Source organism: Marinobacter lacisalsi (assembly GCF_042651045.1).
Taxonomy (GTDB): domain Bacteria; phylum Pseudomonadota; class Gammaproteobacteria; order Pseudomonadales; family Oleiphilaceae; genus Marinobacter; species Marinobacter lacisalsi.
In genome coordinates, this window is the sequence record NZ_JBHSDI010000061.1 from 57,672 (window position 1) to 113,761 (window position 56,090).

The window sequence follows — 56,090 nt, forward strand, 5'->3', positions numbered from 1 at the left end:
ACGCCGCCGCAACGACCAGATCCGCAATTGTCCCACCACCCCGGCAGGGAAGAAGTACACACTGAGCACGAACAGCAGGCCGAACCACAGCAACCAGTGGTCGGCCCCCAGCAGATTTTCCACCACTGGAATGCCAGCCGTGAACTGCCCTACCCAACCCAGCAGATCCTGCAGGTAGTTCTGGGCCAGGAGGAATAGCGCGCTCCCGACGATGGCACCGTACAAGGTGCCCATACCGCCGATGACGCACATCAGCAGGATAAACACCATCAGCTCGAAATTGAGGGTGTTCTCCGGGTTCACGTAGCGGTTGATCAGGGCAAAGCCCGCGCCAGCCAGGGTTGCCACCAGCGCCGCCAGAATCACCACCGCCGTGCGGTACACCACGGTTCGGTAACCCAGCGCTTCAGCGCGGAATTCGTTTTCACGGATCGCCTGCAGTACCCGGCCAAAGGGCGAGTTCACCAGGCGCAGCAGGAACAGGAACACCCCGGTGGCCATGGCCACGAGCACGTAGTACATGACGTTGCGACCGCTGAACCTGAATTCGAACGTGGCCTCGTTCCAGACCTGCACCAGGTTCCACGGCTGGGTCAGCAAGCCCTTGAGCAGGGTCGGTAGATCAATACCGGGCAGCGGCGCCTCAAAGGGACGGAAGGCCGGGCCCAACTCCCGGGGAACTCGCACCCGCATACCATCCTCACCACCGGTGACATGGTACAGCTGGGTCACCAGGCTGAGGAACGCAAACGCCACCGCGAGGGTCACCAGGGCAAAGAAAATGGCCTTCACCCGCAGCGAAAGCAAACCCAACAGCAGCGATAGCGCGAAGCTTACCGCCAGTGCGCCCGCCAGGCCCACCAGTATGGCGCCAGAGCTATTGCCCATGCTCTCTATGGCCATCGCCACCCCATAGGCACCAATGCCAAAGAACATGGTGTGGGCAAAGGAAACGATGTGGGTGTACCCCAGCATCAGGTCATAGGCCGCCACCACCATGATAAAGACACAGATCATTGACAGGGTGCTGAAGGCGCGGATGCCGTCAAACAGGAATGGCCCCAGCACCAGACAGGTGACGATGATCAATAGCAGCGCGGTCAGCGGACGGCTGCGAGGATAATCGCCGGACAAGATTCGATTCAGCATGTTCATCACTCCTTAAATCTTGATTACCGGGATCAGCCCCTGGGGACGCCACATCAGCACCCCAACCATCAGCCCGACCGTGGCCACGGCCGCCAGCCGGGGCTCCACAAAACCGATGTAGAGGTTGATCAGCCCCACCAGCAGTGCACCATAGAAACAGCCTCGAATAGAGCCCAGACCGCCGAGGATGATCACTACGATCACAGAGATCATCATCTCGTCGCCCATATGGGGCGTCAGCAGTTCCTTGTACATGCCCCACATCACGCCACCGAGGCCAGCCAGCGCCGATCCGGCAACGAACACGCCCAGAAACAGCAGGTGAATGCGGTAACCCTGAACTTCCACCATCTCACGGCTTTCCACACCAGCGCGGATCAGAATGCCGATGCGGGTACGGTCGATTATCCACAGCATGGCGGCATAGATGGCCAGGCCCAGCACTACGGCCACCAGGCGGTATTTCTCGAGCACGATGCCACCGATCAGGGGCAGGAATTCCGGCACGAAAAAAGCACCGCTGAGAGACTCGGGCCGGGTGACCGGGATCTCGTTGGGCCCCCAGACCACCTCGATTAGCTGCATCAGGATGATGGAACCACCTACGGTCACCAGAATCTGCTTCAGATGGTCGCCATAGACCGGTTTGATCACCAGCTTTTCAAACACCAGGCCCACGGCGCCCGCCACTACGGCCGCGAACAACAGCGCCGGAACAATGGCCACCAGGTTGCTTAGAAAGGAAGGCGAGCTGGCAAAGCCGTCCAGCCAGAAGGCCAGCACCGTGCCACCGGCGAAAGCGCCCAGCGAAATAAAGGCACCATGGGCCAGGTTAAGCACACTCATCAGGCCAAAGGTCAGTGTCATCCCCGAGGCCATCAGGAACAGTATGGCGCCCATGGCCACCCCGCTGATGGTCAGCACCAGCCAGGTCTGAAAATCGATCACGGCCACGGAGGCCAGCAACATGATGCCCAGCAGGAACAGGTGGGCCTTGTTGTCCCGGACATCCTTCAGCCACTCGACAGGATGGCGGCGCGTCTGTTCGGCACCGGCCGCGGTATCGGACGTCGGCATGGCAGTGGTCTCCTCAGTCATTGATGCGCTCCCAGTCCGAGGCCCAGCAGATCCTGCTGCAGCTCGTCGTTCTCCGCCAGTTCGGCCATGGTGCCCGCATGGACTACGGCGCCATCGTTCATGACCGCCACGGTCTGGCCAAGACGGCGGGAGAAGTTGAAGTTCTGCTCCACCAGCAGGATGCTCACCTGCTGCGCCTTTAGCTGCTCGAACGCATCCGCCAGGTCGTTGATGATGGCCGGCGCCAGCCCCTTGGTGGGCTCGTCCACCAGCAACAGATCCCGGGGTTCAATCACCGCCCGGGCAATCGCCAGCATCTGTTTCTGACCACCGGACAGGGTACCGGCAGGCTTGTCCCAGAATTTCTTCAGGGGTGGAAACAGGTCAAAGATCCATTGCAGGCGCGCCTCCTCCATGGGGCCGTTGACGGCAGCCAGAATCAGGTTCTCCCGTACCGTCAACAGGCCGAAGATGCCCATGTTCTCGGGCACGAAAGCGATGCCGGCTCGGGCGATTTTCGGTGTTGGCCAACGGCTGATGTCCTGACCCTGGTAGGTCAGGGTGCCCGCGGTGAGCGTGGTCAGGCCCATGATAGTGCGCAGGGTGGTGCTCTTGCCGGCGCCATTGCGGCCCAGCAGCACAGTAAGCTCGCCTTTGGGTACCGCCAGATCGACACCATGAAGAATATGGTACTGATCAATGTCCGCCTTTATGCCAGACAGTGTCAGAATGGGTTCAGCCATGGGCCACCTCCGCCTCGGTATCCGGGGAGGCGCCGAGATAGGCTTCCTGCACCACCGGAGACGCAATTACCTCGGCCGGTTCACCGTCAGCCACCAGTTCGCCGTTATGCAGGACCACGATGCGGTCTGACAGTGAACGCACCACATCCATCTTGTGCTCCACCAGCAACACCACCTTGTTCTGCTGTTTCTTGATATCGGCGATCAGGTCGAGGATCACCGGCACCTCATCCACGCTCATGCCGGCGGTGGGTTCGTCGAACATGAACACTTCCGGCTCCAGGGCCAGCATCAGTGCTACTTCCAGCTTGCGCTGATCACCGTGAGGCAACCCGGATACCAGGTATTCGGCGCGCCCGCCCAGGTTGACCTGGGTGAGATACGCCATGGCCCGCTCGGTAAGGTCTCGACGGTGACTGGCCATCTGCCAGAACACATGGCCGATGTGATGACGGGCGGCCACCGCCAGACGCACGTTCTCGAGAGCGGTCAGGTTCGGAAACAGGTTGGTCAGCTGAAAGGCACGACCCAGGCCCTTGTCAGCCCGGCGCGCCGCGGACAGACCGGTAAGATCCTCACCGTTGAGGAGCACCTGGCCGGCGCTGGCTTTCAGTTGACCGGAAATCAGGTTGAACCAGGTGGTTTTGCCGGCACCATTGGGTCCGACAATGGAGGTCAGAGTCCCCTTGTGGAACTTGCAGGAGACCCGGTCGACCGCCACATGGCCACCAAAGTTTATGGTCAGGTCACGGGTTTCAAGAACCGCTTGTTCGGTTGACATGAACAGCTCCGGCTGCGTTGTCGTGATCATGCGGCCCCCGGGAACCGGGGGCCTATGGGAGGGAATTGCTCAGTTGCGGACCGGGATGTCCATTTCCTTGCGGTCGATAACCCGGATCAGCTCGGGCACACCCGCTTTAACGGTACGGTCATCAAACCAGTCGTCACGCTCCTGGACCTCAATCTCGAAGTGATACATATCCTGCATCGCCTGATGGTCCTCGGCGCGAATTTCCATCTCGCCTTTGGGGGTCTGGAACACCAGTCCCTCGAACGCTGCAATCAGGTCCTCGGCATCGGTCGAACCACCGGACTTGCGGATAGCCTCGGTAATGGCCATGGCCTGGGCAAAACCCTGGGCGGTAAAGAAGTCCGGAGCGGAGTTGTGGCGCTCAAAGTGCTGCTCCACCAGCCAGTCGTTGACTTCGTTATCCGGCGACTCGAAGTAGTAGAAGCCTGCACCCTGCATGCCCGGGAAGTCAGCATAACCCACCATCGCGGCCAGGATGTTGCCCCCGGTAGCCAGCTTGATACCGTGGCGGCTCGGGTCCAGATCCTGAATCCGGCCCAGCGGGTTGGAGGAACCGGCCCATATCGCAAAGATGTACTTGCCGTTTTCGCAATCACTTCGGTCTTTGAGAGAGTCGAACAGCCGCTGAGCCGCCGCAGTAAAGTCCGTAGCGTCAGTAGGCAGGTACTCCTCATGAACAACGGTGCCACCTTCGGCTTCCATGGCCTCCTTGTAAGCCGCTACACCGTCGCGACCGAAGGCGTAATCCTGAGCGATGGTGGATACGCAAACCCCCGGTTCACCGAGCGCAACGGCGTTGGACACGGCATCCTGGGAGGAGTTGCGCCCCACCCGGACCACGTAGCGGTTCCATTCCGAACCAGTGATGGCGTCCGCCACACCTTCCGGCATGATGATGCGCTCATAGTCCTGGGCCAGTGGCAGGGTTGCCAGGGCAACACCGGACGAAACCGGTCCCACGACGATGTGTGCGTCATCCTCGGCGTAGGCCTCTTCCACCAGAGCACGGGCACGGGCCGGGTCCAGCTGGGTGTCCTTGGTGGACAGCTCAAGGGGCCGCCCCTCGATTTCCATGGTGCCGTTGGTGGCGTATTCAAAACCCATGTTCAGACCGACGTCCAGCTGTTCGGCGTAGGGAGCCAGCGGACCGGTGAACCCGGTGACATGGGCAATACGAATGGAATCTTCTGCCGCCTGGGCGGAGAAAGCGCCTATCGAAATGGCAGCTGCAAGCATGATGCGCTTCATACGGTGATCCCCTTTTATTGTTGTCGGGCTTCTGGTTATGGCGCGGCGGACGACCTGTCGGTGAACGTTCCGCCTTGTTGTGTCATTGTACGATTTAAAATATGACAACCGGTTCAGGTTTTATCAAGAAAAAAATTCTATTTTTTGACTATTAACTGATCGCAAAGCGATAGATAAATTTTCTCGATCGCGACATAGAGCCTGCCATTACAGCATTCTCTTGTCTTGACAGGGGGAGCGCGCTTTCCTAGATTACTTGACGATTGATTCATGTTTCGCAATTGTAGAATCCAGTAACCGACCAATGTCGACCTCCGGGGCGGAAGGCCCGGCTCCGTCACCACCAGGCAGAAGGACAAGGCTGATGAGTACAACAACACAGGCCCCGCAGCCCCCCGGCGCGCCCAAGACCGCCCGTGGTGCCCGTACCCGGGCAAAGATCCTCAAGGCGGCGGAAGACACCTTCGGCACCCTGGGCTACCACCGCGCCGGCGTCACCGACATCACCCGTGCCGCCGGTGTAGCCCAGGGGACCTTCTATACCTACTTCACCAGCAAGGAAGAGATCCTGCGGGAACTGGTCATGGATCTGGGGCACAAGCTGCGGGCCCACCTGGCAGCCCAGGTTATCGGCACCCATGACCGTCTCGGCGCCGAAGAGCAGGGCCTGAAGGCTTTCCTCCAGTATCTGTCGGACCACCCGTCCCTGTATCGGGTGCTACAGGAGGCCCAGTTCGTGGATCAGGCCATCTACCAGGAGTACTACGAGACTTTCGCCCGGGGCTATACCGACATGCTCAATACCGCCACCCGCAAAGGCGAGATCCGACCCGGCAACAATCAGCACCGGGCGTGGGCACTGATGGGACTGTCCCACTTCCTGGCCCTGAAATACGCCCTCTGGGACCAGCGCGCCAGCGAAGGGGAGCACGCCTTCGACCCGATTGTGGAAACCATGTCGGATTTCCTGCGCAACGGCCTCGCCCTGAACGGGAGGGACAAGCCGTGAATCGCGGACTGACACACGTAATCTATCGACAGGAAGGCGACGTCGCCCGACTCACCCTCAACCGTCCGGAACGCCACAACGCCCTGGTCCCGGAGTTGCTGGACGATCTGAAGGAGGCCCTGACCCAATGCCGACGTGAACAACCCGCGGCACTGCTGATCGATGCTGCCGGAAAATCCTTCTCCACCGGTGGCGATGTCGCCGGTTTCTACAACACGCCTCGCCATGAGCGGGAGGCCTACGCAAGCAGGGTCGTCGGTACCCTTAATGAGGTAATCCTGCAACTGCTGACCCTGCCAGTGCCCACACTGACAGCCGTGCACGGCATGGTGACCGGAGGCTCCCTGGGCCTGGTGCTGGCCAGCGACATTGTCGTGGCCAGCCCCCGCGCCAGCTTTGCCCCCTGGTACACAGTGGTGGGTTACAGCCCGGATGGCGGTTGGACAGCCCTGATGCCGGATCGCATCGGTCGCGCCCGGGCACTGGATGTGCAGCTGACCAACCGCACGATCTCACAACGGGATGCCCTGGACTGGGGGCTGGCCCAGTACGACGCCCCCGCCGGCGAGGAACTGGCCAGGGCCCTGTCCATCGCCAACGGCCTGACGAAAAAACAACCCGGCAGCGTGGTGCGCACCCTGCGCCTGAACCGACCGGATGTGGATCGTGTTGCCGCAACACTGGAACGGGAGCGTCAGCAGTTCCTGGAGCAGATCGTCACCGATGAGGCTGACCTCGGTATGGCCACTTTTCTCGGGAGGACCGCATGAACATGTTTGACCTGGCGGGCCACCGGGCCCGTGTCACCCCGGATCGCCCCGCGCTGGAAGACCTGGCATCAGGCCGGGCCTATACCTATGGGCAATTGAACGAACAGGCGGCACGCTTTGCCGCAGCAGCCCTCAGCCACTGGAAGCTGAAGGAGGGCGATCGGGTCGCCTTCCTCGGCCACAGCCGCGCCGAACTCTTTGTCATGCTGTTCGGCTGTGCCAAGGCCGGGCTGATCCTGGTCCCGCTGAACTGGCGTCTGGCACTGCCGGAACTGGAGCAGCTGATGGAGGATTGCACGCCGGGGGCGCTGGTCTTCGGGGAGGAGTTCACCGACAGCGCCCGGGCGCTCAGGACCTCCGGCCATACGCCGCTGCTGGTGGACCTGGATGGCAAGGCCGGTGACTGCCACCACTACGATAACGACCTGGCGGATACCCAGCCCGACCTGCGCCCGCACCCGGACCGTGATCCGGACACCCCGTGGTACCTGCTCTACACCTCCGGCACCACGGGCCGGCCCAAGGGTGTCATCCAGACCTTCCGCATGATGATGAGCAACTTCCTGAACATTGGCCTGGCGGTGGACCTGACCGGCCAGGACACCCTGCTCAACGTGCTGCCGCTGTTCCACACCGCCGGCATCAATCTCTACTCATCGGCGGTCTTCATCGCTGGCGGCTGTGTACTGGTGGCCCGAACCTTTGAACCCGACCAGGCCATGGATGTACTGGAGAACCGCGCCACCATCTTTTTCGGCGTGCCGGCGGTCTACCAGGCCATTCTCGAGCACCGGTCGTTCAGCGGCGAGCGACTGCGCAACGTGCGTTCCTGGGGTTGCGGCGGTGCACCACTGGCACTGCCGGTGGCGCGTCGTTTTGTGGAGGAAGGCATCCGTGTACGCACCGGTATGGGCATGACCGAAACCGGGCCCACCGTATTCCTGCTGGACGAGGCCGACGTGCTGGACAAGATTGGCTCCGTGGGCCGGCCCCAGTTGCTTACCGAGGTGCGCATCGTCGGCACTGACGGCCAGGATGTGGGCCCCGGCGGGTCCGGCGAGCTGCTGATCCGCGGCCCCAACATCACCCCGGGCTACTGGAACCGCCCCGACGCCACCCGTGAAGCCATCCGGCAGGACGGCTGGTTGCACAGCGGCGATGTCGCCCGCTGCGATGATGACGGCTGCTACTACATTGTTGACCGCTGGAAAGACATGTTCATTTCCGGCGGCGAAAACGTCTACCCCGCCGAGGTGGAACGGGTACTGGTGGAACACCCGGCGGTGAGCGAGGTGGCCGTGGTCGGCGTAGCAGACGAGAAATGGGGCGAAGTGGGCAAGGCCTTCCTGTGCCTGAAACCCGAAGCCGACGAACCCGAAAGCAACGAACTCAACAGCTGGTGCCGGGAGCGACTGGCCGGCTACAAGGTGCCCCGGTATTTCCAGTGGGTGGACGAACTGCCCCGCAACGCCCTGGGCAAGGTCACCAAACAGGCTCTCAGACAGGACTGACCATGATCGATGCAACCATTCCCTGCGAGCAGACCTTTGTGCTCACCCAGGAAGACTTTGACCGGTTCGCCCGCCTTAGCGGCGACCACAACCCGATCCATGTGGATCCGGTATTCTCCGCCCGCACCAGCTTTGGCCAGACCGTGTCCCATGGCATGCTGTTGTTCAGCGTGGTGCGCAGCCTGCTGGCACAGAACTGGCCCGGTTCAACCCTGAAAAGCCAGAGCCTGATGTTCCCTGCACCGGCTTACGCCGGCAAAACGCTGGAACTGGTGGTGGAGGAACTGCAGCGTGATGGTGCGGTGCTGTACCTGAAAACCACCATCACCCGTCCCGATGGCGAATCCTGCCTGACCGGCGAGTGCCAACTGATCCTGTCCGCTGGGGAGGCGTCATGAATCTGGAGCGTTTTGACGCCCTGAGCGAAGGCCAGGTCGCCCGTCTGGGGCGTGTTTTCTCGCCAAAGGACCTGCGGGAATGGCGTGAACTCTGCCAACTGGATCAGGAATGGACCGGGGTGCCTGAACCGCTGATCGCTGGTCTGTTCTCCTGCCTGCTGGGGGAGGACCTGCCAGGCCACGGCACCAATTACCTGAAACAGACCATGACGTTCCACGCCATTGCCGAGCCCGATGAGCCGCTGCAGGCCAGCGTTACCGTGAGTCGCCTGCGTCGGGACAAAGCTCTGGTAAACCTGGCAACCGTCTGCACCGGCCGCGATGGCCGCCTGATCTGTGATGGCGAAGCACTGGTGCTGTTCCAGCACTGAGACCGCCCACGACGGAGTAACCCGATGACCGATGTACACCCCAACCTGCGCGCCTGGCTCGACCAGCTCAATCCGCTGGTCGCCGACCAGAAGGCCCGGGGCGTGGAGGCCACCCCCCGGATGGTGCGGGACAGCCTGGCCGGCATTACCGCCACCTTTGTTACCCGGTCACCCGAGCTGCCCGCAGTCACGGATGTGCAGGTCAATTCCGCCGACGGCGACATTCCCGTGCGGCTCTATGACCCGACCCCCGACAAGGCGAAACCGGTGATGCTGTTCTTCCACGGCGGCGGCCATATGGCCGGCAGCGTTCAGGTTTACGACCCCATTGCCCGCAAGCTGGCCGCGACCAGTGGCTGGCTGGTGCTGTCGGTGGATTACCGGCTGGCACCGGAGACGCCCTATCCCGGCGGCCTCAATGACTGCCTGGCAGTCACCCGTCAGGTCTGGCAGCTACTGGAACAGGAAGGCGTGGGTTTTGAACGCCGGCTGGCCCTGACAGGCGACTCGGGTGGTGGCACCTACGCGGCCACCGTCAGCCGTCTGCTGGCAGGAGACCCGGACCTGAACCTGACCGATCAGGTGCTGATCTACCCGAGCCTGGACTACACTATGGACCACCCGTCCATCACAGGTCATGGCGAAGGCTACCTGCTGGAAGAGACCCGTATCCGCTGGTACTTCGATCACTACTTTGCCAATGGAGAAGACCGCCGTGCCGCGTCGCCGCTGCACATGCCGGTACCGGAGGCCATGCCGGAAACACTGATGATCACCGCCGGCTTCTGCCCGCTTCACGACGAGGGGGTAGCTTATACCCGCAAGCTGGAATCCGCAGGTGTACGCTGCCAACTAAAGGACTACTCTGACATGATCCATGCCTACCTGAACCTGGAAGACCTGGTGCCAGAGGCTTGCGAACAAACCTACCGGGAAATTGCGGGATTCCTGAACAGGGCCGCAGCGTTGCAGTGAGCAGGAAATGGCCGGTTGCACTCTTATCCTGAGCCCCGTTCATAATCTCAAGGCTCAGGATGACTCACATAGCCACACGACCCCGTCAAAGCCGCTCAATCACCGTCACATTCGCCATACCCCCGCCCTCACACATAGTCTGCAGACCATAACGTCCACCACGGTCCTGTAGTGCGTGAACCAGGGTTGTCATCAGCTTGGTGCCGGACGCCCCCAGCGGATGACCCAGGGCAATGGCGCCGCCGTTGACGTTGAGGCGGTCCGGGTCGGCCCCGGTGACCTCGATCCAGGCCAGGGGCACCGGGGCGAAAGCTTCGTTGACCTCGAACAGGTCGATGTCGTTGATGCCCATACCCATCTTCTTGAGAGCCTGCTGGGTGGCCGGGATGGGGGCTTCCAGCATGATCACCGGGTCGTGGCCGATCACGCTCATGTGGTGGATGCGGGCCAGGGGTTCAACGCCCAGTTTCTTCAGGCCCTTCTCATTGACGATCATTACCGCCGTGGCGCCGTCGCAGATCTGGCTGGCCACAGCGGCGTTGATGACACCCCCTTCCTGCAGGAGCTTTACGCCGGCGATGCCTTCCAGGGTAGCGTCGAAACGGATGCCTTCATCGATCTTGTGGAGTTCATCCAGCACCGTGCCGTCCTGCAGTTTGGCCTGCAGCGGCAGGATTTCCCTGTCAAATCGCCCGGCTTCCGTCGCGGCAATGGCGCGCTTGTGGCTTTCCAGGGCAAACCGGTGGAGGTCATCCGGTGACTGGCCGTACTTTTTCGCGATCATCTCCGCGCCCATGAACTGGCTGAACTCCGGCACATCCGGGTAGCGCTCACGGATATTGGGGCCCATGTAGTGCTCGGCAATGCCGGCCTTCTGGGCCAGTTTCACCGGCGAGCCCATGGGGGTGCGGCTCATGCTCTCCACGCCAGCGGCAATGACCACGTCCTGGAACCCGGACATCACCGCCTGGGCGGCAAAGTGGATGGCCTGCTGGGAGCTGCCGCACTGGCGGTCAACACTGGTGCCCGGCACGGACTCCGGCAGCTTTGAGGCCAGCACCGCGTTGCGGGCGACGTTGGTGGACTGCTCGCCGATCTGGCTGACGCAGCCCATGATGACATCGTCGATCAGGGCCGGATCCGCCTTTGCCCGGTCCACCACGTCATTGAGTATTTCCGCCGCCAGGTCGGTGGCGTGCCAGCCGGACAGGCGGCCGCCGCGGCGTCCCCCGGCGGTGCGGCTGGCGGCAACAATATAGGCTTCAGCCATGATGTAAGTCCTCTTGGGTAGCCGGCAGCCACTGTACGGGCTGCCGGTCGGTCAATGGTTAGTGTCCCGTTTGGCGCACTAGCGCGGCTCCATGCGGATCGCGCCATCCAGGCGAACGCTTTCGCCGTTGAAATAGCCGTTGGTGATCATGACTTCCGCCAACTGCGCAAACTCGTCCGGCTGGCCCAGCCGTTTCGGGAAGGGCACGGATGCGCCAAGGGCCTCCCGCACATGCTCTGGCATGCCCTGCATCAGCGGCGTATCGAACAGCCCCGGCATGATGGTGTTGACGCGAACGCCCTCGCCCATCAGGTCACGGGCCATGGGCAGGGTCATGCCCATAACGCCGGCCTTGGAGGCGGAATAGGCGGCCTGCCCCATCTGGCCATCCTGGGCGGCAACCGACGCCGTATTGATGATCACACCACGTTCGTCATCCTCCATGCCTTCCAGCGAAAGCATGCCGGCTGCCGCATGGGCGGCACAGCGGAAGCTGCCGATCAGGTTGATCTGGATGATCTTCTCGAACTCCTTCAGGGGGAAGGACTTGGGCTCACCGGTCTGCTTGTCGCGGCCGGCGGTCTTGAAGGCGTTGGCGGTACCGGCGCAGTTCACCAGGATACGTTCCTGGCCATGGGCTTCACGGGCCTTTTCGAAGCCGGCCGTTACCGCGTCCTCAGAGGTGACGTCCACTTTGCAAAACACGCCGCCGATATCCGCGGCCACTGCCTGGCCCTGCTCTTCATTGAAATCGAAGATGGCGACTTTTACGCCGGATGCAGCCAGGCGGCGGGCGGTGGCTTCACCCAGGCCTGATGCGCCGCCGGTAACCACGGCACTGATGGAGGAATCCAGTTTCATTGGGGGCTCCTTTTCGTTTCTTGTGTTGTTGGTTGTATTGTCGGGTCGGGCGCCCTGACTAAAGGGACCGGGCGATGACCTCTTTCATGATTTCATTGGTACCACCGTAAATGCGCTGGATGCGGGCATCCGTGTACATGCGACCAATCAGGTACTCGCTCATGTAGCCGTAACCGCCAAACAGCTGCAGGCACTCGTCCACCACCTTGCACTGGTGATCGCTGGCCCATAGCTTGGCCATGGACGCGGTGGCCGTATCCAGCTTGCCCGCCAGCATGGCTTCAATACATTCATCGACGAAGGCGCGGCCTACCTTGAGTGTGGTCGCAATCTCCGCCAGCTTGAAGCGGGTATTCTGGAAATCGGCGATGGGCTGGCCGAAGGCGGTGCGTTCCCGCACGTAGTCCAGTGTATTCAGGTACGCCCCTTCCATGGCCGCCAGCGCTCCGACAGCGATAAACAGGCGCTCATAGGGCAGGTCGTTCATCAGCTGGGCAAAGCCTCGACCCTCTTCGCCACCGAGCAACTGAGCCTGGTGGACCCGCACGTCGTCGAAGAAGAGCTCAGAGGTGTCCTGGGCTTTCATGCCGATCTTGTCCAGCACCCGGCCGACGCTGTAACCGGGCTGATCCTGGGTATCCACAATCATGATAGACATGCCCTTGGCACCCTGGGACGGGTCGGTCTTGACCACCACCAGCACCAGGCCCGCCAGGTAGCCGTTGGTGATAAAGGTCTTGGAGCCGTTGATCACGTACTCGTCGCCATCCTTGCGCGCGTGAGTGCGGACACCCTGCAGGTCGGAGCCGGCGCCGGGTTCAGTCATGGCGATGGCGCCCACCAGTTCGCCGCTGGCCATGCGCGGCAGGTAATGCTGCTTCTGCGCCTCGGTGCCATGGTTGAGCAGGTAGTGGGCGACAATGCTGTGGACGAAATGGTTCATGCCCGTGAGGCCACGCTTGCCCATTTCCTCTGCCATCACCGCCTCGTAACGCAGGTCACCGCCGGCACCGCCATAAGTATCCGGGATGTCGGTACACAGCAGACCCATGCGGCCGGCCCGTAACCACAGGTCGTGCCCCACATGGCCGCGCTTACGGGCGGCTTCGTCTTCCAGCACCATTTCCGTGTCCAGGAAGCGGGCAACGCTGTCGCGGAAAATGGACAGCTCCTCGTTCATCCAGCGGGGGGTGAGATCAATGGCCATGGTTGGTTCTCTCTGTTTGTAGTTGTTGTACGAGGGTATCGGGTACGCCCCACTCGGCCAGGGTGTCAGCCAACAGGTCGCCAGGTGCCGTAGGAGGTGCCGGCTGTTCTGAGGCGGTCCGGCTGAATCTGGGGGCCGGTGCCGGCTGGGTGACGCCGCCGGAATCGATAAAGGTGTTCCTGGCCTGGTTGTGGGGGTGCAGTGGCGCCTCCGCCCAGTCCAGAACCGGGGCCACGCAGGCGTCGGTGCCTTCCAGCAGTTCGCACCAGTCATCCCGGGTGCGGGTGGCAAACAGGTCCGCCAGGCGCCGGCGGAAATCCGGCCACTGCCTGCGGTCCATCTGGGGCTCGAATTCCTCCTGCGGCATGCCACAACGCTGCATCAGCTCCCGGTAGAAAGCCGGTTCAATGGGGGCGACGGCCAGGTAGCGGTTATCGGCGCAGGTGTAGACGTCGTAGAAATGGGCGGCACCATCCAGCAGGTTGTTCTCCCGCTGATCATTCCACATGCCGGACGCGCGGAAGCCGTGCATCATGGTGCTGAGCAGCGCGGCGCCGTCGGTCATGGCGGCGTCGACCACCTGGCCCTTGCCGGACCGGCTGGTTTCCAGCAAGGCTGCCAGCACGCCCACCGCCAGCAACATGCCGCCACCGCCAAAGTCACCGATCAGGTTCAGGGGGACGGCCGGGCGCTCGCCGGCGCGGCCAATAGCGTTGAGCACGCCGGTCAGGGCGATGTAGTTGAGGTCGTGACCAGCAGTGTGGGCCAGTGGGCCGGTCTGGCCCCAGCCGGTCATGCGACCGTAGACAAGTCGGGGATTGCGGGCCAGGCAGGTATCAGGCCCCAGACCCCGCTTTTCCATCACGCCGGGGCGGAAGCCTTCAATCAGGGCGTCGGCGTTTTCCACCATCGCCAGAACGGCTTCCACGGCCGACGGATCCCTGAGGTCCAGACGCAGGGTCTCGCGGCCCCGGGCCAGCAGGTCGAACCGCCAGGAGCCATCGTCACCGAACCCGGGCCGGGCAATGCGCAGCACCTCGGCGCCCATGTCCGCCAGCATCATGCCGCAGAACGGGGCCGGGCCAAGACCGACCATTTCCAGTACCCGGAAGCCACTCAGTGGTCCCGCCATGGCGTGTCCCCTCTTGTTGTTGTCGGCAGGGATATCGGTTTTGCTACCCGTCAGTTTAAACCTTGAGTTTCTCCAGTTGCGACCGGAGATCATCGGTCAGGGGCGTGGGCCGGTTTTCATCCAGGTCCACAATCACCATCACGCTGTTGGCCACGGCATGCAGGCCATGAACGCTACGGGCGCCACCGGTCAGGTGGAATGACGTGTTGCCCAGGTGCGTAACACCCGAAGCCAGCTCCACTGGCTTGCCACTGGGGCGGTAGTGGCCGAAGGTGATATCCAGCGACGCGATCAGGATGCCCAACTCCTTGAGATCAATGGACCGCACCGAGCCGAAACGGGCCTGCTCCATATAACGGGCGATGGCCGCCTCACTGCTCTGGGAATCCGCATCCAGGTCCGCGTAGCGCGGGGTCAGCTCGCGCCGGAACGGGAAATGCTCAAAGTTCCCGGCCTTCTCACTATAGTGCTCCTCTGGCAGGGGCTCCGGATCCCGGGGCACATCCTTGCGGAAGCTGTCACGAATGGTCGCCGGCAGCGGAACCCACTCATGATTCAGGAGGGCGCCCAGCAGGCATTCCTGGGTGCCTACATGCTTGCCATCCTGGTACAGCTCGCTGCGCAAGCGTGCATGGTGGTCGTCGCAGCCCAGCAACTCCACCGTGAAATCAATATTGCTGCCGAACCAGCTCACCTGGCGGAAGTGGGTTATGGTGCGCACCGGGCGCAGGCGCTCGGCATCGGAGAACCAGGCATCGGGGCCGAAGCGGTCCACCAGGGCCTGGATGCGGGCCTCGATATGCAGCTGGTACACCCGGGAGTTGTTCACATGGCGCCAGGTATCCAGATCGGTGTAGCGTGGGGTGATGGTGCCGTGAAAGACGGCGGGGTTGTTGTTCTGAGTCGTCATGGTCATCTTTTGTCGGTTTTTGGGGATGCCCCCTAGCATCCATTTTCAGAAGGACTTTCGCAAGCTATCGATCCGGTTGCCAGCCGATGCGGATCACGACACTATAGGCGAAAAGCAACAATACCCGACAGCGGAGCCCCCATGACTGCACCCTCCAGAACCGTTACCGAAGCCGTGGAAAGCCGGCGCTCGGTGCGCGCCTTCACCGACCAGCCCGTGGACGGCGCGACCATTCGCCGGGTTCTTTCGAAGGCCGCACGCTCGCCTTCCGGCGGCAACCTGCAACCCTGGCAACTGTTCGTGGTGGGCGGTGACGACCTGCAGCAACTGAAAGACATCATGGTCAAACGGGTACAGGAAGCTCCCCAGGGGGAAGACCCGGAATACGACGTCTATCCCAAGGGTCTGAAATCCCCTTACCGGGATTACCGTTTCCAGGTGGGTGAGGACATGTACGCCCGGCTCGAGGTGCCCCGGGAAGACAAGATGCGCCGGCTGGCCTGGTTTGCCCGCAACTACCAGTTCTTCGGTGCGCCCCTGGCATTGTTCTGCTATGTGGACCGGCAGATGAACCAGCCCCAGTGGTCCGACCTGGGCATGTACCTGCAAACGGTGATGCTGCTATTGCGGGAGGAAGGCCTGGATTCCTGCGCCCAGGAGTGCTGGAGTATCTATCACCGGACCCTGCAGGATTTCCTCCAGCCGCCAGACGAGTTGATGCTGTTTACCGGCATGTCCATCGGTTACGCCGACCCGGACCACCCCATCAACCAGTTGCGGACCCGGCGGGCGCCCCTTGAGGACTTCTGCCGTTTCCGGGGCATCTGACAGAAGCTCTGACAACGATCCGTGAGATAAACCAACCAGCCACGTGTTTAACGGAGAGCCCCATGGGTCAGAACACCGCCTTCACCACCCGCTACGAACATCATTTCGGCGACCGCATCATTCGCTGCTATCAGGAACGACCGGCCAGCGTGCTGGACTCCTTCCTGGCATCGGTGGAACGGGCACCGGACGCGGACTGCATTGTCTGCGAAGGGCAGCGGCTCAGCTATCAGCAGGTGGCGGACCAGGCCGATGCCATGGCAGCCCAGCTGCGGCACCGCGGCGTTGCGGAGGGTGACCGGGTCGGCCTGCTGATTGGCAACAGCACCGAGCTGGTGCTGAGCATTCTCGGGGTGCTGCGGGCCGGGGCCATCGTGATACCCCTGAACACTCGCGAACAGGCTCCGGGGCTGCGCTACATGCTGGAGCATTCCGATGCCCGGGCGGTGGTCTTTGCCGGCGAGCAAACCGGCAAGCTACCCGACCCCGACGAGCTTCCCGGCCTCAGGCACCGCTTTGCCATCAGCGGCGGCGACGAGCACAGCGAGCCCTTCGAGAACCTGCTGCAAGACACGGGTACAGACCTGCCTCTCCTCTCCGTGAATGAGGAAGACCCGGCGGTTATCCTCTATACCTCGGGCACTACCGGCACACCGAAGGGAGTCATACTGACCCACTTCAACATCATTCATTCGGTGATGCACTTCCAGCACATCATGGCGCTGGGGAATGGTGAACGCTCCCTGATGGTGGCCCCCGGCAGCCATGTCACCGGCCTGGTGGCCAATATTTTCACCATGGCCCACGTAGCCGGCTGCATCGTTATCATTCCTGGCTTTGACGCCGTGGAAGCGGTGAATCTGATTGCCCGGGAGAAGGTCACCCACACCATCATGGTACCGGCCATGTACAACCTCTGCCTGCTGCGCACCAACTTCCGCGACCATGACCTGAGCGCCTTCCGCATCGGCGGCTTCGGCGGCGCTCCCATGCCGGAAAGCACCATCGCCCAGCTGCGGGAACAGCTGCCCGATCTGGAACTGATCAATGCCTACGGCGCCACCGAGACCACCTCACCCGCTACCAGCCTGCCTCTCGGGGATGCCGGCCGCCACGCCGACAGCGTGGGTCAGGTGGTGCCCTGTGGCGATATCCGCATCATGGACGACCATGGCCGGGAGGTAGCCCCCGGAGAGTCCGGGGAACTGTGGATCAGCGGCCCCATGGTGGTGCCGGGCTACTGGAACAACCCGGACGCCAGCGCCCGGGAATTCACCGCCGGCCACTGGAAGTCCGGTGATATCGGGTCGGTGGATGCGGACGGCTTCGTGCGCATTTTCGACCGCAAGAAAGACATGATTAATCGGGGCGGCTATAACATCTACAGCGTGGAGCTGGAGAACCTGATCACCGGCCACCCCTCGGTGGTGGAGTGTGCGGTTATCCCCCACCCTGATGAGGTGCTGGGGGAAAAGATCCACGTGTTCGTTACCCGGGTGGAGGACGGGACACTGACGGAGGCCGACATACGCCAGTTCTGCCGGGACAACCTGGCAGATTACAAGACACCGGATTACGTCACCATTCAGCAGGAACCACTGCCTCGCAATGCCAACGGCAAACTGGTGAAAGCGGGACTTAAGGCCAGAATTGGCAATGCGGAAGGGCAGGACCAGTGAGCAACACCACGCAGCCCGAACATCACGTAGACGGATTTCGACATCGGGCTGACGGGCCGGTCCGACGCATCGACCCCGGACCCGCGAACGCAGTATTCTGTAGCCAGACACTGATAACGAAAGGTAGCTCAACGTGACTTATGATCCTGTCGTCATTACCAGCATCGCCCGCACCCCCATGGGCGGTTTCCAGGGCGACCTGAAGGCCTTGTCCGGCACCCAGCTTGGCGCCTCTGCTCTCAAGGCCGCCATTGAACGCTCCGGGCTGGGCAGCAAAGACGTCAGCGAAGTCATGATGGGCAATGTTCTGCCCGCCGGCCTGGGGCAGGCGCCGGCCAGACAGGCAGCCATTGGTGCCGGGCTGGATCTGTCCACCCCCTGCACCACCATCAGCAAGGTGTGCGGTTCCGGCATGAAGGCGACCATGCTCGCCCATGATCTGATTACGGTGGGCAGCGCTGACATCATCGCCGCCGGCGGCATGGAGAGTATGACCAATGCCCCCTACCTGGTGCCGAAGATGCGTGGTGGCGCCCGTCTGGGCCACGCGGAGATGCTGGACCATATGTTCTTCGATGGCCTGGAAGACGCCTACGACAAGGGCCGGCTGATGGGCACCTTTGCGGAATCCTGCGCGGATCATTATGGCTTTACTCGCGAACAGCAGGATGCTTACGCCCTGGCCTCCCTGGACCGCGCGCTCTCGGCCATCGAGAATGGCCATTTCCGCAATGAGATTACCCCGGTGGACACCGGCCGCGGCATGGTGGACGTGGACGAGCAGCCCGGCAAGGCCCGTCCGGACAAGATTCCGGGCCTGAAACCGGCCTTCCGCAGGGACGGCACGGTCACCGCCGCCAATTCCTCATCCATATCCGATGGCGGCGCCGCCCTGGTGCTGATGCGTCAGTCGGAAGCCGAAAAGCGTGGCCTGAAACCCCTGGCGGCCGTTCGCGGCCACAGCAGCCACGCCCGGGCCCCGGAATGGTTCACTACGGCGCCGGTGGGCGCCATCCAGGGCCTGATGGAAAAAACCGGCTGGAGCGTGTCGGATGTGGACCTGTTCGAAATCAACGAGGCCTTCGCTGTCGTGCCCCTGGCCGCCATGAAGGAACTGGACATCCCCCACGACAAGGTTAACGTGCACGGCGGCGCCTGCGCCCTGGGCCATCCGCTGGGCGCTTCCGGTTCACGGATTATCGTGACCTTGCTTGGCGCCATGCAGACTTATGACCTGAAGCGGGGCATAGCTTCGCTTTGTATTGGTGGGGGTGAGGCTACTGCGATTGCGGTGGAGCAACTGTAGCGTTTCAGGCTGGTCGGGTTCTAACCCCATTTTATAGAGACTGGGCACCGTGCAAGACGCCCCGGCGACCGGGGCGCCCTATAGCTCACAGTCGCCTCCCGGTTTTCTCTCCCAGGAGTCAATCCTTTGCCCACTTTCATCAAGGGTCACTGAGCAATTGTGCCCATCTAGCCGAAAGTGAGCCTTCTGCTCTATTGCTGCGAATGCTGATTTGCTCTGTGCCAGGTCCAGATAACTCGAAAGTACTCAATACACTCTGAATATCGTCGTGAGCGGTAAAAAAACCGTGCCGCTACTGCTAAAGTTGTTCCTACGATACCCGTTGCAACTACAGAAGTATCCGAGGCGAGCCCGCCCACGATCGCGGCCACCGCCAGCACCCCGACGTAAAAGATATTCATTACCAATAGAAAACGATGAGCACCGGTTCGACCACGGGTGAGCAAGAAGGTTGCTGTTACAAGAACCAGAATCAATACCACCAGGATCGCAGCACCCACGGATGCATCAATATCACCCCCTAAAAAGTGGCTCAGCCACGTCATTAGAATGCTGAGCAACGCACCAGTTGCGACCGCCATCAAAATCACCGCAGCGATAAAATGTACGGTGCCCCTGGGAAACGGTTGATACTCTACGGGTGGCCCCTGCGGGTCAGACCTTTTTCCTGCTCTGCCCATCAGTCCTCCGAATACACAGCAATCGCCAGGTTCCTAATTCCCCCGCCTGAGGCGCTTCCGAGGAAGGTGAGACCTGCACCAACCGCTTCCTTGATCTGTTTTATGGTCGTAGCCTTGACAGCTTCATTGGGAAATCGTTTCGGAGTAATGCCTTCGCGCTGTCGTTTCTTTATCAGTTGGTTAGATATACCCGGTAAACGTGCACGCTCGACCTCTTGAGTGAATCTTCGCCGCTCCTGCCGGGATAACCCTGAAAGCGCTTTTCGCGGGGTCACGCCAGAAGCAACTTTGATTTTAACCAATTTGATTGTCGACAATCCTGCAGCAGTAGCGCCTCCTACTGAGATCGCGTCAAGTGCCAGCGTGGCATGACGGTACCAAGCCTCGCTATCGAGCTCATCGTTAGCAGCCGGGTCGTTGATTTCGTTAAACGTACGGTAACTGGAATTGGCACATTGCACTGTACTTGCGGCGGCTGCACCATAAGAGAGACCAGTCAGGAAGGTTGAACTCCCAGCACTAAACGGGATCGCAGCTCCGGAACCAACCACAACGATCCATCCGAGGACAGCCGAACCGCAGGAAAGAATAGCGCCTGCAGCCTCCAAGACCAGTTTAGACTCACGCTCGTTAGTCTTTACCTCAGTGATATATTCGATGGGCGGCTGCTCAATCGGAGGCTCTCGCAGAATCACTTTAACGGGCTTGGTGAAACAGACTGGCTCAAACTCCCTAAGCGTTACTGAGGTTCCGTGACCATCAATGAACACCACACCCGCACCAATCAGTGAATAGTCATCATCAATCGCTTTAAAGATTTTTTCCTGGTCCAGAACAATATTGAGGCGAGTTCTCAGGCGTTCCTGTGGGAAGGAGGGCTGGTTCGTCAGAATGGAGTAGAGCATGCACTATCCTTAGTGTTAGGTGGATCCGTCCGATAACACTCGTTGAAAAGAACGAGTTCTGTAAAAGTTTACACTGCCTCTTAATTCATGAGCAACCAGAGCCTGACTCCCAGATTGTCGGGAGCCAGGCGAAGAAATTCTCAAATTTCCGGATCCACAAACTCCGGCGCCCGCTTCTCCAGGTTGGCATATACCGCCTCTACCTGATTCGGGCTGCCGATGATGCGATCCTGCTCACGGGATTCTTCCAGCAGGATACGGGCAGCGTGTTCCTTCGGGGTGATGGCGCTATTGAGCATGCGCTTCATGGCGCGGATGGCGTCCGGGCTCTTGCCGGCAATCGCCTGGGCCTGGGCCAGCGCTTCTTCCCGCGGGGTTGCAGTAATTCGAGTGGCAAGGCCGACATCCAGCGCTTCCTCACCGGACAGGATCCGGCCGGTATAACAAAGCTCCCGGGCAATGTCGGGGCGCACCAGCTCGTTGACCAGCACCATGCCGCCCATATCCGGCACCAGGCCCCACTTGATTTCTATCACCGCCCACTTGGAGTCCGGCGTGGTGTAACGGATATCCGCCCCCAGCGCGATCTGCAACCCGCCACCAAAACAGGCGCCATGCACCGCCGCAATCACCGGCACCGGCACATCCCGCCACACCATGGCCACGTACTGGGCGAGGTTGGAGTCGCCGTGGGTGCGCAGCTCCAGACCCATGTCCGTGGAGCTGGCATTGCCCTCTGCCATCCTGGAAAAGTTGCCCATGTCCAGGCCGGCACAGAAGGCGCGGCCTTCCCCGCTGACCACCACAGCTCTCACCGACGGGTCGTTCTTCAGGGATTCACCGGCCTCAACCAGGTCGCTGAACATGGCCGTGCTAATGGCGTTCATTTTCTCGGGGCGGTTGAGGCGGACCTCGACCACGCCTTTCACATCCGTCGGAATTACCTGCACCGTATCGCCGGCCATCTTGCCTCCTTCTGACTGTTCATTGTTGTAGATAGGGAACAAACGTTTGAGCCATTGAACCGCGTTTTGAACCTGCGGGCAAATGGATACCTCGTCGGCTAACAAGTTGCACTACTTGTTATAGGCGCCGCGAATCCCCTTGCGCCCCCATGGAACCGGAATACGCCCTTCGCACCAAACACGAGCGCACAGCAGACGATTCACTTTCACACCTATCTGGTCCGCCGCCTTCTCAATAACCCCAAGAAAACAGTGACCTGCCGATACGCACCGCTCTTCTGGCACGCCGGCTGCAACACCTACCACAGGCATCATGACCTGTTAGTACAAGTGGACCAACCAGGAAGGCTAGAACGATGAGAGACTCAAAAAAACTGGCAACACTCACGCTGTGTAGTTCGCTGTCGCTTCTCGCGGCTGGCGCATCGGCAGAAACCATCCGCGTCGGTATCGGGCACCAGAGCATGGTGACCAACACCATCCCTGGCGGCATCATTCTCGAAAAACTGGAGCTGCTGGAGAAGCACCTGCCCACTACCGGCAAATACGAAGACGTTGACTACGAGATCATCTACCGGGACTACGACTCCGGCCCACCCATCACCAACCAGATGCTGGCTGGCAAGCTGGATTTCGGGGTGATGGGAGACTACCCCCTGATTGTGAACGGCGCCAAGTTCCAGGAGACCGGCAAGCAGGAAACCCGTTTCATCGCGGTGACCGGCTACAACCTGCGGGGCACCGGTAACGGCATCGTGGTCCCCATCGACTCTGACGCCCAGAGCCTGGCGGACCTGGAAGGCAAGCAGCTTTCCGTGCCCGTGGGCAGCGCTGCCTGGGGCATGACCCTGAAAGCCCTCAGTGAAGCCGGCCTCAGCGACAAGGTGCAGATCGTCAACCAGAGCCCACCGGTTGGTGCCGCCAACATTCAGGCGGGTCGCATCGACGCCCATGCGGACTTCTGCCCCTGGTCGGAGATCATGGAATTCCGTGGCACCGGCCGCAAGATCTACGACGGCAGTGAAGCCGAGATCCCCACCTTCCACGGCACCGTGGTGCGCAAGGATTTCGCCGACCAGTACCCGGAAGTGGTGGAGGGCTACCTGACCGCCACCCTGGAAGCCCAGAAGTGGATCCAGGACGACCCCATGAACGCGGCGGTGCAGGTATCCGAGTGGACCGGCGTGGAGAAGGAGGTGCTCTACCTCTACTTCAGTGAAGGCGGCATCACCACCTTCGAAGCCAGCGTCAAGCCGGAATGGGTAGACGCCCTGGAATACGACCACGCCCTGCTGCAGCGGGAAGTGGAAGTGCCCGACCTGGATTTCGGTCGCTGGGTGGATGACAGCTACCTCCGCAACGCCTACGAGACCATGGATATGGACTACGAGGCTCTGGTCAGCACCGTGGTGGACACCAAGCCCAATAACCCTGACTTCGCACCTGCGGAAATCTGGTTCGCCGACAAGGGCATCGTCACCTATGACAGCGTGGCCGACATGCTGGCTGCTCAATCAGAAGCCGGCGACGGCATCAATGCCACCTACGTCTACGACAACCTCACCGGCCTGAAGCTGTTCGGCAAGGCAGCCTATCTGGTGAAAGGCGCCGATGGCGACGTGGTGGCTTTCCTCAAGAAAGCCGACTCCGACAACTACATCGCTGAAAACGGCGGCGCCCTGATTAACCGGGACAGCACCGTGGCCATGGCTGAGTGACCCAGGTCCAGGCGGCTGCCCTCGCGGCAGCCGCCTGGAAAGGTCTTAGGAGCAGACAATGGACAGCAAGAGCAACGCAGCACTGAAAACCACGGAGCCGGAGACCGCCGAACAGACGGCCCCCGCTTCGTCAGTGGCGAGCCCCGCCAGCGCAGGACCCGCCGCCAACACGCCCACAACAGCATCGAAGCCGTCACCCGCCAGGCTCTGGTTCAAAGCCACCGGTAGCCGCTATCTGGTCCGGGTGACCGCTCTGATCGTGGCGGTCGCCCTGTGGCAGATCGCCTCTGACAACGGATTCAACCTTTACATCAATTTCGACAACATCCCGGCACCCACCGCCGTGTGGTCAGCCCTGGTGACAGAATTGGGCGGGCAGGAATTCTACCTGCACATCATGCACAGCCTGCAACGGGTGGCGCTTGCCTACGGTCTCGCCGTGGTACTGGGCGTGGTACTGGGTGTAGCCATGGGCCGCTCCCGCTGGGCGGAAGATATCATCCTGCCCTATATCGAACTGTTGCGGCCGATCCCGGCAGTGGCCTGGATACCCCTGGCCATCCTGATGCTGCCGACCGAGCAGTCCAGCATCATCTTCATCACCTTCCTGGGGGCCCTGTTCCCTGTGGTGCTGAATACCACCCACGGGGTGGAACAAACCAACCCGACCCTGATCCGTGCCGCCCGCAGCCTGGGCGCCAGCAACCGCGCCATCCTCTGGCATGTGGTGCTGCCCGGTGCCATGCCGTCCATAGTCGCCGGCCTGGCCATCGGCATGGGCGTGGCCTGGTTCTCCCTGCTCGCCGGGGAAATCATCAGTGGCCAATACGGCATCGGCTATTACACCTGGAATTCCTACACCCTGATCCAGTATCCACAGATCATCATCGGCATGCTCGTCATCGGGGGCCTCGGCACCCTGTGCACCCTGCTCGTGCGCAAGGCCTGTAACCCACTGCTGAAGTGGCAAGTCAAAGGAGGTCAGTCATGAGTGAGGCAGCCCTGATGAACGATAACCGCCTGGCCGTGCTGGACCACAGCCGTCTGCGCGGCAAAAGCCAGAAACCCGGCGAGGACCGGGGGCGAATCTCGATGCGGGATGTGGACATCGTGTTCGACACCGCCAGCGGCCCGCATGTGGCCGTGCAGGGTGCCGACCTGACCATCCGCCCCGGCGAATTCGTGTGCCTGCTGGGCCCGTCCGGCTGCGGCAAGTCCACGCTGATGAACACCGTAGCGGGTTTTGTGAAACCCAGTCGCGGCGAAGTCACCCTGGATGGCAATCCGGTCTCTCAGCCGGGACCCGACCGGGGCATGGTATTCCAGCAGCATTCCCTGTTCCCGTGGAAAACGGTGATGGAGAACGTGGCGTTCGGTCCGTTAATGGCCGGTACCAGCCGCCGCGAAGCCACCAGCATTGCCCGCACCTTCCTGTCGCTGGTGGGCCTGGCGGCGTTTGAGAACGCCTACCCCAACACCCTGTCCGGCGGCATGCAGCAACGGGTGGGTATCGCCCGCGCCCTGGCCAACTACCCCAGCGTATTGCTGATGGACGAGCCGTTCGGGGCCCTGGACGCCCAGACCCGCACCATGATGCAGGAGAACCTGCTGGAGATCTGGAGCGAGTTCCACAACACCGTGGTGTTCGTGACTCACGACATCGATGAGGCGGTGTTCCTGTCGGACCGCATCGTGGTGATGAGTGCCAGCCCTGGTCGCATTATCGCGGACATCCCGGTGGAACTGCCGCGGCCGCGGGAGCAGTCCCTGATCACCACGCCGGAGTTCATGGAGCTCAAGCGCCAGTGCCTGGACCTGATCCGCCAGGAAACCCTCAATGCGTTCCAGCAGCAGAACAAGGCGGGGTGAATCATGAGCCATTCAATCCTCACGTCGCCTGCACTCGCCATGACCTGTCATAACAAGCGGGAGGGCGAAGCATGAACAACGCCACTCAACTGATGGCCGGGCATTCACCGCTGCCGCTTTACGTGCAGATCCGTGACAGCCTCCGTCGGCAGATCCTCGAGGGCCAGTACCAGGTCCACGAACGGCTGCCGTCCGAGAACGCGATGATGAAAACCTTCGGGGTCAGCCGGATCACCATTCGCCAGGCCCTGCGGGACCTGCACAACGAAGGGCTGGTGTTCTCCGCCCAGGGCAAGGGCACCTTTGTCAGCAAGCCCAAGGCGGTGCAGAACGTGCAACGCCTGGAAGGCTTCGGCGAGGCCATGGCCGCACAGGGCTACGAGGCGTCCGCCCGGGTGCTGAGCATCCAGCAGATGAAGGCACCCAAGGCGGTAGCTTCGGCGCTGGACCTTCACGCCGGTGACGACGTGGTGGAAGTGAAGCGCGTGCGCTACCTGAACCGGGAGCCGGTCTGCATCGAGAACAGCTATTTTCCCCTGGATATCGGTCGGCAGATGTTCACCCTCGACCTGTCCGGGGACATCTTCCCGATGCTGGAGAACCTGTTCGGCCTGCCCCTGGGCGGTGCCGATATCGGCCTGGACGCCATCCTCGCGGATGACGAAACCCAGCAATACCTCAACCTCCGCGCCGGCGAGGCCATCCTCCGCGTCGAGCGCCTGACCCACAACCGGGACGGCCGTCCCATTGATTTCGAGTACCTCTGCTACCGAGGCGATTCCTTCAAATACCAATTCCGGATCGACCGGAAATAGGAGCACCTGATGAAGATCAACGACATTCCCGTAATCGACACCGATGTACTGGTTATCGGCGGCGGCACGGCCGGACCCATGGCTGCCGTCACTGCCAAGGAGCAGGACCCGAACCTGAAGGTCATGCTGCTGGAGAAGGCCAATGTGAAGCGTTCCGGCGCCATCTCCATGGGTATGGACGGCCTCAACAATGCCGTGGTACCTGGCCACGCCACCCCGGAGCAGTACGTGAAGGAAATCACCATCGCCAACGATGGCGTCGTCCACCAGCCGGCGCTGATGGCCTACGCCACCCGCTCGTTCCCGATGATCGAGAAGCTGGACTCCTGGGGCGTGCACTTCCAGAAGGACGAGACCGGCGACTACGACATGAAGAAGGTGCACCACCTGGGCACCTATGTACTGCCGATGCCTGAGGGTCACAACGTCAAGAAGATCCTCTACCGCCGCCTGCGCCGCAACCGGGTGGAGATTGAGAACCGCTACACCGCCACCCGCCTGCTGAAGGACCCGGACGGCAAGATTGCGGGCATGATCGGTGTGAACACCCGTACCGCCGAGCCCATCATCATCCGTGCCAAGGCGGTGATCATGGCCACCGGCGCGGCTGGCCGCATCGGCCTGCCAACCTCCGGCTACCTGTTCGGCACCTACGAGAATCCCGCCAATAACGGCGATGGTCACGCGATGGCCTACCACGCCGGCGCCGACCTGGCGAACCTGGAATGCTATCAGGTGAATCCCCTGCTGAAGGACTACAACGGCCCGGCCTGCGCCTATGTCACCGGCCCCCTGGGCGGCTTCACCTCCAACGCCTTCGGCGAGCGCTTCATCGAGTGCGACTACTGGTCCGGCCAGATGATGCTGGAGTTCTTCAAAGAACTGGAATCCGGTACCGGCCCGGTGTTCCTCAAGCTCGATCACCTGGCGGAGGAAACCATCCAGGAAATCGAGACTGTGCTGCACACCAACGAGCGCCCCAGCCGTGGCCGCTTCCATGAGGGCCGGAAAGTGAACTACCGCCAGCGCATGGTGGAAATGCACATCTCGGAGATCGGCTTCTGTTCCGGGCACTCTGCCTCCGGCGTGTGGACCGACGAAACCGGCGCCACCACCGTGCCCGGCCTCTATGGCGCAGGCGACATGGCCAGCGTGCCCCACAACTACATGCTGGGGGCCTTCGTGTATGGCCAGATCTGTGGCGAGAGTGCTGCCGAGTTCGTCAAGACCCGGGGTGACATCAAGCTGGATGAGGATTTCATCAAAGCCGAACTGGAGCGCATCCAGGCACCCATGAAGCGCACCGACGGCATCCCTCCGGAGCAGATGGAATACAAGGTGCGCCGCCTGGTGAACGACTACCTGCAGCCGCCCAAGGTCACCAAGAAGATGGAGATCGGCCTGGAGCGCATCCTGTCCGTGCGGGACGACGTGCCCATGCTCTGCGCCCGCGACCCCCACGAGCTGCTCCGGGCCATGGAAGTGCAGTCCATTATCGACTGCGCCGAGATGGCCGCCCGGGCCTCCCTGTACCGCACCGAATCCCGCTGGGGCCTCTACCACTACCGGGTGGACTGCCCGGACCAGAACAACGAGGACTGGTTCTGCCACACCCGCCTGTACAAGGACGACCACGGCAACATGGCCAGCGGCAAGCGCCCCATCGCCGACTACATCGTGTCCCTCGGTGAAGAGAAGGACGCCTACAACAAGCTGCGGGTCCAGAAAGCCGCCAACGCCTGATTCATAAGGGCTTTGCGGATTCATAAAGACTTTGAGAGAGGAAACAACCATGCCTATCGCCAATCACCATTCCACCGTCCCGGTCGTCGTGGACGAAGACAAATGCATCGCCGACAAGGGCTGCACCGTGTGCATCGATGTGTGCCCCCTGGATGTCCTTTGGATCAACGAAGACACCGGCAAGGCCCACATGAAATACGACGAGTGCTGGTACTGCATGCCCTGCGAGGCGGACTGCCCCACGGATGCCGTCACCGTCAACATTCCCTACCTGCTGAGCTGAGGTGAGCCATGAAGACCTACGACGACCCCGAACTGCAGGCCATCGCCGTCAAACTGGCCTCCGATGACCCCGGCATCCGCCGTGTCGGTGTGCTCGACCTGGTGGACTCCGGCGAGCCAGAGGCGGTGGAACTGCTGCTGCTCGCCCTGCGGGACAGCGACACCGCCGTGCGCCAGGAAGCCGCCAAGGTGGTGGACGAGTTCGAAGCCGAGGACATGGCCGACGCCCTGATCGCCGCCCTCGGTGACAACGACGAGGTGGTGCGCAATGCCGCCGCCCACGCCCTGGCCGACCTCAAGGATCCCGCCGTGGCGGAGCCGCTGCTGGAAGCGCTGGACTCCAGCTCCGACGGTTTCGTGGTGGCTGGCATCCTGCGGGCCCTCAAGCCACTGCGCCACCCGGGCTCCCAGCGCCCGGCCCTGAAACGCCTTGGCGACGACGACCCGGTGGTGCGCCGGGAAGCGGTGGGGGTCATTGGCTGGCTCAAGCAGCCGGAGAACCTGCCTGCCCTGGTAGAAACCGCCCAGCACGATAAGGACCCGGAGGTACGTCGGGCCGCCACTGGCGCCCTGGTGTATGCGAGCCCGCAGCAGGTGGGACAACCCCTGATCGGGCTGCTGACCGACGAACACTGGCAGGTACGCTGCGAGGCCGCCAACAGCATTGGCAAGCTCGACCACCAGGCCGCCTTGCCCGCGCTGATGACCGCCACACGGGACGAGCTCTGGCAGGTACGCGAGAAAGCCGTGGACGCTCTGGGCAAGCTGGGTTCCGCACAGGCCATCCCGGTACTGGGCGAATGCTCCCAGGATGCCATGAGCAACCTGCGCAAGGCCGCCATCGGCGCGCTGGGCACCATTGGCCACAGCGACGGCCTGCCCTTCGTGCAGAGCGCCATGGATGACCCGGACCCGGACGTTCGCAAGCTGGCCCGCTGGGCCATGTCGAAGCTGGACAACGCCGCCTGAGTCTTCTGCCCTGGCCGGACGCGAGGCGTCTGGTCGGGGTGGCTGCGGCCATCGTTACGAAGGAGAAAACCCATGACCTTTGTTGTCACTGAAAACTGCATTCGCTGCAAGTACACCGACTGCGTGGACGTGTGCCCGGCCGACTGCTTTCACGAAGGCCCCAACTTCCTGGTGATCAACCCGGAGACCTGCATCGATTGCAGCCTGTGCGTGCAGGAGTGCCCGGCGGAAGCCATCTATGAGGAAGCCGACCTGCCGGACGACCAGCGCCACTTTATCGAACTGAACGCCGAACTGGCCCAGGTCTGGCCGGTGATCAGCGAGGTGGGATCGCCACTGCCGGAAGCCGAGCAATGGATCGATCAGGGGGAAAAGCTGCAGTACCTGGAGCGTTGAGTGATGAGCCAACTTGTCATAACGAGTTTGAAAACGCTGGCGGTACTGGTCGCACTGATGACCGCCAGCCAAAGCAGCGCCCGGCCCCTGGATATACCGGTGAACACGGTTCAGATGCCGGAAGCGCCCGCTGAGCCAGCCATCCGCAAAACGACGACCGATGTTGAAGGAGTAACACCATGACTGCTGAAGCCCTTGCTCAAACCAGCACGGCCACGGAACCGCCCAGCCAGATTCGCCTCCGTCGCAAACAGAAGATGGTGGAAGTCACCTGGCCCGATGGCCTGGAAAGCCGCCTGAGCTGCCTGACCCTGCGCAAGTCCTGCGCCTGTTCCAGCTGCAGCAGCGCAAGGCAGAAGGGCGTCATCAGCCTGATCGACGCCGACATCGGCATCGACAACCTGAATGTGCACGGGGTCAGTGCCATGCAGTTCCATTTCAGCGACGGCCACAACCGGGGGCTCTACCCCTGGGCGTACCTGCGCCAGCTGTGTGAGCAGGTGTCATGAACACCGGTTCGCGCGCCCTGGACCACCCCTGGGCACTACCGCTCAAGCGCCGCTATCCGGGAGCGGCCCTGTGCGTGGTGGTGGCCCTGGCCGGCAGCTTCCTGGCGGAGCACTACGGCGCCCCGGCGCTGGTGCTGGTGCTGTTGCTGGGCTTCGGGTTTGCCAGCCAGGCCAGTGACGAGCGCATGCGCCCGGGGGTGGATTTTTGCGCCCGCCCGATTCTGCGGCTTGGGGTCGCCCTGCTGGGTGCCCGTATCGGCGCGGAACAGCTGATGGCTGTGGGCAGCCTGCCCCTGCTGGTGGTGCTCACCTGTGTGCCCCTCACCATTGGTAGCGCCCTGTTGCTGGGGCACTGGCTGAACCTTCCCCGGATGCAAAGCCTAGTGGCGGGGGTGGCCGTGGCCATCTGCGGTGTGTCCGCTGCCGTTGCGGTCGCGGCTGTCATTCCCCAGGGCAAGCTGGAAGAACGGCGACTTCTGGGCGTGGTGGTGGGCGTTACCGGGCTGGGCACCCTGTCCATGCTGCTGCTCCCGCCACTGTTCACCGGGCTGGGGTTCAGTGAGCTCCATACTGGCCTGTTATTGGGTGCCAGCATTCACGATGTGGCCCAGGCGGCCGGCGCCGGCTACCTGGTATCCGATAACGCCGGTGACATCGCCACCTTGACCAAACTGTTGCGGGTCGCGCTGCTGGCACCGCTGATCCTGCTGCTGGGTGCGCTACTGAACGACCGCAGCTCTGGCCCCGCCGATCACCCCTGGTTCCTGCTGGGCTTCGTGGCGCTGTTTGCCCTCAACAGCCTGGGCTGGTTGCCGGAAGAACTACGCCAGCTGCTGGTGACCGCCTCTGGCGCCTGCCTGCTGGTGGTGATGGCTGCGCTGGGCATGCGCACCAGCCTAGGCGCCATTATCGCCCAGGGCTGGCGCCCGATGGCGTTGCTGGCAAGCCTGAGCGGGCTGCTGGTGCTCAGCGCCATGGCTACCCTGACCCTCTATTCATCCTGATTCCACCTGACTGACAAGATCACTATCCAAGGAGAAGACATCATGGCTGCATTGGGAAAAGAAAGCGTTATCAGCGTTCACCACTGGAACGACACTCTGTTCAGTTTCCGTACCACGCGGGACCAGAGCCTGCGCTTCGAGAACGGTCACTTCGTGATGATCGGCCTGCCGGTGGACGGCAAGCCGCTGCTGCGGGCCTATAGCATTGCCAGCGCCAATCATGACGAGTACCTGGAGTTCCTCAGCATCAAGGTGCCCGACGGACCACTCACCTCACGCCTGCAACACCTGAAGGAGGGCGATGACCTGTTCATCAGCCGCAAGCCGGTGGGTACCCTGGTCATGCATGACCTCACCCCCGCCAAAAATCTCTACCTGTTCGGCACCGGCACCGGTCTGGCGCCCTTCATGAGCATCATCCGCGACCCGGAGGCCTATGAGCGTTTCGACAAGGTGATCCTGGTGCACTGCGTGCGGGAAGTGAGCGAGCTGGCCTATCACGATTACCTGACCGAGGAGCTGCCCAACCACGAATTCCTGGGCGAGTACATTCGCGACAAGCTGGTGTACTACCCCACCGTGACCCGCGAACCCTTCCGCACCCAGGGCCGCATCACCACCCTGATCGAGAACGGCAAGATGGCCGAAGATCTGGGCCTGCCACAACTCAACCCGGAGACCGACCGGGTGATGCTCTGCGGCAGTCCGGCCATGCTGGACTCCCTCACCACCATGCTTGATGAGCTGGGTTTCCAGGGGTCGCCGCAACAGGGCGAACCCGGTGACTACGTCATCGAACGTGCCTTTGTGGAAAAATAGGAGAAGGCTTATGTCCAGTTCCGTGGTCAACATGCCCCAGCGTGGCGATGCGGGGGCCGGCGGCCCCCACGCCGTGCCCGGGGTCAAGCACCTGATCGCCGTCGCCTCCGGCAAGGGCGGCGTCGGCAAATCCACCACCGCCACCAACCTGGCCCTCGCCCTGGCAGCGGAAGGCGCCAAGGTCGGTATGCTCGACGCCGACCTCTACGGCCCCAGCCAGCCCCGCATGCTGGGTATCACTGGCTCGCCGGAAACCCGCGACGGCAAAATGGAACCGTTGATGGGCCATGGCATCCAGACCATGTCCATTGGCTTCATGATGGATGAGGAGACCCCGGTAATCTGGCGTGGGCCTATGGTGACCCGGGCACTGCAACAGCTGGTATACGACACCCGCTGGGACAACCTGGACTACCTGATCGTCGATTTGCCACCAGGCACCGGCGACATCCACCTGACCATGGCCCAGAAGCTTCCGGTCTCCGGCGTGGTGATTGTCACCACCCCCCAGGACATCGCCCTGCTGGATGCCCGTAAGGGCCTGGCCATGTTCGAAAAGGTGAATGTTCCAGTGTTGGGGATTGTCGAGAACATGAGCACCCATGTCTGCAGCGAATGTGGCCATGAGGAGCATATCTTCGGGCAAGGAGGCGCGGCGCGAATGGCCGAGCAGGCCGGCACCAGAGTATTGGGGGAACTGCCCCTGGATATCCGTGTTCGTGAGGGGGCGGATTCAGGGCGTCCGGTTGTGCTGGATGATCCCGGTGGCTCCCTGTCACAGGCCTATCAAGGGGTTGCCCGGAGCATCATTGTTGAGATGGAGCGCATCGACCAGAGCTCCAGTTTTGATCAGGGTCCGGAAATAACAATAGTGTGACCAGGTGGGTCGGCTTAAGGCGCCCTGCCACTCAGTCCGACGGCAGGGCCTTTAAACTACGTTCCGGGCCACTACTCAGCTCCAGTGCACCTGTTTCACTCAGACCAAACCTGCGGGCGTTGGCCACCGTATCCAACACCCGGTCTTCCTGCTTCATCAGGGCAGGAGCACATGCCATGCTCGTGGTCGCAAGCTCACTGACATCAATGCCCTCACCGGTAATTTCATAGTTACCGGAATAACGGTTGCATCCGGCGTTGCCCTGGATCCGGCCATTACCACTGAACTCAATGGTGATCCGGGAGTAGTCGATGATGCCCTGGCTATTGAGATCCTCAACCACCCATCTTGTACCGGTTAACAGGCTCTCGGGGTCGCCGGCACAGCCTTCCAGCACCTGGTTTTCGATCGTTACCGTTGCGGTGTAAGGATAGGGCAGCCCGCTCATGCTGTCGGTGCAATACCGGTCACGGACATGCAGAACAAGCTCCTGGCCCTCTGAACTGGTAGCGGTATACCGGTAACCCTGATCCGTGGGCTCGGGTTTGGGAGCCGGGGCCTGGAACCGCTTCTCGCCGTACTGGTAACGGAGGTCAAGATCGTCTTCGGTCAGCTTGAGTATCCAGCCAGGTTCCTGTCCGATTGCACGCAGGGGAAGTTCGGGGGGCCACGAAGAGTGCGCTTTGCCAGCTTCTGCCTGCTCTCTGCCGTCGTCGGAACTCGCCTTCATAGTGTCAGGTGGCGTTCCAGTTTGACAACCTGCCAGGGTCAGGATTGTCGTTGCCGGCAACAGGGTTTTGAGGCGCATATCAATTTCCCCTCTGGTTACCGATGCTTCCGGTACTTTCAACCAAACTACGCGGGATTCTGGGCCATTAAAGGCTCAACCAGCCGAGACCGGCGCTCTGTCCAGCGCATCGTAAAGCTCGCAGAACTGCTGTGTCAGTGGATGACTGGGAGCCATGTAAATCAGGGGCTCCTGGCGCTGGTGGGATTCCTTCATCTTCACCGAGCTGGACAGCCGCACCGATGCTACCGGCAGCCCTTCGTCCAGCAGCTCCTGAATCACCTGCTGGGGTAACCGGGCCCGGGCCTGGTACTGGTTGGCGATGATGCCTTCCACCACCAGGTTCTCGTTATGATCTTCCCGCAGGTCGCCAATCTCGTTGAGGGTGTTGTACAGGGCCTGGCGGGAGAAATCATCGCAATCGAACGGAATCAGGCAACGGTCCGCCGCCACCAGGGCGGCACGGGCGTAAAAGTTCATGGAGGGGGCGGTGTCGATGTAGATCTCGTCGAAGTCGCCCTCCAGCTTCTTCAGGGCTTCCCGGAGCTTGTAGATCTTGTGCTTGGCTTCCAGCTTGCGCTCCAGGAACTCCAGTTCCGGGCTGGCGGGCATGACATACAGCCCCGGGAAACGGGTGCTATGTACGAAATCCTCCGACGGCCGGTTGAAAACAGTAAAGGTGACCGTCTGCTCCAGCAGATCCGCCACCGTGTCGGTCAGCCCTTCCGGGGACTTGCCCAACAGATACAGGGTGGAATTGCCCTGGGGGTCCAGATCCACCACCAGCGCCCGCTTGCCCTTCGACGCAGCGATCGCCGCCAGATTACACGCAATACTGGATTTACCGACGCCACCTTTCTGGTTAAAGACCACTCGCCTCATGGTGCCTCCGTTGCACGGGTTACCGGGGAATGCATTCCGTTCAGCTTAGCAGGCCTGCGGTGGAATGGGGGTGGCGTCTAACCCCGTTTATCCCGGATTTGTAGATAAGTTTCCTTACCAGGCCAGCGACATATGGAAAATATATTGTGGTCAAAACTTGGGTGTTCAACATCCGGAAAACCCAGCTGTGCCTCCGGATCGAACAGGTCACAGTTCATTTGTGCCATGACTTCAGTAATGGTCTTCGCCCCTTTAAACCCGCCCGTCACCCGGTACCATAAAAGATATTGCTCTCCCTGGTACTCAACCGTCATGGTCTGGAACAGGCGAATTTCCGACAGGGGAAGACCGGGGTGCCGACTGTAGATCTCCCACTCAGGAAACGAAAAGTGACCACTCTTGTCGGTTTTCGTCTCGCGCACCTCGGTATCTTCAAGGTGGGCCTCCTGAACCACTGTCAGCCCCTCCATGGGCACACCGCTGATGGTGAGGGTTCCGTTCACCTCCGGAAAAAGCTGGTAGTGACTCTTACGGAAATAGTCCCACAACCCCGCAGCGCTCGCGGTAGTCGAAAGCAGTGATAACAGGAGTAAAACCGCACCGCCCATTCGGGTCAATCGTACTTTGTACCTGCAACCGCTCATGTTCGCTCGACCGCCTGTCTCACCGCGCTGTATAAAGCCCCCGTTGTCTGATCGAATACCCACCGGATGAAGCGGAAAGTCAGGTCGATAACGCTAGTTACAGTAGCTTTGGCGAAAGCCAGCATATGGCCGAGCAACCCTCGTGTCTGATCGGCAAATGACGTCGATGCCTTGGCAATGTCTTCCAGCGTTCGAGCAAGGAGGTCGTAGAACGTTAACGAGGTACTGATTGCCGCTTGAGCCAGCACAGCGGAGTAATAACCCGCATCCTTGAGCAAAGTCACCAACGCAGCAGCAAGCTTTTCTGCCCAATAGTTCGAAAAAGTCGCTTCATGACGCCGTTCATAATCCAGTCGCACCGGAGTGTTCAGAAAGTCAGTAGACTTTTGGTGCAGCATCTTCCAGTCAGCAGAATTTGCGGTGTTCCGGTATCCAGGTTCGCCGTCCTGACCCATAATGTGGGCCTCCTTGGACAGTCCTGAACTTCCGTCCAACCGGTATTCAATTCCATCCACCGGCGCGTGCATGAAAGGCCATAACGGAACCATAGGCACTGGATCTGCCCCATGAGTACAGCGAAAAATTTTGCTCTCTCCAAAGGAGGATTGGGTAGCAAACCCTTTCATACCAACCCGCGGAGCACCGAACGTATAGAGCTGGACCTTTTTCCGGTATCGATGTCTGATCCACTCCGCCGTCAGCGCAGCCAAGGCGCCCCCCAGACTATGCCCTACGCAATGAATTCCTTGGATATTCTGACCTGTAAAAAGAGGGCTCACCAGCTTTTCCAAGGGAGCCTTCATGCTCTCGAAAGTTTCGTTAAAGCCCGTATGAACATATGAGCCGCCAACAGAGGATGAAAACCCGATATTTCCGTTCGTCATCCAGTCATTGATAGACCGGGTGCCCCTTATGGCTATGACATGATGGCCTTGAAACCTTCCTTTTCCGTGAGCCACAAACGCGAATCCTGTGGCTTTCCTGAACAAACCGAAAACTCCACCGCTTTGCCCAATAACCGGACCGCCGGAAAGATTCACATCAAAGAAGTCCGGAAACTCCATTCCGTATGTATTGACCCTGACAATGCCTTCACTACCAGGCTCTATAACGTCATAAACTGTTTCCGCAAACTCGGAAGCCATCCTTGGTGAAATTGGTGTCATAGTTCCCTCTCGTTTTTTCTACTCGTTGTCCCATCGACAAACACTGAAGGTGCTGTGTGGAAATTGAGGCTTTTCGATATTCTCGAATCCCTGTTCAATTTCCGGAGCGCTCAACTCGCACCGCATGGAGGCCAGCCTGTTGGCAATACCCGTTCGCCAATGGATAGTTCCCGGTGTGGCATACCACAGCAGGTACTTTTCTCCCTGGAAATTAACAGTGACAATCTGCCGGACCCTTGTCTCGTCCAATAGCTTATTTGGCCTGCTTGATTTGATATTTTTCTCCGGGAAGTGAAACGCTCCGTTTTCGCCCGTGATCGTCTCTTCCCTATACTCTTGGTCATAGTCCAGTGTTCGGACCACCTGTGCGCCTGCAACCGGCTTTCCATTGAGCATTACTATCCCGTTTACCTCCGGCGAAAGATGAACCTCGGTTTTTTTAGCGAATCCAAACATCCCCGCAGACACCTCACTGATCACAAGTACAAGAAGAACCCCGATAAGTATCGGAAAACGGTTGATGGAGAGCATAACCACTCCAGATTGAACACGACTGAGAAAGGGAACCCGCAGGCGGAATGCAGGCTGGCAGTGCTTTGACGGTAGGCGCATACGGCGCCGCATAGGCAGGCGTGCGTTGCTGGCTTCATCCCTGAAATCCTGTTGCAGCCCCCGGAAGGGGCCGATCATCCATTTGCACATAATACTCTCGCGATGGCGAGGACAGGTCAACGGTACCAGGTCTCAAATTTCCACCGTGCGCTAGTGTGCCTTAACACCAGTTTTCCTTTACTATCGAAGGCGATCTCCAGTGCCCCATGGAATGGCAAGGGCCCTCTCCAGTTCACGGTGATATTCAGGGAATGAAGCTACTCAGTCCGGTACAGCGACTTTTTGAAGGCTCCGCGGGGCAGGTGTTCCGGGGCATGGTGACCATGGCGCTGGGCAGTGGTGCGGCCAAGGCTATCGGGCTGCTGGTGGTACCCTTGCTTACCCGCATCTATTCCCCCGAAGACTATGGGGTATTGTCGGTATTCACCGCCCTGATCTTCGTGCTCGTGCCTTTCCTGACCTTTCGCTATGTGATGGCGATTCCCCTGCCCGGACGGGACGGCATGGCGATGAATCTGCTGGTGCTGTCGGGTCTGATCATGCTGGTCACGACAACGCTTATTACCCTTAGCCTGTGGCTCTTCGGTGAGGCGTTGCTGTCGCCCTTCTCCATGGAGGCACTGATACCCTGGTGGTGGCTGCTGGGGCTGGGGCTGCTGGGCACCGCGGGCTACGAAACAGCCACCCTGTGGGCTACCCGACGCCGGGCCTACAAGCCCATTGCCCGGTCCCAGATCACTCAGAGCATCGGCGGTGCCGTCGCCAAACTGGGACTGGGTGTGCTGGGTTTTACCCCGGCAGGATTGCTGGTGGGTCAGGTGGTCACGCAGAGTGCCGGCACCGGCTCACTGTTCCGCCGGTTCCGCACAGACCTGAGGCAGAACTGGCGCTACGTGAGCTGGTCCCGGCTGAAAAAGACTGCCTTTATCTACAAACGATTCCCGGCCTGGCGCATGCCCTCGCAGGTGTTGCTGGTCTTGTCCATCCAGGCACCGGTACTACTCGTCGCCCTGATCTACGACGCTGGCACCACCGGCCAGCTTGGCCTGGCGATCATGGCTATTTCCCTGCCCATGGCGCTGATTGGCGACAACATGAGCAAGGCCTACTACGCTGAGATGTCGGCCATCGGCAAGCAGTATCCTCAGAAGATCCGGCAGATCACCTGGTCGGTCATCCGCACGCTGACGTTGTTGTCCATTGGCCCGGTGGCCGTACTGGCGCTGGCTGGCGAGCCATTATTCGCCCTGGTGTTCGGTGATGAGTGGGGCACGGCCGGCCGGTACGCTGCCATATTGTCACTGTTCCTGCTCAGCCAGTTCGCGACGGCGCCGGTGGTACGGGTGTTCTCTGTGATGGGGCGGGAGCGGATCTTCCTGTTTATCAACATCCAGCGGGTATTGTTCATCTTCCTGTCATTTGCGCCGGGTTGGTGGCTGGGCTGGTCGGTGGAGGCCACGCTGTGGATGTACAGCATTCTTTTATCCATACACCGTGTATTGACGGTAGCCTATGTGTTCCGGGCACTCAGACAGGAGATCCGCAAGCTCGAGACCGTTCCGGCCGCGGATCGCTAGGTCAGTAACGCCAGGAAAACCAGCAACAGCGGCAGGGACGCAGCCACGAACAGGCCGTTCCAGCCAAACGCCACCTTCAGCTGTGACACCCGCCCGAAACGGGCCAGCAGGGTCACCGCCGGCCCCATGGGCGCCAGCATCATGGCCAGGGAAAACCCGATCACCAGGGCCACCGCGATGGGCAGGATATCCATGCCGGCCGCCGCCAGCTGGGGCAGGAGGCCGCCCAAAATACTCAACGAGGTAATGGGTATGAGCCCGATCGCCGACATCAGTGGCAGAATCAGCAGCCCCGCTACAGCCACCAGGTAAACGCCGGCCTCCCGGGCGGCCACACCGGACACCAGATCGTCCGGCACCAGCGTGATCAGGGCGACCCCCAGACAGGCCGACGAGGCAAAGATCGCCATCTCATTGCTCATGGAAGCCACATTCTCGGTGGCTTCACGGAATACCGCCAACGGCCGGCGCTCACGCCACACCATATAAAGGATGGTCACGACCGGTACTGCAATCATCGCCGCCCGGGAGACATTGAATCCAGCCGTATAGACAAGCGCTGCCATGCTGCCCAGGATCAGGCAGACCACCAGCACCAGGGTCTTCGTACCCTGGGGCCAGCCCTCCAGCTTTACCCGCTCCTCACTGATCTTGCGGAACCGGCCCTGCTCCAGCACCCAGCCAACGCAAATCAACAAGGCCGCAGCAACCAGGCCGTAGGGCAGCAACTGGGACCAGGCGATGGCGGGCACCTCCCGGGTAATGATGGCTACTGCCACACTGGTGGGCGCCACCAGCGGCACCAGGGCAAAGCCCCTCAGGGCACTGATCAGCACGCTGCGAATCCAGTTGAGCCGGGATTCGCCATGAATATTCCGCTCATCCAGCGTCTGGGTGAGTGTTCCGCAGAGCAGATTCATCACTCCGAAATTGAGCACCGAGGCAATGCTCAGGGTCGTCACTGCGTATTTCGGATAGAGCAGCATGGGGGCGCCGCCCAACAGCACATCGTGGATTCTGCGGAGTACCTCAAAGCGGCGTACCAGGCACTGCATCATCCCCAGACTACCGAGAAAGGCGCCATAGAAACCCGCCGACGCGGCCGCGTCCAGCAGGCCAGCCTGATCGAGATGTCCGCTGGCCGCCAGCCCCGCCACCAGCGCAAGCGTGACCAGCAACAATCCCCTGGCGTAAGGGGAAATGCGTGGCAGGAACACGGTGAAATAGCCCAAAAACAGGCAGCCGGCGACTATACTGAATAGCCTGACTGAGGTGATCAGAGCCAAAAGCTCGATGACGACAGCCAGTGAAAGCAGATAACGACTCATGTAAAGCGACAATTCCCGGGGAGTATGGATAGGTTTCAAGGCTACCGGACCGCTTGCAATTGCGCATTTGCCGGATTAATCTTTAGCCACCCTGACGTTGGATAAAACTGAGTTTCGCTTGACGAAACTACGTTATCATTTTTGCAAAAACAAGCGGGCGTTATTTTCCGTTATCATTGGCAGGTGGTAACAACTTTATATCCAACACCCGGAAGGCCCAACCTTCCCCGCGGATCACATGTACAGGAGAGAACATGAGCGCCTATATCTACGACGGCTTGAGAACACCCTTCGGACGCCACGCCGGCGCCCTGGCCAAAGTACGCCCGGACGACCTGCTGGCCAGCGTCATCAAGGCCGTGATTGAGCGCAACAGTTTCGAGCGCAGCGCTTACGAGGATGTCATTGCCGGCTGCACCAACCAGGCCGGCGAAGACGCCCGCAACATCGCCCGACACGCTGGCCTGATGTCCGGCCTGCCCGTGGAAACCGGCGGCCTGACCGTCAACCGCCTGTGCGGCTCCGGCCTGGCGGCCATTATCGATGCCGCCCGTGCGGTACGCTGTGGCGAAGGCGACCTGTTCGTGGCCGGCGGCTCCGAGAGCATGAGCCGCGCTCCGTTTGTGATGGCGAAGAGTGAAGCCCCCTATTCCCGCGACTTCCGCATGTTTGACAGCACCATTGGCGCACGCTTCCCCAACCCGCGGGTTGAAGCGGAGTTCGGCAATGACACCATGCCGCAGACCGCCGACAACATTGCTGCCGAGCTGGGCCTGAGCCGCGACAAGGTGGACGAATTTGCCGCCCAGAGCCAGGCTCGCTACGAGGCCGCCCGCAAGCTGGGTTTCTATGATGAGGAAATCCTCGGCATTGAAGTGCCCCAGGGCCGCAAGAAGCCGCCGGTAACCGTGGACAAGGACGAGCACCCGCGCCCGCAGTCCGACATGGCCGCACTGTCCAACCTGCGCCCGCTGTTTGAGGGCGGCGTGGTAACCGCCGGTAACGCCTCCGGTGTCAATGATGGCGCCGCAGCGCTGATCATCGGCTCCATGGAAGCCGGCGAAAAAGCCGGCATCCGGCCCCGAGCCCGTATCGTATCCGCTGCTATTGCCGGCGTGGAACCCCGCGTCATGGGGTATGGCCCGGTACCGGCCAGCGAGAAGGCCCTGGCCCGCGCCGGCCTGTCCATCAAGGATATGGACGTCGTCGAAATCAACGAAGCATTCGCGGCCCAGGTCCTGGGCTGCACCACACGTCTGGGCATTGACCAGACCGATCCGCGCCTGAACCCCAACGGTGGTGCCATCGCGGTAGGCCACCCGCTGGGCGCCTCTGGTGCGCGGATTGCGCTGACGGCCACCCGTCAGCTGGAACGTATGGAAGGCCGCTACGCGCTGATCAGCATGTGCATTGGCGTAGGCCAGGGGATTGCCGCTGTCATCGAGCGTTTCAGGGACTGATCTCATCCGGCCGGCAGCCTGCCACGCAGGTTGCCGGACTGACTCCAATACCGAGCGGTGCCTGTGACCGGTACCGCCTGCAAGACCTTCAGGAGATACATTATGGCTTCCGCACCCTGGGACGACCTGCTCCAGTTCGACAAACAACTGGACGAAACCGAGCGTCAGGTACGAGACAGCATCCGCAGTTTCTGCGACCAGCGCCTGATGCCAGGCATTATCGAGGCGAACCGCCACGAGAAGTTTGACCGCAGCATCTTCACCGAGATGGGCGAGCTGGGCATGCTCGGCGCCACCCTGCCGGAGGAATACGGCGGCCCGGGCCTTAACCATGTGTGCTATGGCCTGATTGCCCGGGAAGTGGAACGTGTGGATTCCGCTTACCGCTCGGCCCTGAGCGTGCAGTCCTCCTTGGTAATGTACCCGATCTTCTCCTACGCACAGGAAGAGACCAAGAAGCGCATCCTGCCAAAACTGGCCTCCGGCGAATGGGTGGGCTGCTTCGGCCTGACCGAGCCCAACCACGGCTCCGATCCCGGCGGCATGGAAACCCGCGCCAAGAAGGTTGACGGCGGCTATCTGCTGAGTGGCTCCAAGACCTGGATCACCAACTCGCCGATTGCCGATGTGTGCGTGGTTTGGGGCAAGTTCGAGGGTGAAGTCACCGGCTTCATCATCGAGCGTGAAGGTGCCAAGGGCCTGGACACGCCGAAGATCGAGGGCAAGTTCTCACTGCGCGCCTCCGAGACCGGCTCCATCTTCATGGATGAAGTGTTCGTCCCCGACGAAAACAAGCTCGACGTCACCGGCCTGAAAGGCCCGCTGAGCTGCCTGACCAAAGCACGTTACGGCATCAGCTGGGGCTCCCTGGGTGCTGCCGAATTCTGCTGGCACGCTGCCCGCAACTACACCCTGGAGCGCAAGCAGTTCGGCAAGCCTCTGGCAGCCAACCAGCTGATCCAGAAGAAGCTGGTGGACATGCAGACCGAAATCACCCTGGGCCTGCAGGCCGTGCTGCAGCTGGGCCGGATGATGGACGCCGGCGAGGCGACTCCGGATTCCGTTTCCCTGCTCAAGCGCAATAACTGTGGCAAGGCCCTGGACATCGCCCGGGTCGCCCGCGACATGCACGGCGGCAATGGTATCTCCGACGAGTACCACGTGATCCGTCACGTGATGAACCTCGAAGCCGTCAACACCTACGAAGGTACCCACGACGTCCACGCCCTGATCCTGGGCCGTGGCCAGACCGGGTTGCAGGCCTTCAAGTAAGACCGCAACCACCTGGCAGACAGACAGGGCCTCCGGGCCCTGTTTTTTTGTGCCTGAATAAAAAACCGGCGCCCGCTCAACGGGCAATCCTGCGATCCATCCGCTAAAATAGTGGGCCTGTTCAATTTGTGCCCGCCGGGCGCGTGATTTAAAGTAGCACCGCCTTCGAGCCCATTGTTCCGCTGTGCGGTCCACCATTTCCGTCAGAGAGATGCCAACAGAACCGCCGGTCAGAGGCTGAATCCGTCGTGACACAAGGGCTGGAACGGAAGTACCTGAGAGACAGCTGACCACCACCAGTGGAAAGTTGGAGGAATTGACACCAAAACGGCCTTCCTCCATCATAGGTATATTCTGCTATGCGGTATATGTTTTCGCTAGAACGAACCGAGAGGCTGATTCATGAACATGAACTACACGGCTGAAGAGCTCGCCTTCCGCGATGAAGTGCGGGCTTTTCTGGACGAAAAACTGCCGGCCGACATCGCTGCCAAGGTCAAGGGCTTCCGCAAGATGACCAAGGAAGACCACCAGCGCTGGCAAAAAATCCTCACCGAGCAGGGTTGGTACGCCAGCCACTGGCCCGAGGAATACGGCGGTGTGAAATGGACCCCGGTTCAGAAGCACATCTGGGACGAAGAGTCCTGCGCCTATGGCGTTCCCCGCACCATTCCTTTCGGCGTGAACATGGTGGCCCCGGTTATCATCAAGTTCGGCACCGAAGAGCAGAAGCAGCACTATCTGCCCAAGATCCTCAGCGGTGAGCACTGGTGGTGCCAGGGCTACTCCGAGCCGGGCGCCGGTTCTGACCTGGCCTCCCTGAAGACCCGTGCCGTGCGCGAAGGTGACCACTACATCGTCAACGGCCAGAAGACCTGGACCACCCTGGGCCAGCACGCCAACATGATCTTCTGCCTGGTGCGCACCAACACCGAGGTCAAGGCACAGGAAGGTATCTCCTTCCTGCTGATCGACATGGACACCCCGGGCATCAGCGTTCGTCCGATCATCACTCTGGACGGCGAGCACGAAGTCAACGAAGTGTTCTTCCAGGACGTGAAGGTTCCCGTCGAGAACCTGGTCGGTGAGGAAGACAAGGGCTGGACCTACGCCAAGTACCTGCTGACCTACGAGCGTACCGGCCTGGCCGGCATCGGCCTGTCCAAGGCGGCCCTGACCCACCTCAAGCAGCTGGCCTCCCGTCGCCAGAAGAACGGCAAGCCGCTGCTGGAAGACCCGACCTTCGGCCAGCGTATCGCCCAGGTGGAAATCGACCTGATGGCCGCCACCATCAGCAACCTGCGCATCATTGCCGCTGTTGAAGGTGGTGGTGTACCCGGTGCTGAAAGCTCCATGCTGAAAGTGAAGGGCACCGAGATCCGTCAGTCCATCAACGATCTGGCCCGTCGCGCCATTGGTCCCTACGCGGTACCGTTTGTTGAAGAGGAAATGAGCCTGGATTACGAAGGTGAGTTCCTGTCCGACGAGAACGCCTCACCGCTGGCGGCTCAGTACTTCAACAACCGCAAGCTGTCGATATTCGGCGGGTCCAACGAGATCCAGAAGAATATCGTATCCAAAATGATTCTGGGACTTTAAGGAGGCGACCATGGACTTCACTCTTAGCGAAGAGCAACAGATGTTGCAGGACACCGTGGCGCGTCTGGTCCGCGGTGAATACAGTTTTGAAAAGCGTCTGGAATTCAGTGAGACCGAGCTCGGTTTCAGCGAGGATTTCTGGAAGCAGCTGGGCGAGCTGGGCCTGACCGCCGTTCCCTTCTCCGAGGAGCTGGGCGGCTTTGGCGGCAGCGGTATCGAGATCCAGTCGGTCATGACCGAGCTGGGCCGCGGCCTCTGCCTCGAACCCTACCTGCAGTCTGTGGTTTTCGGCGGCGGAATTCTGAGCCAGGCCGGTAACAGCGAGCAGCAGGAAAAATGGCTGAGCGGCGTTGCCACCGGCGAACTCAAGGTTGCCGTTGCCCTGCAGGAGCCGCAGGCGTTCTACAACCAGAACGATGTCAGCACCAAGGCCGAGAAATCCGGTGACGGCTACACGCTCAACGGTCGCAAGGCCGTGGTCATCGGCGGCCATTGCGCCGACCTGATCATCGTGTCTGCCCGCACCTCAGGCGACGTTCGCGATGCCGACGGCATCAGCCTGTTCGCCATCGACCCGAACGCCGACGGCGTTGAGCGTCGCACCTACCCGACCATCGACGGTGCCAAGGGTTGCGATGTGTTCCTGAACAACGTCAAGATTGGCGCTGACGCCCTGCTGGGCGAGGAAGGCAAGGCCGCTGACGTTATCGAGTACCAGACCGGTCGGGCCATCGCCGCCCTGTGTGCCGAAGCTGTCGGCTGCATGGAAGAAGCCAACGAGCTGACCCTGGAGTACCTGAAGCAGCGCAAGCAGTTCGGCGTGCCCATCGGTAAGTTCCAGGTACTGCAGCACCGCATGGTGGACATGATGTCCGAGCTGGAACAGGCCCGCTCCATGGCCATCCTGGCTGCCAGCTACGCTGACGCTGAGCAGAGCGACGAGCGTCGCCGCACCCTGGCCGCCGCCAAGAACGTGATCAACCGTGCCGGCCAGTTTATCTCCGAGAAGGGTATCCAGTCCCACGGCGGTATCGGTATGACCTGGGAATACAGCTTCGCTCATTACGCCAAGCGCCTGGTCATGATCGGCCACCAGCTGGGTGATGATGACTTCCACCTGGAACGCTACGCGTCCCTGCTGGAAGCCAGCTGATCAGCTGACGACAGGAACGAACCTGTCAGTCTCTCCTCCAACCGGAGAGCGTGAAGGGCGGCTCTTTTGGAGCCGCCCTTTTTTTGTGGGCTACAATGTCACTCACCCCCAACGATTCACCTCCAACAACAGGGAGCACCCGAATAGCTCCCGAAGACCAACAAAAAGAGGACGCGTAGTATGAATGCCTCCAATATCACCGGTTCCAACGAGATGGGCACCGACGATCTGAAGAAAGCGGAATGGAAAGTCCGTACGGAACTCGCCGCCGCCTACCGGCTGGTGGCCCTGTTTGGCTGGGACGACCTGGTGTTCACGCATCTGTCTGCCAGGGTGCCCGGGCCGGAGCATCACTTCCTGATCAACCCCTACGGGCTGCTGTTCCACGAGATCACCGCCTCATCGCTGGTGAAAGTGGACCAGGAAGGGCAGGTGGTGCAGGCAGGCGGCCTGGAGCGGGTGAACCCGGCAGGCTTTACCATCCACAGCGCCGTTCACATGGGCCGTGATGATGCCCACGCGGTGATGCACGTGCATGCGGCTGACGCCGTTGCCGTCTCCGCCCACAAGGAGGGTCTGCTGCCGCTGAGCCAGACCGGGATGCTGTGCCTGGACCACCTGGCCTATCACGACTATGAAGGGGTGGCCCTGAACCTGGATGAGCGGGAGCGACTGATTCGCGATATCGGCGACAAGAACATGCTGATGCTGCGCAATCACGGCATCCTGACCGCCGGCAGTTCGGTGCCGGAGTGTTTTACCTACCTGTACTTCCTGATGAAGGCGTGCGAGATCCAGGTCAAGACCCCGACCCCCTACTGCCTGCCGTCACAGGAAGCGATCGAAACCACCCGCGAGCAGTCCCAGTCGCTGGGCAAGGCCTCGGCGCTCACCTGGCCGGCACTGACCCGCCTGCTGGACAGCAAGAACCCCGGCTACGCGGTATAAGGAGATCTCAGGCAGGAGTCCCAGGTGGCTCCTGCCCCTGTTATCAAGGACCAGTGGCTTACTTCTTGCCCATGCGGCCCAGCGCAGCATGGCAGTCTTCGGAAGTCAGGCGCTCGGCAAAGACCTCACGCTCACGCTCCATGGCCTCCTTTACCATGGCCTGCCAGGGCGCCTTCATCAGACGTTTGCTGGCACGTAGCGCCTCACGGGGCTTACCGGCCAGCTTTTCGGCGGCGGTGAAGGCTTCTTCCAGTGCGTTGCCGTCATCAACCGCCCGGGTGATCAGCCCTATCTCTGCGGCCTCATCGGCCGCCAGCACATCCCCCATCAGCAACAGGTCCGCTGCCTTGCGGGAGCCCAGGTGCAGGGGCATGGTTACGGTCGAAGCCGCCTCCGGTACCAGACCAAGATCCACGAAAGCGGTCTTGAAGCGGGTGGATCGGCCAGCGTACACCGCATCCACGTGCAGCAGCATCGTGGTACCAATGCCAATGGCCAGCCCCTCCGCCGCCACCAGTACCGGGGTGTCACAGTTCATCAGGGTTTCGATGAAAGCCAGCCCGGCCGAGGGCTTGGGTGTGGTATCCGTGGCCCGGGCGCGGAAGTCATCCAGATCGTTACCGGCGGTAAAGACACCCCCGTCGCCACTGATGACAATGGCATTGACGTCGGAATCAGCAGCTGCTTTCTCAACCCCTTCCGACAGCGCTGCATACATATCCCGGGTCAGCGCGTTCTTTTTCTCGGGGCGTGATATCAGCAGATGGACATAGCCGTTTTTCTTGTCGGTTTTGATCATGGGAGCTCCTGGTACGGTTGGCAAATTTCGAAATACTGTTCCACAAAACGGCCGGATATTCTATGGTTGTCAGACCCATCAGGCCCTCGAATCCGCAAGAACAATCATAAGGAAGCCCCATGGAATTCCATCGTATTCCCGCTTTTGACCTCGCCCGTGGTATCAAGGCCCGGGAGTATTCCAGCGAACAGGTGCTGGACCATTTTCTCCAACGCACCCACCATCTGAACCCCGACCTCAACGCCATCGTGGTACTGAGGGAGGAGGAAGCCCGGACCCGGGCCAGGGCCGCTGACAAGGCGGCGGAAGAGGGCCGCGACCTGGGGCCGCTCCACGGCGTACCCATGACCATCAAGGAAACCTGGGAGATCGAAGGCTGGCCCACCACCGCCGGTCACAAGGGCTACCGGGACCATGTCTCACCCCGCACGGCAGTTGCCGTACAACGGCTGCTGGACGCCGGCGCCATCGTGTTCGGCAAGACCAACGTGCCGGAATTTGCCGGCGACCTGCAGTCCTTCAACGATATCTACGGCACGACCAACAACCCCTGGAACCCGGAACTGACCCCCGGCGGCTCATCCGGTGGCGCCGCGGCAGCGCTGGCCGCCGGCCTGACACCCCTGGAGCTGGGCAGCGACATTGGTGGCTCCATCCGTACCCCGGCCGCCTTCTGCGGCCTCTACGGCCTGAAGACCACGGCAGGCCTTGTCCCCATGCGTGGCCATGTACCCGGCGCGCCCGGGGCTGTTGGCAAACGGGACATGGGCGTAGGCGGCCCCCTGGGCCGCCACCTGGACGATCTGGAGGCCGAACTGGACCTGTTGGCCGGCCCTGACGATGACATGTCGGCCTGGCAGGTAAACCTGCCAGAACCGGACCCGAAGCCGCTGGCCGACTATCGTTTCGCCACCTGGCTCAACGACGACTGGGCACCGGTGGACCGGGAGGTACTCAGTGGCCTGGTCGGATTCTGCGATCAGCTGAAGTCCCTCGGCGCGACCCTGGACGATGCTCAGCCGGAAGGCCTGACCCTGGAGAAAAGTCACCGCCTCTATTATCACCTGCTCAGTGGTGTGATGAGCCAGGGCCTGCCGGACAAGGTCCGTCACCGGCTGGAGAAAGTCACCACGGAAGAGGGCGATGAGTACAGCCACCGGTTTGCCCGGGGCGCCCTGCAAAGTCACGGTGAATGGTTGCAGAAAGATGAGGAAAGGGCACAGCTGCAACGTATCTGGGCACGGTTCTTTGAAGACCATGACCTGCTGATCTGCCCGGTAACCAATACCCTGCCATTCCCCCACAACCAGGACACTCCGGCCATGGAACGCACGCTGACCATCAATGGCAAGGCTGAACCCTATCTGGATATCACCGTCTGGGCCGGCGTTGCCATGGTGGTGGGCCTGCCGGCCATCAGCTTCCCGATCGGCTTCGGCGACGACGGCCTGCCCCGGGCCGCACAGATCATTGGCCCGGCCTGGAGCGAAAAAACCCTGATCCGGGTGGCCCGCCTGATACAGGCACAACGGTTTCCGGAAGGCCTGCCCTGGCCGGACATGGCCTGAAATGCGCTCTCACAGGCGGACAATTTCGAATGCATAAGCTATGTTTTACTGGACGCACCTGTGATTCCTGTTTCGAGGAATCGCAGGGGTTCGCCCGGGACCTCCGCAAGCAGATCAACCCGTGGACGCCCGGATAGTATTGCAAACGCTCGCTCGATTGCGATAAATTAAGGAAACGCAGATCCATTCTGCAGTCACAAGTTTCGCTAGGTGAAATCAAAGACAGGACGTCTCCTTAGAAAACAACAAAGAGGTTAAGAATTAATGCTTAACAACGTTCGCCAATCACTGACGGTATTTGCTTCGGCACTTACCCTGAGCCTATCCGCTGCTCTGATCGCCGCTCCTGCCTCGGCGCAGGAAGAAGAGACCTTTACCTGGAAAGTCCAGTCGCACTGGCCGGGCGCTTCCAGCTCCTACAAGGATAGCCTGGGCCGTCTCAAGGAGCAGCTTGAAGAGCGTTCCAACGGCCGTATCCAGCTTGAACTGTTCGAAGCTGGCTCGCTGTTCAAGGCCAAGGAAACCTTCAACGCGGTCAGCCGCGGGATCCTGGAGATGGGCACCATCTCTCCCGCCTACGCATCCGACAAGATGACCCTCGCGGGCATTGCCTCCGGTCTGCCGTTCGCCTTCCGCAACGTATGGGAAGCGGCCTACTTCCACCAGGGCCTGGGTTTTGAAGAGATGCTGCGGGAAGAAGCCGCCCAGCACGGCGTCTACTGGTCAACCGACAAGGTCTACCCCACAGAAATGGTGGTCAAGGATCCGGTTGAGTCCCTGGAAGAGTTCAAGAGCCTCAAGATCCGCTCGTCAGGCGCCCTGCAGAAGTTCCTGACCGAGGCCGGTGCGGCTGCCTCCTATATCCCGGGCGGCGAGCTGTATACCGCACTGGACTCCGGCATTGTTGACGGTGCCCACTGGGGCGCGGCACAGGGTGCCTATTCCATGGGCCTGTACGAAATTGCCAAGTATCACGTTCAGCCGGCCCTGAACATTGCTGGCACCGACGTGATCATTGTCAGCCAGAAGGCCATGGACAAGCTGCCGGAAGACCTGCAGCAACTGGTCAAGGACGTGCTCAACGAACAGTTCTGGTACCGCACCAACGAATACCAGTACAAAGAGCGGGTAACCCTGGCCAAGGCCATGGCCGAGGAAGGCGTTCAGATCAACACCCTGCCTGATCCGGTTCAGGACCACCTGGTCCAGACCGCACAGAGCATGTGGGATGAAGAAGGTGAGCGCAGCGAGAAGGCTGCAGAGGCACTTGCCATGCTCAAGGACTTCCTGGGCGACCTCGGCTACCTGTAAGCCGAACAGAACCGGCCGGGGGTACCTCACGGGCTCCCGGCTTTTTTATTGCAAGCCACAAGATTCCTCCCGGAGGCACCATGCGTGCGATTACCGCATTCATGAACGGCGTCACCAGACTCAACAAGGCCATAGGAGTTGGCGTGTCGTTCCTGGTGTTTGCCATGTTCGTGTTCATATTGCTGGAAGTTTTCCTGCGGTATGCCTTCAACTCTCCCACCGTATGGACCAACGAACTGACCCAGTTACTGTTCGGCGCCTACGCCGTGCTTTCCGGTGGATACCTGATGGCACACCGGGGACACGTCAACGTGGACCTGATCCACTCGCTGCTCGGCCCACGCATGCAGGCAGCCGTTGATGTATTTACCTCGATCCTGTTCTTCATTTTTACCCTGGCGCTCCTGTATTTCGGTGTGGATATGGCCCTCGAATCCGTGAGCAGTTGGGAAACCTCCTATTCCGCCTGGAATCCACCCATCTGGCCGGTGAAGGTGTGCATCCCGGTGGGCACTGCGCTGCTGGTACTGCAGGGCATCGTCAAGCTCCTGGAAGACATTGCCATCGCCTGCAACCTGAGCTACTACCAGCCCGATGACCATCCAGAGCACGATCCCAAGGGAGAGCAACTGTGAGCATTGAAATCCTGACCCTGCTTTTCTTCGGATCGCTGCTGTTTTTCGTATTCCTGGGCCTGCCCCTGGCTTTTGTGCTGGGCGGCGTGTCTGTCGTCTTCCTTTACTTCACCTGGGGCTTCGACTCTTTCTACATGGTGGCCTCCCAGATCTGGAGCACCATGGGCAGCTTTACCCTGGTGGCCATTCCGTTGTTCGTCTTCATGGCCATGATTCTTGAACGCACGGGGGTGGCCAAGGACCTGTACCGGGCCATGCACCTGTGGTTCGGCGGACTCAGAGGCGGCCTGGCCATCGGCACCCTGGTGATTTGTGCGATCTTTGCCGCCATGGTGGGCATCAGTGGCGCCGCCGTCGTGGCGATGGGTACCATTGCCCTGCCTGCCATGCTGGAGCGGGGTTATGACCGCAGCATGTGCCTGGGCGTGATCAATACCGGTGGCGGCTGGGGCATCCTGATCCCACCCAGCATCATGATGATCCTGTACGCACTGATCAGTGGCGTCTCCGTCGGCAAAATGTTCGCCGCCGGTATCCTTCCGGGCATCCTGTTGATGGTGCTGACCGCCCTCTACATCCTGATACGCAGCAGTCTTCAGCCACACCTGGCGCCGGCTTTGCCTCCAGAGGAACGGGGCACATTGCGGGAGAAGCTGCTGGCCCTGCGTTCTGTAGCATTGCCTGTTCTCATCGTGTTCATGGTACTGGGCTCCATCATGGGTGGCATCACCACACCCACAGAAGCAGCCGCCATGGGCGTACTGGGGTCCCTGATCGCCGCTGCGGCCTATCGCAAGCTCGAATTCGGGTTGCTGAAAGAAGCCTCCATCCGCACCTTCAAGCTGACCGGCATGATCATGTGGATACTGTTTGCCGCGCACGCTTTCAGCGCCGCCTACCAGAGCATGGGTGCACAGGCCCTCATTGAGGAGTTCATGGCACTCATCCCCGGTGGTCCCTGGGGCGTGATCATCGCCATGATGCTGATCACCTTCATTCTGGGCATGGTCCTGGACCCGGTGGGGATCATGCTGATCACCCTGCCAGTGTTCCTGCCCATTGTGGAGTCCCTGGGTTTCGATCCGATCTGGTTCGGCATCCTGTTCGTGATCAACATGGAAATCGGCTACATGACACCGCCGTTCGGCTTCAACCTGTTCTACCTGAAAGGGATTGTGCCTCCAGGCATCACCATGAAGGACATCTACAAATCGGTGATCCCCTTCGTACTGGTTGAAATCGTGGGCCTGGCCCTGCTGATGATCTTCCCGGAGATCGTCACTTACCTGCCAGAGCTGTTCTTCTGACGGTGGATTTTGTCCTGTCACGCCGGCTCTTTTCCGAGAGCCGGCGTTTTTCGTTCCGCGCTCATCAAACCCGCTCCTCCCCCGGACCGTTTCACTCTGTTACCAAACGCTCCTTGCCTGATTTTCGCCATCCGGGTTAACTGACATCCTGATCGTGACTTTCGTCACACCGATCTGCCGGCATGCCAGCCTGGTCTTTCCCCGCCCGAAGGTCCCACCGGGAGTGCGGCCACTACCGGGAGGACTGGCCACTAAATAAATGCCCGCACCGGCCGATAACCCATGTACAAACCCGCATCACCTATAACAAGATTGCCGGAGCCCGAAATGCCCTCTTTGCAGAAGTTGTCCAACCTGAGCCTGTCTCTGGGCATGAAAATGGCCCTGGGATTTGCCGTACTGATCCTGCTGACGATTGTCGTCGGCACCACCGGCTATTTCGCCCTGAACGCGTTCGGCGACCGTGCCGGTATTGTGGCCGACGCCTCCGCCATTGAGGCCGACCTTCTCCAGGCGCGCCAGGACGAGAAGAACTTCCTGATTCGCGGTGAGGAGCAGTATGTGGACCAGGCCATCGTCCAGACCAAACAGGCCTATAAACGTGCCGAAGCGCTCGAGAAAGAGCTGACAGAACCGGCAGATGATGCCCGTATTGCACGAATCCAGGAGGGAATAGCGGAGTACGAGCAGCAATTGCAGGAACTGGTTGAGGTCAGGGCCTTCCGGGACGAAAAGCTGGGCGAACTGGAACTCGTGGTACGACGCGTCACCGGCACCTTTGCCTCCCAGGACAAGCTGTTCGCCACCAACGCCGCTATCCAGCAGATGCGCCGCAGTGAGGGCAACTTCCTTGTGGAGAACGACCAGGAGGCCGTGGAACAGTTCCGGTCGGCCGGGGAACGGGCCGTGCGGACCATCGATTCCTCCTTCCTCGATAAGGCACTGAAAGACGAGCTCAAAGGTCTTCTGACGGACTACATCGAAGTCTTCAACGAGGTTGTGGACTCAGAGACCCAGACCCAGGAACTTCAGCAGCGGATGGTGGACACCGCCCGCCAGGCACAGGAGTCCGCTGTGGAGCTGCAGGAAACCCAGCAGCAGCAGATGGTGGACGAGCGGCAAACCGCCTCAATGGTGATTATCATCGTAATGCTGGTCATTGTGGCACTCGGCTCGGCCATAGCCTTTTTGCTGACCCGTAACATCACTCGCCCCATCCACGAGGCCGTGGCCCTGGCAACCCGCGTGGCGAATGGGGACCTGCAGGAAACCGTCACCAGCAAGCGTAGCGATGAACTGGGCCAGCTGATGACAGCCCTGGGCGCCATGGTGACCAGCCTTCGTGAGCTGGTGCAACACATCAATTCCAGCGCCACCAACATCGCCTCTTCCGCCGAGGAACTGTCTACCGTGACGGCAGAGACCAGCCAGGGTGTCACCCAGCAGCGTGACCAGACCGATCAGGTAGCCACCGCCATGAATGAAATGGTCGCTACCGTCAGCGAGGTTGCCAAGAGTGCCGAGGAAGCCTTCGGTGCTGCCACCACGGCCAACGAGAAGGCCTCAGCCGGCGAGGCTGCCGTGGAAGAAACCCTGTCCTATGTGAATCAGCTCAATGGTCAGGTGGAAACCGTCATGGAGAAGCTGCACGGCCTGCAGACGGATACCCAGAACATCAGCACGGTACTGGATGTCATCAAGTCCGTGGCCGAACAGACCAACCTGCTCGCCCTTAACGCAGCCATCGAGGCCGCCCGCGCTGGTGAGCAGGGTCGTGGTTTTGCCGTGGTGGCGGATGAGGTACGTTCTCTTGCGCAACGCACTCAGAGTTCCGCCTCCGAGATCGAGACACTGATCTCCAACCTGATCAGCAGTACCGAAAACTCTGTATCTACCATGGAAAGCGGCACCACCCTGGCCGGCCAGACCCTGGACAGTGCCCGCACCACCGGCGAGACCATTCGCGAGATCGCCGGGGCGGTGGGCAATATCAGCCAGTACAACAGCCAGATTGCCACCGCGGCGGAAGAACAGACCTCCGTGGCCGAGGACATCAACCAGAACGTCACCCAGATCCGCGACGTCAGTGATCATTCCGCCACGGCGGCGGAGCAGATCTCCACGTCCAGCAACGAGCTGGCCCGTCTTGGTGAAGACCTCCGGACCCAGGTGGCCCGCTTCCGGCTGTAACCGGCAGAACCGGCAACCACAAAAAAACCCGTGCGGTGCTGCCACCCACGGGTTTTTTTACGCCGGCTCAACGGGCTACCGGACCTCTCCAGCATCCGGCAACCCGTTTTTCGCTGGTTTACATCAGGTTGTAAACAAACACGGCCACTACCGCGATCGGCGTGACATAACGCAGCAGGCTCAGCCACAGGGTGAACATGCCATTGGACATGGCCATGTCCGCCCGCAGGGATTCCTTCGCCACGCACCAGCCTACGAACAGCGCGGTCAGCAGGCCAGACAACGGCAGCATGACGTTAGCCGTAAAGAAATCCAGCAGGTCCAGAATGCCGGTCGTCTCGAACCGTTCGAACATACCCAGCAGATAGACATCTGACCACACGTTCAGGGACAGAATCGACGCACCACCCAGCAACCAGCACGCGCCTCCGGCAAGAATCGCGGCACCCGTGCGGGTGATAGCCATTTTCTCTTCCACCCATTCCGTGACCGGCTCCAGCAGTGAAATGCCGGAGGTCCAGGCAGCGAACAGCAGCAGCACGAAGAACACGGTGGCGAAGAGCACACCCATGGGCATCTGGCCAAAGGCCAGTGGCAGAGTCACAAAGATCAGCCCCGGACCCTGGCCGGCTTCCAGGCCGTTGGCGAACACAAACGGGAAGATCGCCAGACCGGCCAGCAGGGCCACCAGGGTGTCCATGATGCCCACACCCACCGCTGCACGGCCGATGGAGACGTCCTTACCCAGGTAGGAACCGTAGGCCATCATGATCGCCATACCCAGGCTCATGGTGAAGAAGGCCTGCCCAAGTGCCTGCAGGACGGCATTCCAGGTCAGCTTGCTGAAATCCGGAGTGAACAGGAAATCCAGCGCCTGTGCGAAATGTCCAGTGGTGGTGGCGTAACCCACGACCAGCAGCAACAGCACAAACAGGGTCGGCATCAGGATTTTGGCTGCACGCTCCAGGCCGCCTTTCAGGCCCCGGGATACCACCAGGATCACCAGCCCCATGAATACCGTGTGCCAGAACAGCAGCACACCGGGGCTCGCCAGCAGCGCACTGAAAATAGCGCCCACGGCGTCAGCGTCCTGCCCGGCAAAATCACCCATGCCGGAGTACACCACGTAAGATGCGGACCAGCCGCCGATCACCGAGTAGAAGGACAGGATCACAAACGCGGCCAATACACCGATGATGGCGGACAGCCGCCAGGCCGGGTTGCTCAGGTTACGCTCGGCCACCAGACGCATGCTGGCCACCGGGTTGCGCTGCCCGTTACGGCCCACAAAGACCTCCGCCATCATGATGGGAATGCCGATCACAGCGATACAGGCGAGATAGACAATCACGAAGGCACCGCCCCCGTTCTCGCCGGTCATGTAGGGGAACTTCCAGATATTGCCCAGGCCCACGGCGGAACCCGCGGCGGCCAGGATAAAGGCCATACGGGACGACCAGTTGCCGCGGCTGGTCAGACTTTTTTCAGACATAGTGAAACCCTGTACTGGTACAGTTGAAATGGGGATGAAAACAGAATAGCCGGCTCGGGTGCTCCCTGCCTGATACCAGCAGTTGGCGCGGGATTTTGCCAGTGTCAGGCGGCTGATGCCACCTCAGGGGCCAGATAGTTTGTAAAATGGCGCTAGGCCTGCCGGTCTCCGTACAGCTGGGCATAAAGGCCACGCTGGGCGATCAGTTCATCATGATGCCCGTCCTCGATAATCTTCCCATCCTCAAAGACCACCGCGCGGTCCGCCTGCTTCACGGCGCTGAGGCGGTGAGCAATAATGAGCGTGGTGCGCTGCGCCAGGAATGTCTCGAGCGCCTGGTGCAACTGGAACTCGGTTTCCGCATCCAGTGCCGAGGTTGCCTCGTCAAGAATCACCAGGGAGGGGTCGGTGAGAATCATCCTGGCAATGGCCAGGCGCTGCCGCTGGCCTCCTGACAGGCGTATGCCCTGGCGTCCCACCATGGTATCCAGCTGTCGGGGCATTTCCGCCACGGTCTGGTCCATCTGGGCAATGGCCAGGGCCTGCCACAACTC

The 56,090-nt window shown here is 60.9% G+C and carries 55 protein-coding genes (2 of these 55 cut by a window edge); 33 read left to right on the forward strand and 22 right to left on the reverse strand.

Going from position 1 to position 56,090, the window contains the following annotated elements; translation table 11 throughout:
- The 5 genes from ACFOZ5_RS17540 to ACFOZ5_RS17560 all read right to left on the reverse strand — a co-directional run.
- Positions 1-1,149, reverse strand: partial view of a branched-chain amino acid ABC transporter permease gene (locus ACFOZ5_RS17540; RefSeq protein WP_379889742.1) — the 5' portion only. Its footprint begins 57 nt before the window's first position; only the first 1,149 of its 1,206 coding nucleotides appear in the window; the start codon lies at positions 1,147-1,149; its stop codon lies off the left edge, out of view.
- 12 nt (positions 1,150-1,161) lie between these two features.
- Entirely contained in the window at positions 1,162-2,247 is a 1,086-nt protein-coding gene (locus ACFOZ5_RS17545) for a branched-chain amino acid ABC transporter permease (protein ID WP_379889744.1), read from the reverse strand.
- Complete coding sequence (locus ACFOZ5_RS17550; RefSeq protein WP_379889746.1) at positions 2,244-2,969, reverse strand: ABC transporter ATP-binding protein; 726 nt, start codon at positions 2,967-2,969, stop codon at positions 2,244-2,246. The genes ACFOZ5_RS17545 and ACFOZ5_RS17550 overlap by 4 nt, the downstream gene beginning before the upstream one ends.
- Positions 2,962-3,750, reverse strand: a complete 789-nt coding sequence (locus tag ACFOZ5_RS17555; protein WP_379889748.1) for an ABC transporter ATP-binding protein — start codon at positions 3,748-3,750, stop codon at positions 2,962-2,964. The genes ACFOZ5_RS17550 and ACFOZ5_RS17555 overlap by 8 nt, the downstream gene beginning before the upstream one ends.
- Before the next feature lie 69 nt (positions 3,751-3,819).
- Positions 3,820-5,028, reverse strand: coding sequence for a substrate-binding domain-containing protein (locus ACFOZ5_RS17560; protein ID WP_379889750.1), 1,209 nt, complete (start codon positions 5,026-5,028; stop codon positions 3,820-3,822).
- Between the two features lie 364 nt (positions 5,029-5,392).
- Here ACFOZ5_RS17560 and ACFOZ5_RS17565 point away from each other — a divergent pair, with 364 nt between their 5' ends.
- The 6 genes from ACFOZ5_RS17565 to ACFOZ5_RS17590 are packed head-to-tail and all read left to right on the forward strand — an operon-like array spanning position 5,393 to position 10,062.
- Positions 5,393-6,037, forward strand: a complete 645-nt coding sequence (locus ACFOZ5_RS17565) for a TetR/AcrR family transcriptional regulator (protein WP_379889752.1) — start codon at positions 5,393-5,395, stop codon at positions 6,035-6,037.
- Positions 6,034-6,807, forward strand: a complete 774-nt coding sequence (locus tag ACFOZ5_RS17570; RefSeq protein WP_379889754.1) for an enoyl-CoA hydratase/isomerase family protein — start codon at positions 6,034-6,036, stop codon at positions 6,805-6,807. The genes ACFOZ5_RS17565 and ACFOZ5_RS17570 overlap by 4 nt, the downstream gene beginning before the upstream one ends.
- Positions 6,804-8,318 carry an AMP-binding protein gene (locus ACFOZ5_RS17575; RefSeq protein ID WP_379889756.1) on the forward strand — a complete coding sequence of 505 codons (1,515 nt, stop codon included), beginning with the start codon at positions 6,804-6,806 and terminating at the stop codon, positions 8,316-8,318. Before ACFOZ5_RS17570 ends, ACFOZ5_RS17575 begins: the two co-directional genes overlap by 4 nt.
- A gap of 2 nt (positions 8,319-8,320) precedes the next feature.
- Positions 8,321-8,716: a MaoC/PaaZ C-terminal domain-containing protein gene (locus ACFOZ5_RS17580; RefSeq protein WP_379889758.1), complete on the forward strand. Its 396-nt coding sequence runs from the start codon at positions 8,321-8,323 to the stop codon at positions 8,714-8,716.
- The gene (locus ACFOZ5_RS17585) at positions 8,713-9,087 is read left to right on the forward strand and encodes a hypothetical protein (protein WP_379889760.1); all 375 of its coding nucleotides are present in this window, start codon (positions 8,713-8,715) and stop codon (positions 9,085-9,087) included. The genes ACFOZ5_RS17580 and ACFOZ5_RS17585 overlap by 4 nt, the downstream gene beginning before the upstream one ends.
- A 24-nt stretch (positions 9,088-9,111) precedes the next feature.
- Positions 9,112-10,062 carry an alpha/beta hydrolase gene (locus ACFOZ5_RS17590; RefSeq protein ID WP_379889762.1) on the forward strand — a complete coding sequence of 317 codons (951 nt, stop codon included), beginning with the start codon at positions 9,112-9,114 and terminating at the stop codon, positions 10,060-10,062.
- Between the two features lie 85 nt (positions 10,063-10,147).
- On the opposite strand, the gene ACFOZ5_RS17595 is transcribed toward ACFOZ5_RS17590, so the two are convergent.
- The 5 genes from ACFOZ5_RS17595 to ACFOZ5_RS17615 form a co-directional block, all read right to left on the reverse strand.
- Positions 10,148-11,332 carry an acetyl-CoA C-acetyltransferase gene (locus tag ACFOZ5_RS17595; RefSeq protein ID WP_379889764.1) on the reverse strand — a complete coding sequence of 395 codons (1,185 nt, stop codon included), beginning with the start codon at positions 11,330-11,332 and terminating at the stop codon, positions 10,148-10,150.
- Between the two features lie 78 nt (positions 11,333-11,410).
- Positions 11,411-12,193: an SDR family NAD(P)-dependent oxidoreductase gene (locus tag ACFOZ5_RS17600; RefSeq protein ID WP_379889766.1), complete on the reverse strand. Its 783-nt coding sequence runs from the start codon at positions 12,191-12,193 to the stop codon at positions 11,411-11,413.
- Between the two features lie 58 nt (positions 12,194-12,251).
- Positions 12,252-13,400, reverse strand: coding sequence for an acyl-CoA dehydrogenase family protein (locus ACFOZ5_RS17605; RefSeq protein WP_379889769.1), 1,149 nt, complete (start codon positions 13,398-13,400; stop codon positions 12,252-12,254).
- Positions 13,390-14,532, reverse strand: coding sequence for a CaiB/BaiF CoA transferase family protein (locus tag ACFOZ5_RS17610; protein ID WP_379889770.1), 1,143 nt, complete (start codon positions 14,530-14,532; stop codon positions 13,390-13,392). The genes ACFOZ5_RS17605 and ACFOZ5_RS17610 overlap by 11 nt, the downstream gene beginning before the upstream one ends.
- A gap of 55 nt (positions 14,533-14,587) precedes the next feature.
- A complete protein-coding gene (locus tag ACFOZ5_RS17615; protein ID WP_379889771.1) occupies positions 14,588-15,442 on the reverse strand; it encodes a thioesterase family protein in 855 nt (284 codons plus the stop codon).
- A 141-nt stretch (positions 15,443-15,583) separates the two neighbouring features.
- Here ACFOZ5_RS17615 and ACFOZ5_RS17620 point away from each other — a divergent pair, with 141 nt between their 5' ends.
- From ACFOZ5_RS17620 to ACFOZ5_RS17630, 3 genes are all read left to right on the forward strand, one after another.
- Positions 15,584-16,270 carry a nitroreductase gene (locus tag ACFOZ5_RS17620; RefSeq protein WP_379889772.1) on the forward strand — a complete coding sequence of 229 codons (687 nt, stop codon included), beginning with the start codon at positions 15,584-15,586 and terminating at the stop codon, positions 16,268-16,270.
- 62 nt (positions 16,271-16,332) lie between these two features.
- Positions 16,333-17,949: a class I adenylate-forming enzyme family protein gene (locus tag ACFOZ5_RS17625; RefSeq protein ID WP_379889774.1), complete on the forward strand. Its 1,617-nt coding sequence runs from the start codon at positions 16,333-16,335 to the stop codon at positions 17,947-17,949.
- 133 nt (positions 17,950-18,082) lie between these two features.
- Positions 18,083-19,255 carry an acetyl-CoA C-acyltransferase gene (locus ACFOZ5_RS17630; RefSeq protein ID WP_379889776.1) on the forward strand — a complete coding sequence of 391 codons (1,173 nt, stop codon included), beginning with the start codon at positions 18,083-18,085 and terminating at the stop codon, positions 19,253-19,255.
- Between the two features lie 191 nt (positions 19,256-19,446).
- On the opposite strand, the gene ACFOZ5_RS17635 is transcribed toward ACFOZ5_RS17630, so the two are convergent.
- The 3 genes from ACFOZ5_RS17635 to ACFOZ5_RS17645 all read right to left on the reverse strand — a co-directional run bounded on the left by ACFOZ5_RS17635 (position 19,447) and on the right by ACFOZ5_RS17645 (position 21,805).
- The gene (locus tag ACFOZ5_RS17635; protein WP_379889778.1) at positions 19,447-19,935 is read right to left on the reverse strand and encodes a hypothetical protein; all 489 of its coding nucleotides are present in this window, start codon (positions 19,933-19,935) and stop codon (positions 19,447-19,449) included.
- Complete coding sequence (locus ACFOZ5_RS17640; RefSeq protein ID WP_379889780.1) at positions 19,935-20,840, reverse strand: NAD synthetase; 906 nt, start codon at positions 20,838-20,840, stop codon at positions 19,935-19,937. The genes ACFOZ5_RS17635 and ACFOZ5_RS17640 overlap by 1 nt, the downstream gene beginning before the upstream one ends.
- 140 nt (positions 20,841-20,980) lie before the next feature.
- A complete protein-coding gene (locus tag ACFOZ5_RS17645; protein ID WP_379889781.1) occupies positions 20,981-21,805 on the reverse strand; it encodes a crotonase/enoyl-CoA hydratase family protein in 825 nt (274 codons plus the stop codon).
- Between the two features lie 356 nt (positions 21,806-22,161).
- On the opposite strand from ACFOZ5_RS17645, the gene ACFOZ5_RS17650 reads away from it, so the two are divergent.
- The 13 genes from ACFOZ5_RS17650 to apbC all read left to right on the forward strand — a co-directional run bounded on the left by ACFOZ5_RS17650 (position 22,162) and on the right by apbC (position 32,806).
- Positions 22,162-23,523, forward strand: a complete 1,362-nt coding sequence (locus tag ACFOZ5_RS17650; RefSeq protein ID WP_379889783.1) for an ABC transporter substrate-binding protein — start codon at positions 22,162-22,164, stop codon at positions 23,521-23,523.
- Between the two features lie 58 nt (positions 23,524-23,581).
- Positions 23,582-24,514, forward strand: coding sequence for an ABC transporter permease (locus ACFOZ5_RS17655; protein ID WP_379889785.1), 933 nt, complete (start codon positions 23,582-23,584; stop codon positions 24,512-24,514).
- A gap of 101 nt (positions 24,515-24,615) precedes the next feature.
- Positions 24,616-25,392, forward strand: coding sequence for an ABC transporter ATP-binding protein (locus ACFOZ5_RS17660; RefSeq protein WP_379889867.1), 777 nt, complete (start codon positions 24,616-24,618; stop codon positions 25,390-25,392).
- A 71-nt stretch (positions 25,393-25,463) separates the two neighbouring features.
- Positions 25,464-26,207 carry a GntR family transcriptional regulator gene (locus tag ACFOZ5_RS17665; protein ID WP_379889787.1) on the forward strand — a complete coding sequence of 248 codons (744 nt, stop codon included), beginning with the start codon at positions 25,464-25,466 and terminating at the stop codon, positions 26,205-26,207.
- A gap of 9 nt (positions 26,208-26,216) precedes the next feature.
- Positions 26,217-27,950: a fumarate reductase/succinate dehydrogenase flavoprotein subunit gene (locus tag ACFOZ5_RS17670; protein ID WP_379889789.1), complete on the forward strand. Its 1,734-nt coding sequence runs from the start codon at positions 26,217-26,219 to the stop codon at positions 27,948-27,950.
- 49 nt (positions 27,951-27,999) lie between these two features.
- On the forward strand, positions 28,000-28,233 hold the full coding sequence (locus ACFOZ5_RS17675) for a 4Fe-4S dicluster domain-containing protein (RefSeq protein ID WP_328185450.1): 234 nt from the start codon (positions 28,000-28,002) through the stop codon (positions 28,231-28,233).
- A gap of 8 nt (positions 28,234-28,241) precedes the next feature.
- Positions 28,242-29,201, forward strand: a complete 960-nt coding sequence (locus ACFOZ5_RS17680) for a HEAT repeat domain-containing protein (protein WP_379889792.1) — start codon at positions 28,242-28,244, stop codon at positions 29,199-29,201.
- A 72-nt stretch (positions 29,202-29,273) separates the two neighbouring features.
- On the forward strand, positions 29,274-29,597 hold the full coding sequence (gene fdxA / locus ACFOZ5_RS17685; RefSeq protein ID WP_379889794.1) for a ferredoxin FdxA: 324 nt from the start codon (positions 29,274-29,276) through the stop codon (positions 29,595-29,597).
- Positions 29,598-29,600: 3 nt separating this feature from the next.
- Positions 29,601-29,780, forward strand: a complete 180-nt coding sequence (locus ACFOZ5_RS17690) for a hypothetical protein (RefSeq protein WP_379889796.1) — start codon at positions 29,601-29,603, stop codon at positions 29,778-29,780.
- Complete coding sequence (locus ACFOZ5_RS17695; RefSeq protein ID WP_379889797.1) at positions 29,777-30,106, forward strand: DUF971 domain-containing protein; 330 nt, start codon at positions 29,777-29,779, stop codon at positions 30,104-30,106. Before ACFOZ5_RS17690 ends, ACFOZ5_RS17695 begins: the two co-directional genes overlap by 4 nt.
- Positions 30,103-31,110, forward strand: coding sequence for a YeiH family protein (locus ACFOZ5_RS17700; protein WP_379889799.1), 1,008 nt, complete (start codon positions 30,103-30,105; stop codon positions 31,108-31,110). The genes ACFOZ5_RS17695 and ACFOZ5_RS17700 overlap by 4 nt, the downstream gene beginning before the upstream one ends.
- 42 nt (positions 31,111-31,152) lie before the next feature.
- A complete protein-coding gene (locus ACFOZ5_RS17705; RefSeq protein ID WP_379889801.1) occupies positions 31,153-31,929 on the forward strand; it encodes a ferredoxin--NADP reductase in 777 nt (258 codons plus the stop codon).
- A gap of 31 nt (positions 31,930-31,960) precedes the next feature.
- Complete coding sequence (apbC, locus tag ACFOZ5_RS17710) at positions 31,961-32,806, forward strand: iron-sulfur cluster carrier protein ApbC (RefSeq protein WP_379889869.1); 846 nt, start codon at positions 31,961-31,963, stop codon at positions 32,804-32,806.
- A 31-nt stretch (positions 32,807-32,837) separates the two neighbouring features.
- On the opposite strand, the gene ACFOZ5_RS17715 is transcribed toward apbC, so the two are convergent.
- The 5 genes from ACFOZ5_RS17715 to ACFOZ5_RS17735 form a co-directional block, all read right to left on the reverse strand.
- Positions 32,838-33,536, reverse strand: coding sequence for an META domain-containing protein (locus ACFOZ5_RS17715; RefSeq protein ID WP_379889803.1), 699 nt, complete (start codon positions 33,534-33,536; stop codon positions 32,838-32,840).
- Positions 33,537-33,689: 153 nt separating this feature from the next.
- Positions 33,690-34,475: a ParA family protein gene (locus ACFOZ5_RS17720; RefSeq protein ID WP_379889805.1), complete on the reverse strand. Its 786-nt coding sequence runs from the start codon at positions 34,473-34,475 to the stop codon at positions 33,690-33,692.
- A gap of 77 nt (positions 34,476-34,552) precedes the next feature.
- Positions 34,553-35,083, reverse strand: coding sequence for a DUF6795 domain-containing protein (locus ACFOZ5_RS17725; protein ID WP_379889807.1), 531 nt, complete (start codon positions 35,081-35,083; stop codon positions 34,553-34,555).
- A gap of 32 nt (positions 35,084-35,115) precedes the next feature.
- A complete protein-coding gene (locus ACFOZ5_RS17730) occupies positions 35,116-36,285 on the reverse strand; it encodes a lipase family protein (RefSeq protein ID WP_379889809.1) in 1,170 nt (389 codons plus the stop codon).
- An 18-nt stretch (positions 36,286-36,303) separates the two neighbouring features.
- Positions 36,304-36,816, reverse strand: a complete 513-nt coding sequence (locus tag ACFOZ5_RS17735; RefSeq protein WP_379889811.1) for a DUF6795 domain-containing protein — start codon at positions 36,814-36,816, stop codon at positions 36,304-36,306.
- Between the two features lie 332 nt (positions 36,817-37,148).
- Here ACFOZ5_RS17735 and ACFOZ5_RS17740 point away from each other — a divergent pair, with 332 nt between their 5' ends.
- Positions 37,149-38,474 (forward strand): lipopolysaccharide biosynthesis protein, encoded by a 1,326-nt coding sequence (locus ACFOZ5_RS17740; protein WP_379889813.1) that lies wholly within the window; start codon positions 37,149-37,151, stop codon positions 38,472-38,474.
- On the opposite strand, the gene ACFOZ5_RS17745 is transcribed toward ACFOZ5_RS17740, so the two are convergent.
- Entirely contained in the window at positions 38,471-39,802 is a 1,332-nt protein-coding gene (locus ACFOZ5_RS17745; RefSeq protein WP_379889815.1) for a hypothetical protein, read from the reverse strand. The genes ACFOZ5_RS17740 and ACFOZ5_RS17745 overlap by 4 nt on opposite strands.
- Positions 39,803-40,056: 254 nt before the next feature.
- Here ACFOZ5_RS17745 and ACFOZ5_RS17750 point away from each other — a divergent pair, with 254 nt between their 5' ends.
- From ACFOZ5_RS17750 to ACFOZ5_RS17770, 5 genes are all read left to right on the forward strand, one after another.
- Entirely contained in the window at positions 40,057-41,262 is a 1,206-nt protein-coding gene (locus ACFOZ5_RS17750) for a 3-oxoadipyl-CoA thiolase (protein ID WP_379889817.1), read from the forward strand.
- Between the two features lie 102 nt (positions 41,263-41,364).
- Positions 41,365-42,534: an acyl-CoA dehydrogenase gene (locus ACFOZ5_RS17755; protein WP_379889819.1), complete on the forward strand. Its 1,170-nt coding sequence runs from the start codon at positions 41,365-41,367 to the stop codon at positions 42,532-42,534.
- Between the two features lie 402 nt (positions 42,535-42,936).
- Positions 42,937-44,133, forward strand: coding sequence for an acyl-CoA dehydrogenase family protein (locus ACFOZ5_RS17760; RefSeq protein WP_379889821.1), 1,197 nt, complete (start codon positions 42,937-42,939; stop codon positions 44,131-44,133).
- Between the two features lie 10 nt (positions 44,134-44,143).
- Positions 44,144-45,286, forward strand: a complete 1,143-nt coding sequence (locus tag ACFOZ5_RS17765) for an acyl-CoA dehydrogenase family protein (RefSeq protein ID WP_379889823.1) — start codon at positions 44,144-44,146, stop codon at positions 45,284-45,286.
- Between the two features lie 180 nt (positions 45,287-45,466).
- Positions 45,467-46,234: a class II aldolase/adducin family protein gene (locus ACFOZ5_RS17770; protein WP_379889825.1), complete on the forward strand. Its 768-nt coding sequence runs from the start codon at positions 45,467-45,469 to the stop codon at positions 46,232-46,234.
- A 58-nt stretch (positions 46,235-46,292) separates the two neighbouring features.
- Here the strand turns inward: ACFOZ5_RS17770 and ACFOZ5_RS17775 are convergent, their stop codons facing one another.
- The gene (locus ACFOZ5_RS17775) at positions 46,293-47,033 is read right to left on the reverse strand and encodes an enoyl-CoA hydratase/isomerase family protein (RefSeq protein WP_379889827.1); all 741 of its coding nucleotides are present in this window, start codon (positions 47,031-47,033) and stop codon (positions 46,293-46,295) included.
- Between the two features lie 119 nt (positions 47,034-47,152).
- Here ACFOZ5_RS17775 and ACFOZ5_RS17780 point away from each other — a divergent pair, with 119 nt between their 5' ends.
- From ACFOZ5_RS17780 to ACFOZ5_RS17800, 5 genes are all read left to right on the forward strand, one after another.
- Positions 47,153-48,601, forward strand: a complete 1,449-nt coding sequence (locus ACFOZ5_RS17780; RefSeq protein WP_379889829.1) for an amidase family protein — start codon at positions 47,153-47,155, stop codon at positions 48,599-48,601.
- Positions 48,602-48,865: 264 nt separating this feature from the next.
- The gene (gene dctP, locus ACFOZ5_RS17785; RefSeq protein ID WP_379889831.1) at positions 48,866-49,912 is read left to right on the forward strand and encodes a TRAP transporter substrate-binding protein DctP; all 1,047 of its coding nucleotides are present in this window, start codon (positions 48,866-48,868) and stop codon (positions 49,910-49,912) included.
- 80 nt (positions 49,913-49,992) lie between these two features.
- Complete coding sequence (locus ACFOZ5_RS17790) at positions 49,993-50,547, forward strand: TRAP transporter small permease subunit (protein WP_379889833.1); 555 nt, start codon at positions 49,993-49,995, stop codon at positions 50,545-50,547.
- A complete protein-coding gene (locus ACFOZ5_RS17795; protein WP_379889836.1) occupies positions 50,544-51,854 on the forward strand; it encodes a TRAP transporter large permease in 1,311 nt (436 codons plus the stop codon). Before ACFOZ5_RS17790 ends, ACFOZ5_RS17795 begins: the two co-directional genes overlap by 4 nt.
- Before the next feature lie 327 nt (positions 51,855-52,181).
- Positions 52,182-54,044 carry a methyl-accepting chemotaxis protein gene (locus ACFOZ5_RS17800; protein WP_379889838.1) on the forward strand — a complete coding sequence of 621 codons (1,863 nt, stop codon included), beginning with the start codon at positions 52,182-52,184 and terminating at the stop codon, positions 54,042-54,044.
- Positions 54,045-54,162: 118 nt separating this feature from the next.
- Here the strand turns inward: ACFOZ5_RS17800 and ACFOZ5_RS17805 are convergent, their stop codons facing one another.
- Both ACFOZ5_RS17805 and ACFOZ5_RS17810 read right to left on the reverse strand, forming a co-directional pair.
- Entirely contained in the window at positions 54,163-55,536 is a 1,374-nt protein-coding gene (locus tag ACFOZ5_RS17805; protein WP_379889840.1) for a sodium-dependent transporter, read from the reverse strand.
- A 152-nt stretch (positions 55,537-55,688) separates the two neighbouring features.
- On the reverse strand, positions 55,689-56,090 hold the final stretch of the coding sequence (locus tag ACFOZ5_RS17810; RefSeq protein ID WP_379889842.1) for an ABC transporter ATP-binding protein. The gene runs 1,422 nt beyond the window's last position; the window shows 402 of its 1,824 coding nt (coding positions 1,423-1,824); its start codon lies beyond the right edge, outside the window; its stop codon occupies positions 55,689-55,691.

What these genes read in the sequence shown, in the direction of transcription:
- ACFOZ5_RS17640 (WP_379889780.1), bottom strand. Translation starts at nt 20,840, where the DNA reads ATGCTCTACTCCATTCTGACGAACCAGCCCTCCTTCCCACAGGAACGC.
- apbC (WP_379889869.1), top strand. Translation starts at nt 31,961, where the DNA reads ATGCCCCAGCGTGGCGATGCGGGGGCCGGCGGCCCCCACGCCGTGCCC.
- ACFOZ5_RS17715 (WP_379889803.1), bottom strand. Translation starts at nt 33,536, where the DNA reads ATGAAGGCGAGTTCCGACGACGGCAGAGAGCAGGCAGAAGCTGGCAAA.
- ACFOZ5_RS17720 (WP_379889805.1), bottom strand. Translation starts at nt 34,475, where the DNA reads ATGAGGCGAGTGGTCTTTAACCAGAAAGGTGGCGTCGGTAAATCCAGT.
- ACFOZ5_RS17655 (WP_379889785.1), top strand. Translation starts at nt 23,582, where the DNA reads ATGGACAGCAAGAGCAACGCAGCACTGAAAACCACGGAGCCGGAGACC.
- ACFOZ5_RS17605 (WP_379889769.1), bottom strand. Translation starts at nt 13,400, where the DNA reads ATGGCCATTGATCTCACCCCCCGCTGGATGAACGAGGAGCTGTCCATT.
- ACFOZ5_RS17730 (WP_379889809.1), bottom strand. Translation starts at nt 36,285, where the DNA reads ATGACACCAATTTCACCAAGGATGGCTTCCGAGTTTGCGGAAACAGTT.
- ACFOZ5_RS17615 (WP_379889771.1), bottom strand. Translation starts at nt 15,442, where the DNA reads ATGACGACTCAGAACAACAACCCCGCCGTCTTTCACGGCACCATCACC.
- ACFOZ5_RS17610 (WP_379889770.1), bottom strand. Translation starts at nt 14,532, where the DNA reads ATGGCGGGACCACTGAGTGGCTTCCGGGTACTGGAAATGGTCGGTCTT.
- ACFOZ5_RS17565 (WP_379889752.1), top strand. Translation starts at nt 5,393, where the DNA reads ATGAGTACAACAACACAGGCCCCGCAGCCCCCCGGCGCGCCCAAGACC.
- ACFOZ5_RS17595 (WP_379889764.1), bottom strand. Translation starts at nt 11,332, where the DNA reads ATGGCTGAAGCCTATATTGTTGCCGCCAGCCGCACCGCCGGGGGACGC.
- ACFOZ5_RS17760 (WP_379889821.1), top strand. Translation starts at nt 42,937, where the DNA reads ATGAACATGAACTACACGGCTGAAGAGCTCGCCTTCCGCGATGAAGTG.
- ACFOZ5_RS17660 (WP_379889867.1), top strand. Translation starts at nt 24,616, where the DNA reads ATGCGGGATGTGGACATCGTGTTCGACACCGCCAGCGGCCCGCATGTG.
- ACFOZ5_RS17805 (WP_379889840.1), bottom strand. Translation starts at nt 55,536, where the DNA reads ATGTCTGAAAAAAGTCTGACCAGCCGCGGCAACTGGTCGTCCCGTATG.
- dctP (WP_379889831.1), top strand. Translation starts at nt 48,866, where the DNA reads ATGCTTAACAACGTTCGCCAATCACTGACGGTATTTGCTTCGGCACTT.
- ACFOZ5_RS17745 (WP_379889815.1), bottom strand. Translation starts at nt 39,802, where the DNA reads ATGAGTCGTTATCTGCTTTCACTGGCTGTCGTCATCGAGCTTTTGGCT.
- ACFOZ5_RS17545 (WP_379889744.1), bottom strand. Translation starts at nt 2,247, where the DNA reads ATGACTGAGGAGACCACTGCCATGCCGACGTCCGATACCGCGGCCGGT.
- ACFOZ5_RS17665 (WP_379889787.1), top strand. Translation starts at nt 25,464, where the DNA reads ATGAACAACGCCACTCAACTGATGGCCGGGCATTCACCGCTGCCGCTT.
- ACFOZ5_RS17755 (WP_379889819.1), top strand. Translation starts at nt 41,365, where the DNA reads ATGGCTTCCGCACCCTGGGACGACCTGCTCCAGTTCGACAAACAACTG.
- ACFOZ5_RS17765 (WP_379889823.1), top strand. Translation starts at nt 44,144, where the DNA reads ATGGACTTCACTCTTAGCGAAGAGCAACAGATGTTGCAGGACACCGTG.
- ACFOZ5_RS17780 (WP_379889829.1), top strand. Translation starts at nt 47,153, where the DNA reads ATGGAATTCCATCGTATTCCCGCTTTTGACCTCGCCCGTGGTATCAAG.
- ACFOZ5_RS17600 (WP_379889766.1), bottom strand. Translation starts at nt 12,193, where the DNA reads ATGAAACTGGATTCCTCCATCAGTGCCGTGGTTACCGGCGGCGCATCA.
- ACFOZ5_RS17645 (WP_379889781.1), bottom strand. Translation starts at nt 21,805, where the DNA reads ATGGCCGGCGATACGGTGCAGGTAATTCCGACGGATGTGAAAGGCGTG.
- ACFOZ5_RS17670 (WP_379889789.1), top strand. Translation starts at nt 26,217, where the DNA reads ATGAAGATCAACGACATTCCCGTAATCGACACCGATGTACTGGTTATC.
- ACFOZ5_RS17590 (WP_379889762.1), top strand. Translation starts at nt 9,112, where the DNA reads ATGACCGATGTACACCCCAACCTGCGCGCCTGGCTCGACCAGCTCAAT.
- ACFOZ5_RS17560 (WP_379889750.1), bottom strand. Translation starts at nt 5,028, where the DNA reads ATGAAGCGCATCATGCTTGCAGCTGCCATTTCGATAGGCGCTTTCTCC.
- ACFOZ5_RS17690 (WP_379889796.1), top strand. Translation starts at nt 29,601, where the DNA reads ATGAGCCAACTTGTCATAACGAGTTTGAAAACGCTGGCGGTACTGGTC.
- ACFOZ5_RS17790 (WP_379889833.1), top strand. Translation starts at nt 49,993, where the DNA reads ATGCGTGCGATTACCGCATTCATGAACGGCGTCACCAGACTCAACAAG.
- ACFOZ5_RS17675 (WP_328185450.1), top strand. Translation starts at nt 28,000, where the DNA reads ATGCCTATCGCCAATCACCATTCCACCGTCCCGGTCGTCGTGGACGAA.
- ACFOZ5_RS17680 (WP_379889792.1), top strand. Translation starts at nt 28,242, where the DNA reads ATGAAGACCTACGACGACCCCGAACTGCAGGCCATCGCCGTCAAACTG.
- ACFOZ5_RS17585 (WP_379889760.1), top strand. Translation starts at nt 8,713, where the DNA reads ATGAATCTGGAGCGTTTTGACGCCCTGAGCGAAGGCCAGGTCGCCCGT.
- ACFOZ5_RS17580 (WP_379889758.1), top strand. Translation starts at nt 8,321, where the DNA reads ATGATCGATGCAACCATTCCCTGCGAGCAGACCTTTGTGCTCACCCAG.
- ACFOZ5_RS17650 (WP_379889783.1), top strand. Translation starts at nt 22,162, where the DNA reads ATGAGAGACTCAAAAAAACTGGCAACACTCACGCTGTGTAGTTCGCTG.
- ACFOZ5_RS17725 (WP_379889807.1), bottom strand. Translation starts at nt 35,083, where the DNA reads ATGGGCGGTGCGGTTTTACTCCTGTTATCACTGCTTTCGACTACCGCG.
- fdxA (WP_379889794.1), top strand. Translation starts at nt 29,274, where the DNA reads ATGACCTTTGTTGTCACTGAAAACTGCATTCGCTGCAAGTACACCGAC.
- ACFOZ5_RS17695 (WP_379889797.1), top strand. Translation starts at nt 29,777, where the DNA reads ATGACTGCTGAAGCCCTTGCTCAAACCAGCACGGCCACGGAACCGCCC.
- ACFOZ5_RS17555 (WP_379889748.1), bottom strand. Translation starts at nt 3,750, where the DNA reads ATGTCAACCGAACAAGCGGTTCTTGAAACCCGTGACCTGACCATAAAC.
- ACFOZ5_RS17740 (WP_379889813.1), top strand. Translation starts at nt 37,149, where the DNA reads ATGAAGCTACTCAGTCCGGTACAGCGACTTTTTGAAGGCTCCGCGGGG.
- ACFOZ5_RS17800 (WP_379889838.1), top strand. Translation starts at nt 52,182, where the DNA reads ATGCCCTCTTTGCAGAAGTTGTCCAACCTGAGCCTGTCTCTGGGCATG.
- ACFOZ5_RS17635 (WP_379889778.1), bottom strand. Translation starts at nt 19,935, where the DNA reads ATGGGCAGAGCAGGAAAAAGGTCTGACCCGCAGGGGCCACCCGTAGAG.
- ACFOZ5_RS17770 (WP_379889825.1), top strand. Translation starts at nt 45,467, where the DNA reads ATGAATGCCTCCAATATCACCGGTTCCAACGAGATGGGCACCGACGAT.
- ACFOZ5_RS17750 (WP_379889817.1), top strand. Translation starts at nt 40,057, where the DNA reads ATGAGCGCCTATATCTACGACGGCTTGAGAACACCCTTCGGACGCCAC.
- ACFOZ5_RS17625 (WP_379889774.1), top strand. Translation starts at nt 16,333, where the DNA reads ATGGGTCAGAACACCGCCTTCACCACCCGCTACGAACATCATTTCGGC.
- ACFOZ5_RS17705 (WP_379889801.1), top strand. Translation starts at nt 31,153, where the DNA reads ATGGCTGCATTGGGAAAAGAAAGCGTTATCAGCGTTCACCACTGGAAC.
- ACFOZ5_RS17550 (WP_379889746.1), bottom strand. Translation starts at nt 2,969, where the DNA reads ATGGCTGAACCCATTCTGACACTGTCTGGCATAAAGGCGGACATTGAT.
- ACFOZ5_RS17700 (WP_379889799.1), top strand. Translation starts at nt 30,103, where the DNA reads ATGAACACCGGTTCGCGCGCCCTGGACCACCCCTGGGCACTACCGCTC.
- ACFOZ5_RS17735 (WP_379889811.1), bottom strand. Translation starts at nt 36,816, where the DNA reads ATGCTCTCCATCAACCGTTTTCCGATACTTATCGGGGTTCTTCTTGTA.
- ACFOZ5_RS17575 (WP_379889756.1), top strand. Translation starts at nt 6,804, where the DNA reads ATGAACATGTTTGACCTGGCGGGCCACCGGGCCCGTGTCACCCCGGAT.
- ACFOZ5_RS17620 (WP_379889772.1), top strand. Translation starts at nt 15,584, where the DNA reads ATGACTGCACCCTCCAGAACCGTTACCGAAGCCGTGGAAAGCCGGCGC.
- ACFOZ5_RS17775 (WP_379889827.1), bottom strand. Translation starts at nt 47,033, where the DNA reads ATGATCAAAACCGACAAGAAAAACGGCTATGTCCATCTGCTGATATCA.